This is a genomic window from Massilimicrobiota sp. SW1139 (assembly GCF_012027715.1).
GTDB classification, from domain to species: domain Bacteria; phylum Bacillota_I; class Bacilli_A; order Erysipelotrichales; family Coprobacillaceae; genus Allocoprobacillus; species Allocoprobacillus merdigallinarum.
On the sequence record NZ_SJOR01000010.1, the window covers coordinates 1 to 57,671 of the forward strand.

59 protein-coding genes and 1 other annotated feature (1 of these 60 running past the window's edge) are annotated in these 57,671 nt (G+C 32.9%); of the genes, 7 read left to right on the top strand and 52 right to left on the bottom strand.

The window, feature by feature from the left end; genetic code table 11:
• Nucleotides 1–153: 153 nt before the first annotated feature.
• The 24 genes from E0K96_RS06995 to E0K96_RS07110 form a co-directional block, all read right to left on the bottom strand.
• The gene (locus E0K96_RS06995) at nt 154–462 is read right to left on the bottom strand and encodes a PTS lactose/cellobiose transporter subunit IIA (protein WP_087244283.1); all 309 of its coding nucleotides are present in this window, start codon (nt 460–462) and stop codon (nt 154–156) included.
• 86 nt (nt 463–548) lie between these two features.
• The gene (locus E0K96_RS07000) at nt 549–1,340 is read right to left on the bottom strand and encodes a Cof-type HAD-IIB family hydrolase (RefSeq protein ID WP_168082181.1); all 792 of its coding nucleotides are present in this window, start codon (nt 1,338–1,340) and stop codon (nt 549–551) included.
• A gap of 85 nt (nt 1,341–1,425) precedes the next feature.
• Complete coding sequence (gene tuf, locus E0K96_RS07005) at nt 1,426–2,610, bottom strand: elongation factor Tu (RefSeq protein WP_168082183.1); 1,185 nt, start codon at nt 2,608–2,610, stop codon at nt 1,426–1,428.
• A gap of 86 nt (nt 2,611–2,696) precedes the next feature.
• Nucleotides 2,697–4,772, bottom strand: a complete 2,076-nt coding sequence (gene fusA, locus E0K96_RS07010) for an elongation factor G (RefSeq protein ID WP_087244286.1) — start codon at nt 4,770–4,772, stop codon at nt 2,697–2,699.
• A 37-nt stretch (nt 4,773–4,809) separates the two neighbouring features.
• Nucleotides 4,810–5,280 (bottom strand): 30S ribosomal protein S7, encoded by a 471-nt coding sequence (rpsG, locus tag E0K96_RS07015; protein ID WP_087244287.1) that lies wholly within the window; start codon nt 5,278–5,280, stop codon nt 4,810–4,812.
• Between the two features lie 19 nt (nt 5,281–5,299).
• Complete coding sequence (gene rpsL, locus E0K96_RS07020) at nt 5,300–5,713, bottom strand: 30S ribosomal protein S12 (RefSeq protein WP_087244288.1); 414 nt, start codon at nt 5,711–5,713, stop codon at nt 5,300–5,302.
• Between the two features lie 182 nt (nt 5,714–5,895).
• A complete protein-coding gene (gene rpoC / locus E0K96_RS07025) occupies nt 5,896–9,594 on the bottom strand; it encodes a DNA-directed RNA polymerase subunit beta' (RefSeq protein ID WP_087244289.1) in 3,699 nt (1,232 codons plus the stop codon).
• Nucleotides 9,595–9,607: 13 nt separating this feature from the next.
• Nucleotides 9,608–13,264: a DNA-directed RNA polymerase subunit beta gene (gene rpoB / locus E0K96_RS07030; protein WP_168082185.1), complete on the bottom strand. Its 3,657-nt coding sequence runs from the start codon at nt 13,262–13,264 to the stop codon at nt 9,608–9,610.
• Between the two features lie 167 nt (nt 13,265–13,431).
• Complete coding sequence (locus E0K96_RS07035) at nt 13,432–14,025, bottom strand: class I SAM-dependent methyltransferase (protein ID WP_168082187.1); 594 nt, start codon at nt 14,023–14,025, stop codon at nt 13,432–13,434.
• Nucleotides 14,026–14,082: 57 nt separating this feature from the next.
• On the bottom strand, nt 14,083–14,454 hold the full coding sequence (gene rplL / locus E0K96_RS07040; protein WP_087244292.1) for a 50S ribosomal protein L7/L12: 372 nt from the start codon (nt 14,452–14,454) through the stop codon (nt 14,083–14,085).
• Nucleotides 14,455–14,479: 25 nt separating this feature from the next.
• Nucleotides 14,480–15,001, bottom strand: coding sequence for a 50S ribosomal protein L10 (rplJ, locus tag E0K96_RS07045; protein WP_087244293.1), 522 nt, complete (start codon nt 14,999–15,001; stop codon nt 14,480–14,482).
• A gap of 35 nt (nt 15,002–15,036) precedes the next feature.
• Nucleotides 15,037–15,156, bottom strand: a sequence feature (ribosomal protein L10 leader region).
• A 15-nt stretch (nt 15,157–15,171) separates the two neighbouring features.
• A complete protein-coding gene (rplA, locus tag E0K96_RS07050; RefSeq protein WP_087244294.1) occupies nt 15,172–15,855 on the bottom strand; it encodes a 50S ribosomal protein L1 in 684 nt (227 codons plus the stop codon).
• 23 nt (nt 15,856–15,878) lie between these two features.
• Complete coding sequence (gene rplK, locus E0K96_RS07055) at nt 15,879–16,298, bottom strand: 50S ribosomal protein L11 (RefSeq protein ID WP_087244295.1); 420 nt, start codon at nt 16,296–16,298, stop codon at nt 15,879–15,881.
• 180 nt (nt 16,299–16,478) lie between these two features.
• Complete coding sequence (nusG, locus tag E0K96_RS07060; RefSeq protein ID WP_087244296.1) at nt 16,479–17,036, bottom strand: transcription termination/antitermination protein NusG; 558 nt, start codon at nt 17,034–17,036, stop codon at nt 16,479–16,481.
• A 1-nt stretch (nt 17,037) separates the two neighbouring features.
• Nucleotides 17,038–17,226, bottom strand: a complete 189-nt coding sequence (gene secE, locus E0K96_RS07065; RefSeq protein ID WP_087297185.1) for a preprotein translocase subunit SecE — start codon at nt 17,224–17,226, stop codon at nt 17,038–17,040.
• A gap of 9 nt (nt 17,227–17,235) precedes the next feature.
• Nucleotides 17,236–17,385 carry a 50S ribosomal protein L33 gene (gene rpmG, locus E0K96_RS07070; RefSeq protein WP_087244298.1) on the bottom strand — a complete coding sequence of 50 codons (150 nt, stop codon included), beginning with the start codon at nt 17,383–17,385 and terminating at the stop codon, nt 17,236–17,238.
• A 38-nt stretch (nt 17,386–17,423) separates the two neighbouring features.
• Nucleotides 17,424–18,038, bottom strand: coding sequence for a sigma-70 family RNA polymerase sigma factor (locus tag E0K96_RS07075; RefSeq protein ID WP_168082189.1), 615 nt, complete (start codon nt 18,036–18,038; stop codon nt 17,424–17,426).
• Nucleotides 18,039–18,050: 12 nt separating this feature from the next.
• A complete protein-coding gene (gene rlmB, locus E0K96_RS07080) occupies nt 18,051–18,782 on the bottom strand; it encodes a 23S rRNA (guanosine(2251)-2'-O)-methyltransferase RlmB (RefSeq protein WP_168082191.1) in 732 nt (243 codons plus the stop codon).
• Between the two features lie 19 nt (nt 18,783–18,801).
• Nucleotides 18,802–19,212 (bottom strand): Mini-ribonuclease 3, encoded by a 411-nt coding sequence (locus tag E0K96_RS07085; protein WP_168082193.1) that lies wholly within the window; start codon nt 19,210–19,212, stop codon nt 18,802–18,804.
• Nucleotides 19,212–20,549 (bottom strand): cysteine--tRNA ligase, encoded by a 1,338-nt coding sequence (cysS, locus tag E0K96_RS07090; protein WP_168082195.1) that lies wholly within the window; start codon nt 20,547–20,549, stop codon nt 19,212–19,214. The genes E0K96_RS07085 and cysS overlap by 1 nt, the downstream gene beginning before the upstream one ends.
• 121 nt (nt 20,550–20,670) lie before the next feature.
• Nucleotides 20,671–21,186, bottom strand: a complete 516-nt coding sequence (locus E0K96_RS07095; protein ID WP_087244303.1) for a hypothetical protein — start codon at nt 21,184–21,186, stop codon at nt 20,671–20,673.
• 100 nt (nt 21,187–21,286) lie between these two features.
• Nucleotides 21,287–22,714, bottom strand: a complete 1,428-nt coding sequence (glgA, locus tag E0K96_RS07100; RefSeq protein WP_087244304.1) for a glycogen synthase GlgA — start codon at nt 22,712–22,714, stop codon at nt 21,287–21,289.
• Nucleotides 22,714–23,820: a glucose-1-phosphate adenylyltransferase subunit GlgD gene (glgD, locus tag E0K96_RS07105; protein ID WP_168082197.1), complete on the bottom strand. Its 1,107-nt coding sequence runs from the start codon at nt 23,818–23,820 to the stop codon at nt 22,714–22,716. Before glgD ends, glgA begins: the two co-directional genes overlap by 1 nt.
• Nucleotides 23,821–23,838: 18 nt before the next feature.
• Nucleotides 23,839–24,963 (bottom strand): glucose-1-phosphate adenylyltransferase, encoded by a 1,125-nt coding sequence (locus E0K96_RS07110; RefSeq protein WP_087244306.1) that lies wholly within the window; start codon nt 24,961–24,963, stop codon nt 23,839–23,841.
• 222 nt (nt 24,964–25,185) lie between these two features.
• Between E0K96_RS07110 and E0K96_RS07115 the strand changes: the two genes are divergently transcribed.
• Together E0K96_RS07115 and E0K96_RS07120 are read left to right on the top strand one after the other, a co-directional pair.
• Nucleotides 25,186–25,608, top strand: coding sequence for a cell wall hydrolase (locus E0K96_RS07115; RefSeq protein ID WP_087244307.1), 423 nt, complete (start codon nt 25,186–25,188; stop codon nt 25,606–25,608).
• A gap of 8 nt (nt 25,609–25,616) precedes the next feature.
• The gene (locus E0K96_RS07120) at nt 25,617–25,919 is read left to right on the top strand and encodes a spore coat protein GerQ (protein ID WP_168082199.1); all 303 of its coding nucleotides are present in this window, start codon (nt 25,617–25,619) and stop codon (nt 25,917–25,919) included.
• A 40-nt stretch (nt 25,920–25,959) separates the two neighbouring features.
• On the opposite strand, the gene E0K96_RS07125 is transcribed toward E0K96_RS07120, so the two are convergent.
• The 11 genes from E0K96_RS07125 to E0K96_RS07175 all read right to left on the bottom strand — a co-directional run bounded on the left by E0K96_RS07125 (nt 25,960) and on the right by E0K96_RS07175 (nt 32,813).
• The gene (locus E0K96_RS07125) at nt 25,960–27,189 is read right to left on the bottom strand and encodes a bifunctional folylpolyglutamate synthase/dihydrofolate synthase (RefSeq protein ID WP_168082201.1); all 1,230 of its coding nucleotides are present in this window, start codon (nt 27,187–27,189) and stop codon (nt 25,960–25,962) included.
• Nucleotides 27,189–27,842 (bottom strand): uracil-DNA glycosylase, encoded by a 654-nt coding sequence (locus tag E0K96_RS07130; RefSeq protein ID WP_168082203.1) that lies wholly within the window; start codon nt 27,840–27,842, stop codon nt 27,189–27,191. Before E0K96_RS07130 ends, E0K96_RS07125 begins: the two co-directional genes overlap by 1 nt.
• Nucleotides 27,842–28,660, bottom strand: a complete 819-nt coding sequence (locus E0K96_RS07135; protein WP_168082205.1) for a Cof-type HAD-IIB family hydrolase — start codon at nt 28,658–28,660, stop codon at nt 27,842–27,844. The genes E0K96_RS07130 and E0K96_RS07135 overlap by 1 nt, the downstream gene beginning before the upstream one ends.
• A gap of 2 nt (nt 28,661–28,662) precedes the next feature.
• Nucleotides 28,663–29,481 (bottom strand): Cof-type HAD-IIB family hydrolase, encoded by an 819-nt coding sequence (locus tag E0K96_RS07140; protein WP_168082207.1) that lies wholly within the window; start codon nt 29,479–29,481, stop codon nt 28,663–28,665.
• A gap of 2 nt (nt 29,482–29,483) precedes the next feature.
• Entirely contained in the window at nt 29,484–30,242 is a 759-nt protein-coding gene (locus E0K96_RS07145; RefSeq protein WP_240924463.1) for an alpha/beta hydrolase, read from the bottom strand.
• A 65-nt stretch (nt 30,243–30,307) separates the two neighbouring features.
• Nucleotides 30,308–30,601, bottom strand: a complete 294-nt coding sequence (locus E0K96_RS07150; protein WP_087244313.1) for a septum formation initiator family protein — start codon at nt 30,599–30,601, stop codon at nt 30,308–30,310.
• The gene (gene yabQ / locus E0K96_RS12345; protein WP_087936571.1) at nt 30,562–30,984 is read right to left on the bottom strand and encodes a spore cortex biosynthesis protein YabQ; all 423 of its coding nucleotides are present in this window, start codon (nt 30,982–30,984) and stop codon (nt 30,562–30,564) included. Before yabQ ends, E0K96_RS07150 begins: the two co-directional genes overlap by 40 nt.
• Nucleotides 30,984–31,277: a sporulation protein YabP gene (gene yabP, locus E0K96_RS07160; protein ID WP_087244315.1), complete on the bottom strand. Its 294-nt coding sequence runs from the start codon at nt 31,275–31,277 to the stop codon at nt 30,984–30,986. The genes yabQ and yabP overlap by 1 nt, the downstream gene beginning before the upstream one ends.
• Before the next feature lie 57 nt (nt 31,278–31,334).
• Nucleotides 31,335–31,607 (bottom strand): RNA-binding S4 domain-containing protein, encoded by a 273-nt coding sequence (locus E0K96_RS07165; RefSeq protein ID WP_087297195.1) that lies wholly within the window; start codon nt 31,605–31,607, stop codon nt 31,335–31,337.
• Nucleotides 31,598–32,116 carry an AbrB/MazE/SpoVT family DNA-binding domain-containing protein gene (locus tag E0K96_RS07170; RefSeq protein WP_168082211.1) on the bottom strand — a complete coding sequence of 173 codons (519 nt, stop codon included), beginning with the start codon at nt 32,114–32,116 and terminating at the stop codon, nt 31,598–31,600. Before E0K96_RS07170 ends, E0K96_RS07165 begins: the two co-directional genes overlap by 10 nt.
• Nucleotides 32,117–32,123: 7 nt before the next feature.
• Nucleotides 32,124–32,813, bottom strand: coding sequence for a glycerophosphodiester phosphodiesterase family protein (locus E0K96_RS07175; RefSeq protein WP_168082213.1), 690 nt, complete (start codon nt 32,811–32,813; stop codon nt 32,124–32,126).
• Nucleotides 32,814–32,869: 56 nt separating this feature from the next.
• Between E0K96_RS07175 and E0K96_RS07180 the strand changes: the two genes are divergently transcribed.
• Nucleotides 32,870–33,649 (top strand): Cof-type HAD-IIB family hydrolase, encoded by a 780-nt coding sequence (locus E0K96_RS07180; RefSeq protein WP_087244319.1) that lies wholly within the window; start codon nt 32,870–32,872, stop codon nt 33,647–33,649.
• Between the two features lie 56 nt (nt 33,650–33,705).
• Here the strand turns inward: E0K96_RS07180 and E0K96_RS07185 are convergent, their stop codons facing one another.
• The 6 genes from E0K96_RS07185 to E0K96_RS07210 form a co-directional block, all read right to left on the bottom strand.
• Nucleotides 33,706–35,346 carry a putative manganese-dependent inorganic diphosphatase gene (locus E0K96_RS07185; protein ID WP_168082215.1) on the bottom strand — a complete coding sequence of 547 codons (1,641 nt, stop codon included), beginning with the start codon at nt 35,344–35,346 and terminating at the stop codon, nt 33,706–33,708.
• Nucleotides 35,347–35,361: 15 nt separating this feature from the next.
• Nucleotides 35,362–36,021, bottom strand: coding sequence for a helix-turn-helix transcriptional regulator (locus E0K96_RS07190; protein ID WP_168082217.1), 660 nt, complete (start codon nt 36,019–36,021; stop codon nt 35,362–35,364).
• 99 nt (nt 36,022–36,120) lie between these two features.
• Nucleotides 36,121–36,432 carry a zinc-ribbon domain-containing protein gene (locus tag E0K96_RS07195; protein WP_168082219.1) on the bottom strand — a complete coding sequence of 104 codons (312 nt, stop codon included), beginning with the start codon at nt 36,430–36,432 and terminating at the stop codon, nt 36,121–36,123.
• A 176-nt stretch (nt 36,433–36,608) separates the two neighbouring features.
• The gene (locus E0K96_RS07200) at nt 36,609–37,889 is read right to left on the bottom strand and encodes a galactokinase (protein WP_168082221.1); all 1,281 of its coding nucleotides are present in this window, start codon (nt 37,887–37,889) and stop codon (nt 36,609–36,611) included.
• Nucleotides 37,889–38,902: an aldose epimerase family protein gene (locus E0K96_RS07205; RefSeq protein ID WP_168082223.1), complete on the bottom strand. Its 1,014-nt coding sequence runs from the start codon at nt 38,900–38,902 to the stop codon at nt 37,889–37,891. Before E0K96_RS07205 ends, E0K96_RS07200 begins: the two co-directional genes overlap by 1 nt.
• A complete protein-coding gene (locus E0K96_RS07210; RefSeq protein ID WP_168082225.1) occupies nt 38,895–40,403 on the bottom strand; it encodes a UDP-glucose--hexose-1-phosphate uridylyltransferase in 1,509 nt (502 codons plus the stop codon). Before E0K96_RS07210 ends, E0K96_RS07205 begins: the two co-directional genes overlap by 8 nt.
• Before the next feature lie 164 nt (nt 40,404–40,567).
• On the opposite strand from E0K96_RS07210, the gene E0K96_RS07215 reads away from it, so the two are divergent.
• Entirely contained in the window at nt 40,568–41,560 is a 993-nt protein-coding gene (locus E0K96_RS07215; protein WP_168082227.1) for a LacI family DNA-binding transcriptional regulator, read from the top strand.
• A gap of 158 nt (nt 41,561–41,718) precedes the next feature.
• Here the strand turns inward: E0K96_RS07215 and gltA are convergent, their stop codons facing one another.
• Nucleotides 41,719–43,107, bottom strand: coding sequence for an NADPH-dependent glutamate synthase (gene gltA / locus E0K96_RS07220; RefSeq protein WP_168082229.1), 1,389 nt, complete (start codon nt 43,105–43,107; stop codon nt 41,719–41,721).
• Nucleotides 43,107–43,955 (bottom strand): sulfide/dihydroorotate dehydrogenase-like FAD/NAD-binding protein, encoded by an 849-nt coding sequence (locus tag E0K96_RS07225; protein WP_168082231.1) that lies wholly within the window; start codon nt 43,953–43,955, stop codon nt 43,107–43,109. Before E0K96_RS07225 ends, gltA begins: the two co-directional genes overlap by 1 nt.
• A 130-nt stretch (nt 43,956–44,085) precedes the next feature.
• Between E0K96_RS07225 and E0K96_RS07230 the strand changes: the two genes are divergently transcribed.
• Nucleotides 44,086–44,874, top strand: a complete 789-nt coding sequence (locus tag E0K96_RS07230) for an HAD family hydrolase (RefSeq protein ID WP_168082233.1) — start codon at nt 44,086–44,088, stop codon at nt 44,872–44,874.
• Between the two features lie 367 nt (nt 44,875–45,241).
• On the opposite strand, the gene E0K96_RS07235 is transcribed toward E0K96_RS07230, so the two are convergent.
• A complete protein-coding gene (locus E0K96_RS07235; RefSeq protein ID WP_168082235.1) occupies nt 45,242–45,592 on the bottom strand; it encodes a NusG domain II-containing protein in 351 nt (116 codons plus the stop codon).
• A gap of 156 nt (nt 45,593–45,748) precedes the next feature.
• Here E0K96_RS07235 and E0K96_RS07240 point away from each other — a divergent pair, with 156 nt between their 5' ends.
• Nucleotides 45,749–46,069 (top strand): PTS sugar transporter subunit IIB, encoded by a 321-nt coding sequence (locus tag E0K96_RS07240; protein ID WP_087244331.1) that lies wholly within the window; start codon nt 45,749–45,751, stop codon nt 46,067–46,069.
• A gap of 63 nt (nt 46,070–46,132) precedes the next feature.
• On the opposite strand, the gene E0K96_RS07245 is transcribed toward E0K96_RS07240, so the two are convergent.
• The 4 genes from E0K96_RS07245 to E0K96_RS07260 all read right to left on the bottom strand — a co-directional run bounded on the left by E0K96_RS07245 (nt 46,133) and on the right by E0K96_RS07260 (nt 52,550).
• Nucleotides 46,133–47,602, bottom strand: coding sequence for a glycoside hydrolase family 1 protein (locus E0K96_RS07245; RefSeq protein ID WP_168082237.1), 1,470 nt, complete (start codon nt 47,600–47,602; stop codon nt 46,133–46,135).
• Between the two features lie 96 nt (nt 47,603–47,698).
• Nucleotides 47,699–50,374, bottom strand: a complete 2,676-nt coding sequence (gene adhE, locus E0K96_RS07250; protein WP_168082239.1) for a bifunctional acetaldehyde-CoA/alcohol dehydrogenase — start codon at nt 50,372–50,374, stop codon at nt 47,699–47,701.
• A 231-nt stretch (nt 50,375–50,605) separates the two neighbouring features.
• Nucleotides 50,606–51,349, bottom strand: a complete 744-nt coding sequence (gene tpiA / locus E0K96_RS07255; protein ID WP_087244921.1) for a triose-phosphate isomerase — start codon at nt 51,347–51,349, stop codon at nt 50,606–50,608.
• 16 nt (nt 51,350–51,365) lie between these two features.
• On the bottom strand, nt 51,366–52,550 hold the full coding sequence (locus E0K96_RS07260) for a phosphoglycerate kinase (protein ID WP_087244922.1): 1,185 nt from the start codon (nt 52,548–52,550) through the stop codon (nt 51,366–51,368).
• 230 nt (nt 52,551–52,780) lie between these two features.
• On the opposite strand from E0K96_RS07260, the gene E0K96_RS07265 reads away from it, so the two are divergent.
• Complete coding sequence (locus tag E0K96_RS07265; RefSeq protein WP_158095604.1) at nt 52,781–53,074, top strand: rhodanese-like domain-containing protein; 294 nt, start codon at nt 52,781–52,783, stop codon at nt 53,072–53,074.
• Between the two features lie 64 nt (nt 53,075–53,138).
• On the opposite strand, the gene eno is transcribed toward E0K96_RS07265, so the two are convergent.
• The 4 genes from eno to E0K96_RS07285 all read right to left on the bottom strand — a co-directional run.
• Nucleotides 53,139–54,431 carry a phosphopyruvate hydratase gene (eno, locus tag E0K96_RS07270; protein ID WP_168082241.1) on the bottom strand — a complete coding sequence of 431 codons (1,293 nt, stop codon included), beginning with the start codon at nt 54,429–54,431 and terminating at the stop codon, nt 53,139–53,141.
• Between the two features lie 189 nt (nt 54,432–54,620).
• Entirely contained in the window at nt 54,621–56,210 is a 1,590-nt protein-coding gene (pckA, locus tag E0K96_RS07275; protein ID WP_168082243.1) for a phosphoenolpyruvate carboxykinase (ATP), read from the bottom strand.
• A gap of 110 nt (nt 56,211–56,320) precedes the next feature.
• Entirely contained in the window at nt 56,321–57,214 is an 894-nt protein-coding gene (locus tag E0K96_RS07280; protein WP_168082245.1) for a DUF7916 family protein, read from the bottom strand.
• Nucleotides 57,215–57,416: 202 nt separating this feature from the next.
• Nucleotides 57,417–57,671: the final stretch of an HAD-IC family P-type ATPase gene (locus E0K96_RS07285; RefSeq protein WP_168082247.1), read on the bottom strand. The gene runs 2,067 nt beyond the window's last position; only the last 255 of its 2,322 coding nucleotides appear in the window; the start codon falls outside the window, past its right edge — the gene reads right to left on this strand; the stop codon is at nt 57,417–57,419.

A 57,671-nucleotide genomic window follows, 5' to 3' on the forward strand; every position in this document is an offset into this window, starting at 1 on the left:
CTCTTTTTACAAAATTCTATTTTTCATTGGATTTATCAATGTTTTTTTATTTGTAATTTTATAAAGATTCAATCATAAATTTAAAAAATAAAACCCCACTAACTGAGTTAATCCTCCGTCATTGGGGTTTTGCTTGAATCACCAATCTTTTAATTATTTGATTTTTTTATAAAGATCAATAAATTCTTGTGCTAAATCAATAACAACTAATGCAGTCATTAAATGATCTTGAGCATGTACCATTAATAAGTTTAATGGAGCTTTTTCTCCTCTAATTTCAGCCTGAATTAATTCAGTTTGTGCATGATGTGCTTCATTTACAGTTTCTTTTGCATTTTGTAATGATTCATCAGCCTTATCTAAATCACCAGCTTTTGCATATTGAATAGCTTCGATAGCAGAGCTACGTGCACTTCCACTGTTTACGATAAGGTTAATAACTACTTGTTCTTGTTCATCCATTTTCAATTTCTCCTTTAACAAACAAATTCAGAATTACTCTGTATATTTATTTTATCAAATCAACTTTATAATTTCAACTATAAACACTAAAGAAAAGAAAAATGTTTAAGTGCTTTCAATATACCATCGCAATCAACATTATCCGTAATATAATCGGCAACTGCTTTTGTTTCATCAGCAGCATTACCCATGGCAATTCCTAATCCAACAAAAGAGAGCATTTCAATATCATTTCGTCCATCTCCAAATGCAATCGTATCTTTAATATTTTTGCCTAAAGCTTCAACAAGCTTTTGAATTCCTTTTGCTTTAGATTCACCTTTTAAAGTTAAATCAAAAGATAATCCACTTTGATGCTGTTGAATATCAAAATAAGGTGATAATGTTTGATACATTATTTCTCTATCATCAAGAGAATTTAAAACAATCATCCCAATATATGTTTCAATCTCATCAATTTGATATGAATCAATAATGATTTCATCTTTCATTCCCCAATTATTCTTAAACTCAATATGTTTAGGGTTTTGTTTATTTAAAACATAAATATGATCATTGCCCTCAAAATAGTATGCCAGGTTTCTTTCAACACATAGCTGATGTGTTTTTTCAATAGCTTCTTTTGGAACAACCTTTTTATATATTTCTTTCCCTTTATATTCTACATAAGCGCCATTACAAGTTACATAACCACTAAAAGGATAATCCATAACTCCATCCACAATAAAGCATTTACATCTTCCAGTCGCTAAAAAAACATCATGTCCCTGTTTCTTCAGTTGATCCATCCCATAACGGACATCATTTGGGATACGATATATACCTTTATTACATTCAATAAGTGTTCCATCTATATCAAAGAAAAATAATTTTTCCATACTCCACCTCCATACCTTAACATCATAACCTTTTTATAAAAAAGTGTAAACAAAAAAGGTATCATGACGATACCTTTTATTTCAATTATTCGATAACTTCAGTAACTGTTCCAGAAGCAACAGTTCTACCACCTTCACGAATTGAGAATTTAGTACCATTTTCAATTGCGATTGCGTGGATTAATTCAACTGTTAATTCTACGTTATCTCCTGGCATAACCATTTCTACACCATCTGGTAATTCGATAACACCAGTGATATCAGTAGTTCTGAAATAGAATTGTGGTCTATAGTTAGAGAAGAATGGTGTATGACGTCCACCTTCATCTTTTGATAAAACGTAAACTTGGCATACGAATTTTTTGTGTGGATGTACTGATCCTGGTTTAGCTAATACTTGTCCACGTTGAATTTGATCTCTGTTGATACCTCTTAATAATACCCCTACGTTATCTCCTGCTTCAGCGTAATCTAATAATTTACGGAACATTTCGATACCAGTAGCAACTGTATTTTGAGTTTCATGAATACCAACGATTTCGATTGGGTCATTTAATTTTAATTGTCCTCTTTCAACACGTCCTGTAGCAACTGTTCCACGTCCAGTGATTGTAAATACATCTTCAACTGGCATTAAGAATGGTTTATCAGTATCACGAGTTGGAGTTGGAATATAAGTATCTACAGCTTCCATTAATTCATGAATAGCTGGTACCCATTTTGGATCTCCTTCTAATGCTTTTAAAGCTGATCCACGAATAATTGGAGTGTCATCTCCTGGGAATCCGTATTCATTTAATAATTCACGAACTTCCATTTCAACTAATTCGATTAATTCGTCATCATCAACCATATCACATTTATTTAAGAATACGATGATGTAAGGTACACCTACCTGACGAGATAATAAGATGTGTTCTCTTGTTTGTGGCATAGGTCCATCAGTAGCAGCTACTACTAAGATAGCTCCATCCATTTGAGCAGCACCAGTGATCATGTTTTTGATGTAGTCAGCATGACCTGGACAGTCAACGTGTGCATAGTGACGAGTTGCTGTTTGATATTCAACGTGTGCAGTGTTGATTGTGATTCCACGTTCTTTTTCTTCAGGTGCAGCATCGATTGCAGCATAATCCATTGCTTGAGCATTTCCTTCTTGTGCTAAAACAGTAGTGATTGCTGCAGTTAAAGTTGTTTTACCATGGTCAACGTGACCAATTGTTCCAATATTAACATGCGCTTTAGAGCGGTCAAATTTTTCTTTAGCCATTTAAGCTTCCTCCTATATAAATTTCATTAAATTTTTACATATACATTCTAAATGATTTATCTCAAAAATGCAATACTTTTAGTGGATTAATTATTTCCACCATTTTTCTTAATAATACTTTCTGCAATTGACTTAGGAACTGGTTCATAACGATCAAATTGCATAGTGTAATTTCCACGTCCTTGTGTAAATGATCTTAAATCAGTAACATATCCAAACATTTCAGATAAAGGTACACTTGCTTGTACTAAAACAGCGTTTCCTCTTTCTTCTTGTCCTTCAATCATACCACGTCTAGAAGAGATATCTCCCATAACGCTTCCTAAGTATTCAGAAGGTGCAGTGACTTCTACAGCCATAATTGGTTCCAAGATAACTGGATCACATTTTTTACCAGCTTCTTTTAATGCTAAACTTGCAGCTACCTTATATGCCATTTCTGATGAATCGACATCATGGTAAGACCCATCAAATAATGTTGCTTTAATATCTAATACTGGATATCCAGCAATCATACCATTATCTAATGCTTCTTCAAGACCAGCTTTAACAGAACCAATGTATTCTCTAGGGACAGTTCCACCAACTACAGCATCAACGAATTCAAATCCTTTACCTTCATTTGGTTCGAATTTAATCCATACATGTCCGTATTGTCCACGTCCACCTGACTGACGTACGAATTTACCTTCACAATCAGCAGTTTTTCTAATTGTTTCACGATAAGCAACTTGTGGTGCCCCAACATTAGCTTCAACTTTGTATTCTCTCTTTAAACGATCAACGATAACGTCTAAGTGTAATTCCCCAACTCCGGCAATAATTGTATCACCAGTTTCAGGATTTGTAGTGACTCTAAATGTAGGGTCTTCTTCAGCTAATCTTGCTAAACCGTTACTTAATTTATCTTGGTCTTGTTTTGTTTTTGGTTCAATTGCTAATTCGATAACTGGTTCAGGGAATTCCATTTTTTCTAAGATAATGAAATTCTTTTCATCACAGATAGTATCCCCAGTTGTTGTATTTTTAAATCCAACAGCTGCAGCAATATCTCCAGCGTAAACTTCGCTAATTTCTTTACGTGTATTAGCATGCATCTGTAAGATACGTCCTAAACGTTCTTTTTTATCTTTAGAAGAGTTTAAAACATATGATCCAGATTCAATATGTCCTGAATATACACGGAAGAATGTTAATTTACCAACAAATGGGTCAGCCATAATCTTAAATGCTAATGCAGAGAATGGCTCATCATCACTTGCATGTCTTTCGATTTCGTTACCATCTTCATCTTCACCTTTAATTGATGGAACATCAGTTGGTGCAGGTAAGAAGTCGATAACAGCATCTAACATTAACTGTACACCTTTATCTTTATAAGCAGATCCACATAATACTGGGAATAATTCAACAGCTAATACTCCTTTACGGATTGCTGCTTTAATTTCTTCTTCAGTAACTGGTTCTTCTTCTAAGACTTTCATCATTAAATCATCATCAAAAGATGCAGCTGAATCAATCATTTTTTGACGATATTCTTCTGCTTGAGCTTTCATATTTTCAGGAATTTCAGAATAAACAACGTTTTCACCCTTAGCTCCTTCAAAATGAACAGCTTTCATTTTAATTAAGTCAATAACACCTTCAAATGTATCTTCGGCACCAATTGGTAATTGAATAGCTACAGCGTTAGCATCTAATCTTTTTCCAATAGATTCAACAGACATTAAGAAATCTGCCCCAGTTGCATCCATTTTGTTACAGAAGACAATTCGAGGAACTCCATAAGTTGTTGCTTGACGCCAAACAGTTTCTGTTTGTGGTTCAACACCAGCTTTTGAGTCTAATACAGTAACAGCACCGTCAAGTACACGTAAAGAACGTTCTACTTCAACAGTGAAATCGACATGGCCTGGAGTATCAATGATGTTAACACGGTATCCATTCCATTGTGCAGTTGTTGCTGCTGAAGTGATTGTAATACCACGTTCTTGCTCTTGTTCCATCCAGTCCATTTGTGAAGCACCATCATGTGTTTCACCAATTTTATGAATTTTTCCAGTGTAATAAAGAACACGTTCAGTTGTTGTTGTTTTACCAGCATCAATGTGAGCCATGATTCCAATATTACGAGTTTTTTCTAACGAAAATTCACGAGCCATATTTTTCTCCTTTCAAATATTTCCTCTAAATCATATATTACCAACGGAAATGTGCAAATGCTTTATTAGCTTCAGCCATCTTATGAGTATCTTCTTTCTTTTTCACAGAAGCACCAGTTCCATTAGAGGCATCAATAATTTCATTAGCAAGACGATCAATCATGCTTTTTTCGTTTCTTAAACGAGAATAGTTAACTAACCATCTTAATCCTAATGTCATTCTTCTTTCTGGAGATACTTCAACAGGTACTTGATAGTTAGCTCCTCCAATACGTCTTACTTTTAATTCAAGTACAGGCATGATATTGTTGATTGCTTGATCAAATACTTCCATTGCAGGATTTCCAGTTTTTTCTTCAACTTTTTTAAATGCTTCATATAAGATGTTTTGAGCAACACCTTTTTTACCATCAAGCATGATATTGTTAATTAATTTTGTAACTACCTTAGAATTATAAATTGGATCAGGTAGTACATCTCTTTTTGCTACGCGTCCTCTTCTTGACATCAGTTTTTCCTCCTATCTCTTATTTTTTAGGTTTTTTAGCTCCATAACGAGAGCGTCCTTGCATACGATCTTTTACACCAGCACAGTCCATAGTACCACGAATAATATGATAACGAACCCCTGGTAAGTCCTTAACACGTCCTCCACGAATTAACACAACGCTGTGTTCCTGTAAGTTGTGCCCAATTCCTGGAATATATGCAGTTACTTCCATTCCGTTTGATAAACGAACACGGGCATATTTACGTAAAGCCGAGTTAGGTTTCTTTGGTGTCATAGTGGCAACACGAGTACAAACACCACGTTTTTGAGGTGAACTAATATTAGTTGGTTTCTTTAATAATGAGTTGTAACCTCTATTTAACGCAGGTGATTTTGATTTAGATGTTTTTTCACTACGTCCTTTTCTGACTAATTGATTAATTGTAGGCATGTTTTTCTCCTTTCCTTTCTTCTTAACACACAATTCCGGGTGTTTCATTTTTTGATGAGATAAAATGCACTCTTAGTCGAGTACCGAAAGCAATTATATACGACAAAATTTATAAAGTCAACACTTTTTACTCTTTTTATCAAAGAAAAACAAGATCTTTTTTTAGACCTTGTTTCTTTATTTTATTCTGTTGTTGAAAATTCTTCATCAATTTCAGTACTGCTTAACAAACTTTCTGATAAAGTTTCAGCTTGTAAATGTTCAGCTTCTTCTAATTCCTTTTCTTTACGTGCTTCTTCTAACTCTCTAGCAATCGTTTCAGGTGATTTTAAAGGTCCTCTTAACCCTGTACCAGCAGGTAATAATTTACCAATAATAACATTTTCTTTAAGACCTCTTAATTCATCAACCTTACCTTTAATAGCTGCATCTGTTAAGATTTTTGTTGTTTCCTGGAATGAAGCAGCAGATAAGAATGATTCAGTTTCAAGTGAAGCTTTTGTAATACCTAACAAGATTGGTCTTGCAACAGCAGGATGTTTTCCAGCTTTTAAGGCTTCTTTATTTAATTCAGTAAATTTTTGAACATTAATATGAGTACCAGGTAATGCTCCAGTATCTCCACCTTCAACAATTCTCATCTTCTTCAACATTTGATGAATAATAACTTCAATGTGTTTATCTGAAATTTCAATACCTTGTAAACGATAAACTTTTTGAACTTCTTTTAAGATATAATTTTCTACAGCTTTGACATCAGCAACAGCTAATAATTCTTTTGGATCAATTGATCCTTCAGTAATTTTAGAACCAATACTAACTTCATCACCTACAGAAACTCTTAATTTTGCACCATAAGGTGTTAAATAACTCTTTGTTTCAAGTAAGTTAGAAACCACAACTTCAGCTCTACCATTGTTATCAATGATATTAGAAACTTCACCATCAATTTCAGAAATAATAGATTTTGCTTTTGGATTTCTTGCTTCAAATAACTCTTGAATACGAGGTAAACCTTGAGTGATATCGGCACCACCAGCAACTCCACCCATGTGGAATGTACGCATTGTTAACTGTGTACCAGGTTCACCAATTGATTGAGCCGCCATAATACCAATAGCTTCTCCTAATTCAACTTGTTCACCAGTTGCTAGATTACGACCATAACATTTTCTACAAATTCCATTTTTCGCTTTACATCCAAAAATAGAACGAATTTCAACTTCTTTAATACCTGCATCAGTAATATTCTTAGCAATCGCTTCATCAATCATTTCGCCAGCTTTAACAAGCGTTTCACCTGTTTCAGGATGAACAATATCCTTTTGAGAATAACGTCCCACTAAACGGTCATATAATGGCACAATAACTGAATTATCTGAAGTATTGTACAATTCTGTAACAACAAATCCCTGATCTGTACCACAATCATCTTCAGTAACAATGACTTCTTGAGCAACGTCAACCAAACGTCTTGTCAAGTATCCTGAATCGGCTGTCTTTAAGGCTGTATCGGTAGATCCTTTACGAGCACCATGTGTAGAGATGAAGAATTCAGATGCAGTTAAACCTTCTCTAAATGAAGATTTGATAGGCAACTCAATTGTTTCACCTTTTGGATTAGACATCAATCCACGCATACCTACTAACTGTGTAAAGTTAGAAATATTACCACGGGCACCTGAATCAGACATAATGAAGATTGGATTACGGTCATCAGCTTCAAACTCATCTTTAACGACAGCCTGAACCTGATCTTTAACAGATTCCCATAACTTAATAACGATATTATGTCTTTCTTCATCAGTGATTTTCCCTTTACGATATAATTTCTTGATTACTTCAAGTTTTTCATCAGCTTCATCAAATAAAACGTATTTACTTTGTGGAACCTGAATATCATAAACAGAAACTGTAATACCCGCAATTGTAGAATAATAGAATCCTTGATCCTTTAATTTATCCAACATCGCTGTTGTATCACTAATTTTTGTAGGATCAAACATTTCATTGATAATGTTTCCTAAAGCTTTTTTACCCAATGGTTTAATTAAAGGTTGTGCTTTAATATGTGCTTTAATATCAGTACCCATTGGTACGAAATATTTATCTGGTGTTGCAACTAAATTTTCTTTACTAGAATCATTGATAAATGGGAATGCCCCATCAAAAATCTGGTTAAAGATAATTTTACCAACACTTGTAATTAAATAGCTATTATTTTGTTTTTCAGTAAATGTCTTATTCTTTAAAGATTTTCCTCTAATCGCAATTCTTGTGTGTAAATGTACAGTTTTTGCATCATATGCCATTAAAACTTCATTCACATCTGCAAAAACAGTTCCTTCACCAACAGCCCCTTCATCTTCTAATGTTAAGTAATAGTTACCTAACACCATGTCCTGAGAAGGTGTAACGATAGGTTTTCCATCTTTTGGTCCAAGGATATTGTGAGAACCTAACATTAACTGTCTAGCTTCTTGAATAGCTTCTTCCCCTAATGGAACGTGAACTGCCATCTGGTCACCATCAAAGTCAGCGTTGAACGCTGGACATACTAATGGATGCAAACGAATAGCACGTCCTTCAACCAATTTAGGTTCGAATGCCTGAATACCTAATCTATGCAATGTAGGCGCACGGTTTAATAAGACTGGATGTTCTTTAATGACTTCTTCAACGATTGGCCAAATCACATCATCCATCTTATCAATTAATCTTTCAGCAGCTTTGATATTTGTTGCAATCTGCTCTCTCACTAATCCACTAATCACAAATGGTTTAAATAAATTCAATGCCATTTCACGTGGAATACCACATTGATACATTTTTAAGTCTGGACCAACAGCGATAACTGAACGTCCTGAATAGTCAACACGTTTCCCAAGTAAGTTTTGACGGAAACGTCCTTGTTTTCCTTTTAACGTATGGCTTAATGATTTTAATGGTCTTCCTCCAGCACCTGTAATTGGTTTAGAACGACGTCCATTATCAATCAAAGCATCAACTGCTTCCTGTAACATACGTTTTTCATTTTGGACAATGATTGATGGTGTTCCAAGTTCTAATAATTTCTTTAAACGATTATTACGTGTAATCACACGACGATATAAATCATTCAAATCACTTGTCGCAAAACGTCCACCATCCAACTGTAACATTGGTCTTAAATCAGGTGGAATAACTGGAAGCACATCAAGAATCATCCATTCAGGCTGATTATGTGAAGTTCTAAAAGCTTCAATAGCTTCTAGTCTCTTCAATAATTTAGAACGTCTTTGTCCCTGTGCTTCTTTTAAATCTTTTGTTACTGATTCAAATTCTTCATCTAAATCAACTTTTTGAAGTAAGATTTTAATCGCTTCTGCCCCAGTTTTGGCTTCAAACTGATGACCAAATTTTTCATAACAGTTACGATAATCTCTTTCAGATAAAACTTGTTTATATTCTAAAGGTGTACTTCCTTTATCAGTGACAACATAAGAAACGAAATAAATGATTTCTTCAAGTTGTTTTGGTGACATATCAAGAATAAGCCCCATTCTTGATGGAATACCTTTTAAATACCAGATATGTGCGACTGGAGTCGCAAGTTCAATATGTCCCATACGTTCACGACGTACAGAAGATTTTGTGACTTCGACACCACAGCGATCACAGATTACGCCTTTATATCTGACTTTCTTATATTTTCCACAGCTACATTCCCAATCCTTAGATGGTCCAAAGATTCTTTCACAGAATAGACCATCTTTTTCAGGTTTTTGAGAACGATAATTAATAGTTTCAGGTTTTTTAACTTCACCATAAGACCATTCACGAATTTTTTCTGGAGAAGCTAATCCAATCTGGATTGCTGAAAAGTTATTGACATCTGCCATTCATTATTTCCTCCTATTCTTCGTTACTTTCTTCTTCATCATCAGTGAAGAGTTCATCAATTACAGAATCCAAATCATCAAATGATTCTTCATCTTCAGAGAAATCACCTTCTACCTCAGCCACTTCTTCAGTGACTTCTGGTTGTTCAGGAGTTGTATCAATTGAAGTTGGGAAACGACGTTCTTCATCTTCAATCTTTCTTGCATCTATTTCTTGACCATCTTTATCTAACATACGAATATCTAAAGCTAATGCCTGTAATTCTTTTGTTAAAACTCTAAATGATTCTGGCAATCCAGGTTCAGGTAATTTTTGACCTTTTACAATGGCTTCATAAGTTTTGACACGACCAACAACATCGTCAGATTTAACCGTTAAGATTTCTCTTAATGTATAAGCTGCACCATATGCTTCAAGTGCCCAAACTTCCATTTCCCCAAATCTCTGTCCACCGTTTTGAGCCTTACCACCTAAAGGCTGTTGTGTAACTAATGAGTATGGACCTACTGATCTGGCATGTAATTTATCGTCAACCATGTGAGCTAATTTAATCATATACATAACCCCAACTGAAATATTAGAATCAAAATATTCTCCAGTCATACCAGAAATAACTGGTTGTTTTCCATCAACTGACATTCCAGCTTCTTTCATGATATCCTCAAGATCTTTTGAGTTAATACCATCAAATGCAGGAGTTGCAAAGTACATTCCTAACTCTCTAGCGGCATATCCTAAATGTAATTCCAATACCTGACCAATGTTCATACGTGATGGTACCCCTAATGGATTTAACATGATATCAAGAATTGTACCATCTTCCAAATGTGGCATATCTTCGATAGGTAAGATCTTAGAGATAACCCCTTTGTTACCATGACGTCCGGCCATTTTATCTCCTTCAGAAATCTTACGTTTTTGAACGATATACACTTTAACAACTTTATTAACACCTGGTTGTAATTCATCACCATTTTTTCTAGAGAAGATTTTAATATCATGAACAATACCAGCACCACCATGAGGAACTCTTAATGAATTATCTTTGACTTCTCTTGATTTTTCACCAAAGATTGCTAGTAATAATTTTTCTTCAGCAGATAATTCTGCCTGTCCTTTAGGTGTTACTTTACCAACTAAGATATCCCCTTCTTTCACTTCAGCACCAATCATAATGATACCTTCACTATTCAAGTTTTTACGGGCATCTTCCCCAACGTTTGGAATATCACGCGTAATTTCTTCAGGACCTAATTTTGTATCACGACATTCAATACTATATTCTTCAATATGAATAGATGTATAAACATCTTCTTTCACTAATCTTTCAGACATGATAACAGCATCTTCGTAGTTATAACCATTCCATGTCATGAAACCAACCAATACGTTTTGTCCAAGGGCTAATTCACCTTGTTCCATAGATGGACCATCAGCTAAAATTTCCCCTTTGACAACTTTATCTCCAGCTTTTACGATTGGTCTATGATTAATACAAGTTCCCGCATTAGAAATCGCGAATTTTGTTAAACGATACTTATGTGGACCTGTATCTTCTTCAACAATAATCTTTTTCGCATCAACATATGTGACAATACCATCTTTTTTAGCCACAACTGCAGCTCCAGAATCTCTGGCAGCCTGATATTCCATACCAGTTCCTACAAGAGGTGTGTGTGGATTTAATAATGGTACGGCCTGACGTTGCATGTTGGCACCCATCAAAGCACGAGTCGCATCGTCATTTTCTAGGAAAGGAATACATGAAGTGGCTACAGAAACGATCTGTTTTGGAGAAATATCAATAAAATCAATTTCTTCAGGCTTAGCCATAATATTTTCTCCCAAATGACGGGCAATAACTTGTTCATCCAAGATTTTTCCATTTTCATCATGTTGAACTTTTGCTTGTGCAATGACATAATTCTTTTCTTCATCGGCTGTTAAATAACGCACATCATTTTCGTCAATCACACTATGATTCACTTTACGATATGGTGTTTCAATAAATCCATATTTATTGATTTTTGCATAAGAAGCAAGTGTAGAAATTAACCCGATATTTGGACCTTCAGGTGTTTCAATTGGACAAATACGACCATAGTGAGAGGCATGAACGTCACGGACTTCATAACCAGCACGATCTCTTGATAAACCACCTGGTCCTAATGCTGATAAACGACGTTTATTTGTTAACTCGGCTAATGGATTAATCTGATCCATAAATTGAGATAACTGAGATGATGAGAAAAATTCTTTCATAGCGGCAGTTAATGGACGAATGTTAGTTAATGACTGAGGAGTGACACTATCAATTTCAGATAATGACATTCTTTCTTTAACGACTCTCTCCATTCTTGATAAACCAATTCTAAATTGATTTTGAATTAATTCACCAACAGAACGTACACGTCTATTTCCTAAATGATCAATATCATCTAATAAACCAATACGACTCATTAAGTTGACTCTATCGTCACTTGCTAAATCTAATGAATCATAAATATCAACAAGATTCAACATATATGAATAGGCAGCAATCATATCAGAAATTGTAATATATTTACAATCTAATGATAAATCTGTCCCAACAACTCTCATTTTCTTTGATTTTGTTTCATCAACATAGACTTCAAGCACTTGAATACGTCCATGTGATTTTAAGAAATCATTTGTTTTAATGTCCATTGTATGAGCTCCAGCCTGGAAAACAGGAGCTAAAAGGTCAACTTTATCTTTTGTTAATAAAGTTCCTTCTTTCATGACAACATTTCCATCTATATCTATAACATCCTGAGCTAAAACACGGTTTGTAATTCTATCTAATAAACTCAATTTTTTGCCAAGTTTAAAACGTCCTGCACGCGCAAGATCATATCTTTTTGCATCAAAAAATCTTGTATATAATAAAGTATTAGCACCTTCTAGCGTTGCAGGTTCTCCTGGTCTTAATTTATTGTAAATTTCAATTAAAGCTTCATCAGTATTGTGAGTTGTATCTTTGGCTAGAGTATTTCTAATAAACTCATGATCACCTAACACTTCAATAATATCTTCATCACTGCTTAAACCTAAAGCACGCAATAAAATTGTACCAGGAATTTTACGTGTACGGTCAATACGTACATTTAAAATATCTTTTGCGTCATTTTCAAATTCAAGCCATGTTCCTCTTGAAGGAATCATGCTTCCTGTAAAAACTGTCTTACCACTTTTATCCATGGCATCAGCAAAATATGCACCTGGTGAACGCACTAATTGTGAAACAATAACACGTTCAGCACCATTAATGATAAAAGTACCAGCATCAGTCATTAATGGAAAATCTCCCATAAAGACTTCGTTTTCTTTAATTTCGCCAGTTCCATTATTCACTAAACGTAAAGTAGCACGAATAGGAGCAGAATAATTTGCATCTCTATCTTTAGCTTCATCTACTGAATATTTTGGCTCATCAAAACGGCAATCAACAAACTCTAAAGTTAAAGTTTCATTAAAATTGCTAATAGGATAAACATCGTTAAAAACTTCTTTGATACCTTCGTTCTTAAACCATTCATAAGAATTTGTTTGGATTTCTACTAAATTTGGTAATTCTAAAGACCCACTAATTCTTGAATAATTACGACGATTAATACGACTTTTTGCCTGAGTTACATTTTTTTCCAAGCCCGCTTCACTCCTTATCAATTATCTCTATCTCCTTATTTAAAGCACGCAAAAAACACTGCTTTTTATATATGAGTAGGCATTTTATTATACTAGCATAGAGGCCAGTTGAAGTCAATACCAAATCATAAATTTCAAAATAACTTTTGAAACAGTAAAAAACAGTGTTATTTTACAGATTTTAAAATAAAATATCCTTTATCACGTTTTATAATTTCACAATTTCCAAAAACATCTTCCATTTTTTTCTTAGCTGAAGGAGCGCCTTGTTTTTTTTGAATAACAATAAATAATTCTCCTTGATTATTTAAATGATCATATGCTTTTTCTAATATTTCAAAAACAACTTTTTTTCCTGCACGAATAGGCGGATTAGAAACAATAATATCAAATGTATCTTTCACATTTTCATAAACCGAGCTTTTATAAGCAATAATATCATTTTCCTGATTATATTCAATAGACTCATTAGCCAATGCAATAGCACGTTCATTCACATCAACCATTTCAACATGTAACCATAGATAGACTTTCTTTAAAGAAATACCTAAAGTCCCATAACCGCAACCAACATCTAATAATGTTTTTTGATGAGATTGTATATTCATGCTTTCCAATAAAACACGCGAACCATAATCAATACGTTCTTTTGAAAAAACGCCACTATCACTTATAAAAACCAGATGATGTCCTCTATATTGAAAAGAAATTTGTGTTTTCTGAGATTTTAAATCAATATTATTTGTATAATAATGTGTCATCTTCTATTCTCCTAAGATAAAAAGCCCTTTGACAAGGGCTTTTTTTATTCCAAGAAATTATTTAACTTCTACAGTTGCACCAGCAGCTTCTAATTGTTCTTTAATCTTAGCTCCTTCTTCTGCAGGAATATCTTTCTTAATTTCAGCTGGAACTTTGTCTACTAATCCTTTAGCATCAACTAATCCTAAACCAGTGATTTCTCTTACTGCTTTGATAACAGCAACTTTAGTAGCACCAACATCAGTTAATGTTACAGTTACGTTAGCAGGAGCAGCATCTGCAGCAGCTTCTCCACCAGCAACAACAGCTACAGGAGCAGCAGCAGTTACATCAAATTTTTCTTCGATTGCTTTTACTAAATCATTTAATTCTAAAATTGTAGCTTCTTCTAAATAAGCTAAGATATCTTCATGTGTTAATTTTGCCATTTTATTTTCCTCCGTTCATCTTTAACTATTCAGCAGCAGCTTCTTCAGCTGCATCTCCACCTTTTGCATCAGCAACAGCTTGAATAACTCTTGCCACTTTTGCAACAGGTTCTTTCATACATGCAAGTAACATTGAGTACATACCTTCACGATTAGGTAATTTTGCCACTGCCATAACTTCTTCTTTTGGTAAGAATTTACCTTCGATATAAGCAGCTTTAATTTGTAATGCTTCATGGTCTTTTGCAAAATCAGCTAAGATTCTTGCAGGAGCCACTGCATCATCTTTACCAAACGCTAAAGCATTTGGACCAACAAGGTATTCTTCTAATTCGTTCATACCTTCTTGTTCAACAGCTCTTTGAACTAATGTGTTTTTATAAACTTTAAATCCCACATTTTCAGCTCTTAAAGCTCTACGTAATTCAGTAACTTCAGCCACTGTTAATCCACGATATTCTACAACAACTGTTGATTGTGAAGCTTTTAATTGTTCACTAATTTCAGCAACAACCTGTTGTTTCGCTTCTAAGATTTCTTTTGACATTGTTACACCTCCTATTGATTTTATATATGCAACAATATATCCGTGAAAAACTCCCTCAGTAAACACGAGGGAGTTGTCAATTCTTTGACAATATCACCTCGGCAACTTCATTAAGGTTTCCCCGTTGCTGTCTACGGTATATTGATTGCGTCTTTTTGTTATGACTTCAATTACATTGAAGCAACTTTTACTGAAGGACCCATAGTTGAAGAAACAACGATGTTCTTCATATAAGTTCCTTTTGCAGAAGATGGTTTAACTCTTAATAATAAGTCGTAAACTGTTTTAAAGTTTTCTGCAAGTTTTTCATCATCGAAAGATACTCTTCCGATTGGCATATGAACATTACCATCTTTATCAGTACGGTAAGTCACTTTACCAGCTTTTGTTTCTTGAACAGCTTTTGCTACATCCATAGTGACTGTTCCAGTTTTAGGGTTAGGCATTAATCCTTTAGGCCCTAAAATACGTCCTAATTTTCCTAATTCAGCCATCATATCAGGTGTTGCAATCATAACTTCGAAATCAAGCCATCCTTTTTGGATATCTTCAAGAATTTCTTTTCCACCTACAACATCTGCTCCAGCAGCTTTAGCTTCTTCAACTTTAGCTCCTTGAGTGACAACTAAAACTTTTTTAGTTTTTCCAGTTCCGTGTGGTAACACAACTGCACCACGTAATTGTTGATCAGCATGTCTTGTATCTAATCCTAATTTAAATACAACATCCACACTTGCATCAAAATTAACTTTACTTGTTTTCTTTACTAAAGCAACTGCTTCATCAATTGGGTAAGCTTTACCTTTTTCAATAAGAGCAGCGGCTTCTTGATATTTTTTACTTCTTTTAGCCATTTTCTTATCTCCTCTTCATTAAATTAAGCATCTAAGCCTTCAACTTTTACACCCATATTACGAGCAGTACCAGCTACGATTTTCATAGCTCCTTCTAAATCGTTAGCATTTAAATCAGGCATTTTGTATTCAGCGATTTCTTTTAATTTTTCAGCTGATAAAGTTGCAACTGTTTGTTTAGAATCAGAAGCAGCTTTCTTAATTCCACATGCCTTTTTGATCATTTCTGCAGTTGGAGCAGTTTTTAATACGAAATCAAAACTTTTATCTTCATAGATTGTCAAAACAACTGGTACAGTTTCTCCCATACGATCTTTAGTTTGATCGTTGAAAGCAGTACAGAATTTTGGCATCTGAATTCCAGCACCTGCTAAAGCTGGCCCTGGTTTTGCTCCCCCAGCAGGGAATTGAATTTTCATAACTCTTGTGACTTTTTTACTCACGCGACACACCTCCTATAAAAATTTGTCCGTGCTGTGGTACAGGACAGTCAATCCTCCCACGCATAGTAACACATATTGCGTCGTTTAATTATTATACATAATCTATTAAGGAATGCAATAGTTTTTTATTGAATAAATCAACTTTTTTATCAAAAAAAGACCATATTTCAGGTCTTTTCATTATAATTCAACTTTTTCTAACTGAACAAGCCCAATTTCCATTAAATTTTGATTACCTAAGAAATCAATCAAAACAGAAGCTTCTTCTTTTTCATGATCAATAGATTCCACTTTTCCCTGTTTTCCAGCAAATGGACCAGAAACAACACGAACTTCATCACCAACACCAAAATCAACTTCAACTTGAGATGTTTTGATACCCATACTTTTTAAAATAGGATCAATTTCTTCCTTAGGTAATGGGAATGGTTTCGCTCCACCACCAGAAGATCCAATAAACCCAGTTACTCCTGATGTATTACGAACAATATACCATGCCTCATCTGTCATGATCATTTCTACCAGCACATAACCAGGGAACATATTTTTCGTTTTATTAATTTTTTTACCATCTTTGATTTCAGTTTCTACGTGTTCAGGAATCACAATATTAAATAAACAGTCCTGTAATCCCATTGATTCAACACGTTTTTCTAAATTTTCTTTAACTTTATTTTCATGACCTGAATATGTATTCACAACATACCAGCGTCTTCCTTCATCATTCATTCCAGACATCTTAATTCAACCCCAATGCTTTTAAAATTAATGCAATAACTGCATCGCTACCATAAAAGTAAATTCCAAACAAAAAGCAAAAAACCAAAACAACAACTGAATTATAAGCCAATTCTTTTTTTGTTAACCAATGAATATTCTTGATTTCAGCACGAATACCCTTTAGTGTACACCATTCTTTGATTTTCATGTCTACCTCCTATTTTGTTTCTTTATGGATTGTATGTTTTCCACATTTTTTACAATATTTTCTTAACTCAAGTCTTTCTACATTTAATCTTTTATTTTTAGTGACTGAATAATTACGTGATAAACACTCACTACAAACCAAGATTACTTTTTGTTTCATGTTCATCACTCCTTTACCGTTAATATAATTTAACATATTTATTTTAGCTCGTCAATGGCAACTATTTTCTTTGAATAGCGATAAACCGCATTATAGACACTTTTTACTGAAATATGAAGTTTTTTTGCAATTTCTACTTCATCATAACCAGCCTTTTTGTAATTCATAACCATCTTTTCACGTTGTGATGTTTTGGCATCAATCTGTAAAGCATAGTAAGTGGCTGTTTCTTTAACAATCAGATGAACTTCAGGCTGATAGCGCTCATGAATATCAGCGACCAGATCTATATAGCGTGTATCTTCATCTTCACTCGTATAACTATCCAACGAAAGAATTGTCATTCCTGCACGATAACAAACATCCTTATTCACACGCATTAAACTTAAAATACGTTTGGTAATAGCAATCTTCATAAATGTCGATAAGCTTGCTTTTTGGTCATCACGATAACTATCCAGAATATCATGAAAACCCATCATAGCCATTTGAATAAAATCTTCATATTCATAACCATTTATAAAATATTTTGTAAAAGCCAATACCCATTTTGAAACTCTGCGATAATAGCGTTTATAAAGTATATCTCGAGCTTCCTCACTGCCACATCGCATTAAATAAACCAATTCATCATCATAGTTGTAGCCTTGCATGCTACCTCCTTTCTACTTTAAAGGATGACGTGAATTGTAAATCTGATAAAGTATAATCGCTGAAGCAACAGAAGCATTTAAAGACGTAACATGTCCTGTCATAGGTAAAACAACATTCATATCACAATGCTTTTTAACCAGACGTGATATACCAAACCCCTCTGAGCCAATCACAACCACAAGAGGCATATTGTAATCAATGGCACGATAGTCCTGTGATTCATCCAAGTCACAACCAACGACCCAAAAACCTTTTTCCTTTAAATCGTCTAAAGTTCTTGATAAATTCGTCACTTGTGCAACTTTCACATAATCAATGGCTCCAGTAGATACTTTAGCTACGGTTGCAGATAATCCTACACTCCTATTTTTACCAATAATAACACCATCGACTTCAATAGCATCACAAGTTCTTAAAATAGCTCCTAGATTATGTGGATCTTCCAAACCATCAAGCATCAGCAACAATGGTTGTTTCCCTTGTGGAATAGCATTTAAAATTTCTTCAAGCGTATAATAACGATAATCTTGTACTGCTGCCACAATACCTTGATGAACAACAGGTCCAACAAGTTGATTTAACTCATCTTTATGACGCACCATATGCACCTTCACATGTTTAGCTTTTGCAAGGGAAAGAACTTTATCATCTTTTGCATTTTTCATCAAATAAACCTCATAAACCGGTTTATTTCCCTTTAAAGATTCTATAACTGTGTTTTTTCCATAAATATATTGTGTCATATTTTTCACTCCATGCGTCTCAAATTTTTCTCATGTTTTTCTCATTTTCACAAACAAATACTTTAAATAGCTCAAAAATTTCTGTTATTCTCTCTTGCTTCTTTAATAAATACAAATGTCCTATCAACGCTTCAAAACCTGTCGACTGATTATAAATAAATACTGATGTATTTTTCGGTACATGTCGACTCTTCGCATTTCTCCCTCTTTTATAAATACTTATTTCTTCTTCACTTAACCATTGTTTCAAAATAGCTTCCTGCATAAATGCCGCCTGAGCTTTGGCACTGACAAATGACTTAGAGGCTTGCTGTAATAAATCCGGCTTCATAATTCCTTTTTCAACCAATAGATATTCTCTCACATAAACCTCAAAAACACTATCACCTAAATACGCTAAAGCTAATACATTTATTAATTCTGGTTTCATTATAAAATTCCTTTATTCTGTAATTCTTTTCTTAATAAATCTGCCTGTTCAAAATTCTTTGCACTTTTTTCTTTTTGCCATTGCTGATATAAAGCAATTTCACTATCACTTAACTGTTTTGGATTATAAACAAATCCCATTGTATCTAACATACAAAGCAAAGTCTGATAATTCTTTGATATTTCTAAATCATCTTTATCTTTGACTCTCATCAATTGATTCAAAACTTTCACTTGTCCTAAAATTTGTGACAATGCTAATGAAGTATTCAAATCATCACTCAATGCTTCCACCATTTGATCCACAATATTTTTATAATAATCTTTATGATCAATATGTTGAATCTGTAAATATAAAGACACTTGTTTAATAATATTTTCTACTTTTTCAACTTCTTTTTTCACATTATTCAAGACTTCATCCGTAAAATTCAATGGATTACGATAATGTGTAGAAAGCATGAGCCATTTATAAACATTGCAGCCAAGTTGTTCTAATAAATCTTTAGCCCATAAAACATTTCCTAAAGATTTTGACATTTTCTGATTATTAATGTTAATCATCTGATTATGCATCCAGATATGTGCAATCGGATGATGATGACATGCCATAGACTGTGCAATTTCATTTTCATGATGTGGGAATTTTAAATCCTGTCCACCACCATGAATATCAATGCGTCCATTTTCAAAGATATCATTAATCATAACAACACATTCTGTATGCCATCCTGGTCTTCCTTTAGACCATGGACTATCAAATTGAATTCCTTCATCTGTTTTTTTCCATAATGCAAAATCTGTTGAGCTTTCTTTTTTATCATTATCATCCACACGTTCACTTGCTCCAGCAATCAAATCTTCAATTTTAATCCCTGATAACATCCCATATTCATGAATTTTTGTCACTCTAAAATAAACGTCACCATCAACTTCATATGCATATCCCTGTTCAACAAGATCAGCAATAAAATCAATAATAGGCTGCATCGTTTCAGTTACACGTGGAGCATAAGTTGGAAACAACAAATTTAAACCTCTACGAACATCTTCATAGGCTTTAATATATTTATCTGTTAATTCTTTTTCACTGACACCTTCTTCTTTAGCAGCTTTTATGATTTTATCATCTACATCCGTAAAATTAGAAACAAATGTCACCTTATAACCTAAATATTCAAAAGTTCTTCTCAATATGTCAAACACAATCATTGGACGTGTATTACCAATATGCACATAATTGTAAACCGTTGGTCCACAAACATAAATACTGACTTCTCCCTTTTTAATTGGAACAAACTCTTCCTTTTGATTTGTGAGTGAATTAAACAGCTTCATTCCCTTTCCTCCTTAAATAAAAAAGCATATGATAAAGATTTCACTTCTATTAACCTTATCAAATGCTTTACTAACTCTTTATCTATCAATACTATAACAAATTCATATGAGTTAATCAAGATTAATGATGAACTGTCAAAGATTCTAAATACTGTAAAGCCACACCACTTTGTTCATCATATACATTTTCTGGAGCTTGATAACTATAAATATAACTTGCTTCCTCAGTAAAATATACCATTTGTACAAATTTCATACCCGAAGCCTGATAAGTCCCTGTAAACTGATAACACTCGATACCACTTGGAATAACTTCCTTATAATAATAAACATCAATGGCACCTTCTTCTTCCAATTGTCCTCCATATAATTGAGGCAATTCATTTAAAACATTATCCGTATCATCAATGATTGTTGCGTAAATATACATTTCATCATTTTTTGTAAATCGAACATCTTTTTGATTTTCATTGTTCACATTTAATTGAAAATCTTTAGGGTAATAGAAGGAAACCTGATCAGCGACTTCATAAAGAGTTCCATCTCTTTCTAAAGATATATCTGTTTTCTCTTTTTCACATGCAAAAAGAGTCACAACCAATAATAAAACCGCCAAAATTTTGATTGATATCTTCATTTTCCTCCCTCCTTATGGAAACATTGTACTAAACTCAACTCTGAAAATCAAATAAAATTTCTTTATCAAACAAAAGAGATAGGTTTCCCTATCCCCTTTATTAATCTAACAATGAATTAAAAACTTTCAAATAGGCATCAGCACTTTTATCCCAATCAAGTTTCGCTTCCATTGCACGATGAACCAATCCTTGCCATTTTTCTTTATCCTGATAAACCTTTAATGCATAGTCAATAATGTCCATCATTTCATGTGCATTATAATTTTTAAAGCTGAATCCATCACCTGTATTTTCATACTCATTATATGGTTCCACGCTATCCTTTAATCCACCTGTTTCTCTGACAATTGGTATTGTTCCATAACGAAGTGACATCATTTGTGATAAACCACAAGGTTCAAATAATGATGGCATCAAGAACATATCACAACCAGCATAGATACGACAAGATAAACCAAAGTCATATTTAAGATTTAATGATAACTTTTGATTATGATAAGCTGCTATTCCTTTAAGTGGTTCTTCATATTTTTGATCACCAGCACCTAAAATCACAACTTGAACATCACGTTTCATCAATTCTTCCATACGATTAATAATTAAATCTAACCCCTTTTGCCAAGTCAATCTTGTGACAATACCAATTAATGGGACATCTTTATTTTCTGGCAATCCGCATTCTTTTTGTAAAGCTAATTTATTAATAACTTTCTTTTCATCAACATTTGTAATGTCAAAATGTTCTACAATTTCAGGATCTGTGGCAGGATTGATTGTTTCATAATCAATACCATTTAAAATACCATACAAATCATGACGACGCATTTGTAAGATATTCTGTAATCCTTCACCAAAGCTATCTGTTAATATTTCTTTAGCATAAGTTGGTGATACAGTCGTAATAATATCACTATAATAAATAGCTGCTTTCATCATATTGAAACATCCATCATTACGGCAGTTACCATTATAATAGAGATAATTATCCAATCCAAAATGATCACTCAACAATGCAGGATCACATTTTCCCTGATATGCAATATTATGGATTGTGAAAACAATTTTAATACCTTGATAATATTCATAGTATGCATATCTTTCTTTATATAATGTGGCAATCATGGCTGTTTGCCAATCATGTAAATGTAAGATATCTGGTTTAATATCAATGTGTGATAACAATTCTAAAACTGCAAAGTCAAAAAATGCAAATCTTTCATTATCATCATCATAACCATATAAACCAGGTCTTCTAAAGTATTGTTCATTATCAATGAAATAATAAGTGACACCATCATATTCAGCTTTAAAAACACCACAATAGCATTTTCTCCAACCAACCCAGATATCATAGTTTGTCACATATTCAATTGTATCTGCCAATTTCATATCTTGATATTTAGGCAAAACAACAATACATTCATGTCCTTTTTGAACAAGTGCTTTTGGAAGTGATCCTAAAACATCTGCTAAACCACCTGATTTAATATAGGGATTCGCTTCACTTGTTGCAAATACGATTTTCATTATACAACATCCCCTTCTTTAACATAAAGTGGTTCTCCTTCACCAATAAGCTCTATTTTCTTTTCTACACGAGCATCTTTATCAATAACTACATTTTCCAAATGAGCTCCTGCGCAAACTTTAGAACCATTTAATATAATACAATTTTTCACAACGGCATTTTTACCAATTGTAACATTACGTGATAAAATACATCCATCAACTTCACCATCAATGATAGCCCCATTAGCCACAAATGATTTTTTAACAACAGCATTCTTTAAATATTTTGTAGGTGGTGTATCATTTGTATTGGTAAAGATTGGCCAAGTACTCTTAAAGACTTGTGTTGAAACATCCATATCCAAGAATTCCATGCTCACTTTATAATAAGCTTCATAAGAATCAATGCATCTTGCAAATCCTTTATATTCATAAGCCATGATTTTTCTTTCATCACATAAGTAAGCAAGTGTATCTCTTAAATTAAAGAATGAACTAATCTTTTGAGCATAGCTAATTAATTTTAATAATGTCTTTTTATTAATAACATATGTTTCCAAAGAAATATTTCTCTCTTTTCTATTTCCTTTATTATTCTTGATTTCCATAACTTGTTTACCTTTTAAACGTAAGAAATCAGAACCAACAAATGTTTCATCAGCATTATCAATCTTTTTATACACCATTGTAATTTCAGCACCAGATTTTGCATGTGCATCAACAACATCAGCATAATTCATTGTTGTAATAATATGAGCTGGTGCAATCACAACATAATCTGCTTTTGATTTTTCAAGAAAAGCAATATTTTCCACAATATTATTAATATCATGATTATACATTGAACTATTTGCATATTTTTCATTGTATAAAAGTGAAACTCCTCCAGACTTAGAGTTAAAATTCCAAGAGTTTCCATTTCCTAAATGTTTAAACAATGATCTTGGTTTTTCTTTAATAAGAATACCCACTGTATCCACATTAGAATTTGACATATTTGATAAAACAAAATCAATAATTCCATAACGACCTAAAAAGCTTACTGAAGCTACTGGTCTTTTTTCTGTTAAACCTTTATATGAAACATCAGAGTGTAAATTTATATATCCAACTACTTTTGCCATCTCGTTAACCCCCTCTTATTATGCATTGTCACTGACAAGTTCCACTTCTTTAGCTTCTTTATTGATGACGTCAGTTGATTTAATGACAACACCTTCATCAACAATAGCTTTGTAGATTTCTGCACCCTCTTCTACCAATACACCTGGCATTAAGACAGAATCAACAACCTTTGCACCTTCACCGATATATACATTGTTGAATAAGACAGAACCTTCTACATCACCATTAACGATACAACCTTGAGTAACAAGTGAATGCTTAATTGATGCTTCTTCACCAATAATTTGAGGTTTACTCAATGTATCTTCAGTATAGATTTTCCAATCCTTTTTCACATTATAAAGATCTAACTCTTTATCATCTAACAAGTCCATATTGGCTTGCCATAAACTTTCCACAGTTCCAACATCTTTCCAATAACCAGAGAATTCATAAGCATATAATTTTTTCTTATCTTCTAACATCATTGGAATGATATTCATACCAAAATCATGTTTACTATTTTCATCTTTTGCATCTTCAATCAAATATTTTCTTAATTCTTTATAAGTAAAGATATAAATACCCATAGATGCCAAAGTTGATTTTGGTTTTTCAGGTTTTTCTTCAAATTCATAAATTGAACCATCTTTATTTGTATTCATAATACCAAAACGACTTGCTTCTTTTAAAGAAACATTTAAAACAGCCACTGTTAAATCAGCACCTTTTTCTTTATGTGCTGCCAACATTTCAGCATAATCCATCTTATAAATATGGTCTCCTGATAAAATCAAAACATATTCAGGATCATATTGATCTAAGAAACTGATATTCTGATAAATGGCATCAGCTGTTCCTGCATACCATGTTGCTCCAACTCCACCTCTTTCACGAGCTGGTAAGATAGCAGCTAATGAGTTATTTCCATCAAGTCCCCACTTAGTTCCAGCACCTACATATGTTCCAAGCAAGACTGATTCATATTGTGTCAAAACTCCAACAACATCAATTCCAGAGTTCGCACAATTACTTAAAGGAAAGTCTATAATTCTATACTTTCCTCCAAAATGTACAGCAGGTTTCGCTACTTTTGCAGTTAATGCTTCAAGACGTGTTCCACGTCCTCCAGCTAAAATCATCGCAACAATTTCTTTTCCCATAATTTTTCCTCCTCAATTGTGATTATGAAAGTGCTTACCTATACCTCTATTTTATCACAATCTTTTTTAAAAAAATACTATTTCATGTCAATTTTAATTAAAAATTTTTATCAAATTTTTATCAATTTCATCCTGTTTTTAAATAATATTGAACTCATCAATATTTCTTTATTTTTAGCAACTTTTCTAAATTTTTTCATATAGTGAATAGAGGTGATTAGAATGTCTCCTAGAATCTTATACAACGATTCTGATGTTGATTTACTGGCACGCATTATGAAAGCTGAAGCATTAGGCGAAGGTGAAGAAGGTATGTTGATGGTCGGTAATGTTGTCGTAAATCGTGTCGTAGCTAACTGCGATGTTTTTAAAGATACACGCACAATTTCTGAAGTTGTTTATCAAAAAAATGCTTTTTCTGGGGTCGGACAACCATTATTCAATCAACCTGTTAACGCCAAAGAAAAAGAACTGGCTTTACGCAATATTGATGGTTATCGTATTGAACCAGCTACAAATGCCTTATGGTTTAAAAATCCTGGCAGCAATGTCTCATGCCCCCAACAATTTTATGGCGAACTCAGCGGCCGTTACAAAAATCACTGTTTCTATGCACCTGGTGCTAAATTAAATTGCGACTTATAGGAGGATATATGGATACAAACAATCAAACAATCGTTCCCGAATCTCAAACTTCATCTCTACCAACTCCCATTTCTGAACAGACTTATTTAGAAAATATTTTACGTTTAAATATCGGAAAACTTGGTACTTTTTACTTCACATATACTGGCAGTGAAGACTGGCGCGATCGTGTATACAAAGGTATTATCGAAGAAGTAGGACGTGACCATTTTGTCGTACGTGACCCAAAAAATCAAAAATATTATATTTTTCAGTTTGTCTATTTCGTTTGGGCCGAATTTGATGAACCTATCAATTTTAATACACGATAGCAATTAAAAAAACCAATAAAGTTTCGTTCTTTATTGGTTTTTATTCACTTGCTTTCTTTAATTCCTGATTTTTTAATTCAATCAGATATTTTCTCACTTTCGAGATAAAATGCAATGACCCCGTTACCACAATATGCTGTTTTTTTATATAAGCTGTCTGCATAGCCTCAATATAACTTTTAACAATTGTTAATTGAGGACGTGGTTCTATGGTCGATAAATCAATAGCTCTTTCATCCTGAAACGTTGTCACATAGACAGGATAACCTGCTTTTAACATTTCATCAATCATCTCATCAACATCACGATCATTCAAACAAGAAAAGATAATCGCTACATCCTTTTCTTTTTTGACTCTTAATGTCTGCAACAAAGCTTGGATTCCAGGCATATTATGCGCTCCATCAATATCAACCTGTACATCATGATAAGATAATGTTTCATAACGCCCTTTCCATGAAGCCTGTTCAATCGCTGGTTGTGTAACAATAGGATCAAACTTAATAAGTTTTGAAGCAATAGTTAAAGCAAGTCTGGCATTTGTTACCTGATAGATTCCTTGATTTTCCAAGGTAAATGCCATATCACGATATCTAAAATGAAATGGATAACATGATACCTGATATTCTGGAACGACATACATCACTGCTCCCATAGCATCACATTGTTCTTGAAATCTTGCTAGAATTGTTCCTTTTGTCTCACTGGTAATAAACATCTGATTCGGTTTTATGATCCCCATCTTTTCATTAATAATATCATAAATATCCCCTAATTGTTTTTGATGATCAAGCCCTATATTCGTAATGGCACTGACAATAGGATCAATGACATTCGTTTTATCATTCAAACCGCCAATACCCGTTTCAATAATACGATAATCCAAATCTAAAGATTGAAAATAAGCCAACATGATTAAGACATCAATTTCAAACATAGATAACTGATCTTCTTCAATGATGCGATAATATTGATTCACGTATTTCAATAAATCTTCATCACTTATAGGAATATCATCAACACGAATACGATCATTATGACTGATCAAATAAGGTGATGTAAAAGTTCCAACTTTATACCCATGAGCATTTAAGATACTTCTTAAATAATTCACAGTTGAACCTTTTCCATTGGTTCCAGCAATATGTATCATATTTTTTTGTTTCATTAAAATATGACATTTATTTAAGGTTTCTCGAAATTGATCAATTGTTCTTTTACTTCTTTTTGATTCTATATATGCAATGGCATCATTTACATGAGTAAACATTAACGAATCCTCCAATCTATCGGTTCTATCCCTTGACTTATTAAAAACTGATTCGTTTTAGAAAAAGGTTTCGAACCAAAAAAACCACGATAAGCTGATAAAGGTGAAGGATGAGGGCTAGTAATGACACAGTGTTTTGTCTGATCAATCATTTTCGCTTTATCAATAGCCTGTCTTCCCCACAATATAAATACTAATGGCTTCTCTCTTTGATTCATAGCCTCAATAATATGATTGGTGAAAATTTCCCATCCTTTTTCTTTATGAGAATTAGCACGATGAGCTTGTACTGTCAACACAGTATTTAATAATAACACACCCTGATGTGCCCACGCAGATAAATCACCATGACGAGGAATATCAATTCCAACATCATCATGTGCTTCTTTATAAATATTAACCAGACTCGGCGGAATTTGCACACCCTTTGCGACACTAAAAGCCAAGCCATTAGCCTGATGTTCTTCATGATAAGGATCCTGCCCAATAATGACAACTTTAATATCATCATAATCTTTAAAATTAAAGCAATGAAAAATACGATTGCGAGGTGGATAAACCGTATGTATCTGATATTCATGATTCACAAAAGCTTCTAACTGCTGATAATAAGGCTGTTGACGTTCATGACCAATAATTGTTTTAAAATCCATTAAAGAATAAACCTTTCTACAATTTCAGCAATGACACCTTCATTATTGTCTGCTTTTGTGACAACATCACAAACTTTTTTCACATCTTCCACAGCATTACCAGCTGCAACTGATAAACCAGCAACTTCTAACATTGGTAAATCATTATAATTATCCCCTACAGCAATACATTCAGATAAATCAACACCAATGATTTGAGCTAAATGTTTTAATCCCTGACCTTTATCCACACCAATCTTATTAAATTCCATATAACGATTAGAAGAATAGCTCACTGCACACATTCCCTCAGTGATAGCTTTCATTTGAGGTTCTAGACTCATTAAATAAGGCACATCTGTATTTTGGAAAAGGATTTTTGAGATAGGCTCATTCTTTAGAAAATCCATTGTATTTTCAGTCATGATTTCACATTCAACCTGTTGTTCACGAATACGCTTCGCTTCAGATTCAGATAAATTATAAACATATACTTTATCCTTTGTATAAATATGCTGGCAGACATCTTGCTGTAAACCAAATTCAAAGATTTCTTTTGTCTTTTCAAAAGAAAGTCCTTCAAAATATAAAAGCTTATTATCTTTGTTTTCTGTTAAAGCTCCACCATTGAAAGATAAGACATATTCTTGTGGTATATCATACAATCCTAATAATTTTAAATCACGTTGAATAGACATGAAACCACGCCCAGTTGCTGGGACAAATTTCACTCCTTTTTCTTTCGCCATTCGTATAAAATCAATATTTCTCTGACAGATCTTATGTTGATCATTCAACAATGTTTCATCCATATCACTTGCGATCACTTTATATTTCACTTTTATTTTTCCCCCTTTAAAATAAATTTTTCAATCACTTCTTTAACAGCTCCCTGATCATAGTCCACCGTTGTAACATAATCACTGATAGCTTGAATATCTTGAGCTCCTCCAGCCACACAAACACCTAAACCAGCTTCCTGAATCATCGAAACATCATTATAATTATCACCAATCGCTATCACATTTTGTTTATCTATATGAAGATAATCAGCTAACCATTTCAATGCTGCCCCTTTACTGACACCTAAAGGATTAAATTCCAGATAACGATATGATGAATAACTGATTGAAAACTGTTTTTTGATATCCTCTGGTAAATCTTGTTCAACACTCTTTAAATAATCCATATCAGGTTTGACATATAATAATTTCGCAATCTTTTCATTTTTTAAAAAATCCATATGATAATCATCTATAACCGTAAATGCTGCTTTTTGAGCTTTTTTTCTTGCAATCTCCGTTGGATCTGGTTTAAATAAATAACAATGATTTAATGTAAAAATCATAATACATACATTATAATTTTCTCCTAAGTCAAAAAGTTGTTTAGCCTGATCAAAAGCTAATCCCTGAAAAGACAATATTTGAGCATTTTGATTTTCTACAATCAGCCCACCATTAAAACAAATAGAATATTCATGGGCCTGGTTGGCTGTTCCAATTTCTTTAAGAATGTCTTCAATCATTGAAAATGAGCGTCCCGTCGCTGGCACAAACTTAACATCCTTAAGCTGTCTGATAGCTTCCTGATTAAACTTAGGAACATGATGATTGACTAACAATGTTTCATCTAAATCGGATAAAATCATTTGATACATGATCATTCCTCCTCATATAAAAATGCCATGAATAGAGGCACTCTTTGACGCCATTCGCTTTCATTATGTCCAGTCCCTTCAAAATAATGGGCTTCCAGATGTTCTATTCGAGATTGTAATTGCTCGTAAATGATTTGATTGCTTTCTATGTACCATTGATTAATTTTTTGATCATCACCACTTTCAAATTCACCCAAGTCCAAATAAAAACGATTATCCTGACTATATTGTTGATGCTTGATCACATCTAAAAATTCATCAACATAGAACCAGAAAGCGGTAGATAAAGCCGCACACTTTTTAAAAACATCAGGATAACGAAGAGCCCCATAAGCACTAATGACTGCCCCCATAGAGCTACCCACAATACCAGTATTTTCTTTTTGGGTACGAAAACGTTGATCAATATAAGGTTTAAGCTCATCTTTTAACCAATCAATATAAGCTTTTCCTTCTCCACCAATAATCATGCCTTTTTGACCCGTTTCCTGATAAGACAATGCTTCATTAATCTTCCATGGACCATACTCATCCATACGTTTAAAACCTGTTTCATTGCATGGAATGGCGACAAGGATGATTTCCATTCCTGTTTGTTTGACATACTCTAAAAATCCCCAACTTATACCACAATAAGAGGAATAATCAAAGAAAGCATTTTGTCCATCTTGAATATAAAGAACAGGATAATCTTTATTTTGTTGATAATAATCATCTGGTAAATATACAATAATTTCACGTTCTCGCTGTAATGTTTTCATGGGAAAACAAAAAGATACAAACATTTCACAACCTCCTTTGATAAGACAAAAAAATAAGCCCGAGCTTATTTTTTTGTTTCTGGTAATTTAATAACCTCTTCTCCATCATCAGGAAAAATATATTGCTCTCTGGCATATCTGGCAACATAATCATCATCCGCTAAAAGTTCCACTTCTTCAGATAATTCTTTCTTTTCCTTTTCTAATTCTGCCTTTCTTTCTTCTAGTTGTGCGAGCTGCTGCTTTTGACCTATGACACGATAAGCATTCACTCCTAGGGTATAAATCAGCAAAGCAGAAAGACCAATATAGACAAAGCCTAAGAGTTTTTTATATCTTGGTGTTTTCTTTTTTGCCATTTTCTCTTCATCCTTCCTATTCTTTTTTGTATTATACCATTAATATAACGAAAAAAGAAGATAAAAGGTGAGAATATTCTTTTGAAAATAGATACAATCTTTTCTAAAAAGTACAAAAGATAATACGCATAATAATGACTATATAACAAATATCCCATTAACATAAAAATAAAAAAATAAAGTCTTAAAATTCCTTCATTCAAGAACACCAAACCATAGAAATAAAGCATTCCAAAACAGATACCTATCAGGCATTGACAAATGTATCTTAAAAACATGGGAATGCCATACAACAAACGATTCATGATATGATAAACACCCGTCATGACAAAACCAAATAAAAAGGAATAAAACAGACATTGAAACTGTACAATTAAAGACATTATTTCAAGAGTTTATTAAACATTTTTTCTTTAGGATGTTGTTTTTTCTTATCTGAAACATAACTGATACTATCAATATTGCCACGAATACTGACTTCATTTTGATCTTGATCTAAACGCACTAACGTCAGTTCACTTCCTGTAATATTTAAATAACCTAGGGATGTTTCAATCAAAAATTCATATGCATCAAAACTTTCTATTTTTTTAACTCCTGTTAACTCTAAACTTTTACGATCTTTTAAACATACATGATGATAAGGCGTCTGTTCAAAATGTAAACTATTATCCATATTCAACCCTCCTACATCAACATATGTATATCAAAAAAAATTATGCTAAAAAGAGGGCTACAAAATTGTAACCTCTGGCTTTTTCTTCTCTTCTATAATTTCATATAACATATGACTATCATCTTTTAAAACATGTTCTCTTAATTCTTTGACTTTCACTACAAGAATACTACGTCCAAATTCTACTTCAATGATGTCATCTATCTTTAATTGAGTGGAAGGTTTTGCGACCTTTCCATTCACTTTAACACGTGAAGCTTCACTCATTTCTTTAGACAAAGTTCTTCTTTTAATAATTCTTGATACTTTTAAAAATTTATCTAAACGCACGATTCTATTTCCTCCTCAATAATATCTTTCACAAAATCCAGCAAAGTCTGATCCATTAAATAATAAGGTGTCTGATGACTTAACATAATCAAAGCCCCTTGTATTTCCTGTTCACAAAGCAATGGATAAATAGTCACTTGTTCCTGTTTACCATAAAATTCCATTGTCGTTTCAATATGCTGTTCTTTTTGATCTAATAATAATAGAAAATCTTTTGTTAAATCACGTCTTTGATATTTAGCCAGTCCATCTGATGAACAGACCACAATACATCTTTTATCACACAGTAAAAATGTATTATGGTACTTACTATAAAGACGTTCTAATAAGATTTGAATTGTGGGACTTAATTTATGCAAGATAGAAAATTTTGTTAAAACAATGTGATTATGTTCTACTGCAAACGAAACACTTTCTCCTTCTTTCAACATTAACTGTTTTCTAATTTCTTTAGGAATAACAATTCTTCCCAAATCATCCATTCTTCTAACCATTCCAGTTGTTTTCATGATTCTTTCACCTCAAATATTCATTTGATATTAGTATATCCACTCCCAATTCTTTTAATCTTTGATATTCTTTAAAATCAGGAATTGTCCATGAAGCAACAAGAATATTGTGTTGTTTTAATTGTTTGATTCTTTGGCTATTTAAAAAATCATAACGTGGATGAAAAGCACCAATATGATATTTGAGAAGCTCCTGATATTTTTTATCATAATTTTCTTCCATTAAATATCCTACATACCCTTGTGGATAAAGACTTTTCATTTTTAATACTGATGGTAAATAAAATGATGAATAATAAATTTTCTTTTCAACACCTAACTGACAGACCAGCTGATGTACTTTTTCTTCAAGTTCAGTATAATGAATAACATCTGTCTTAAGTTCAATATTGACTAAAAAATCTTTATCTTGAATAAAAGTCAGTAAATCTTTTAATAATGGTAAAGGATAATAACCAGCAGATCCATGAGAAAATGAAAATCTTTTTAATTCATCATATGTGTAGTCTTGAATATATCCTTTTCCATCACTTGTTCGATCAATAGTTTCATCATGAATCAAAACCAGTTGACCATCCTTGGTCATATGAACATCTGTTTCCACGCCATCAAAGCCTTTTTGGTAAGCTTGAACAAAAGCTTCCATGGTATTTTCTGGATACTGAGCACTATATCCTCTATGAGCGAATAATCTCATATCTTTATCACCTGCACTATGCTATAATATTATACTATAAATGTGAGGTGTTACAAATGATTAAAGCTATATTTTTTGATATTGATGGAACTCTTTTATCACACTCAACACAAAGTGTTCCTGAATCTACCAAATTAGCTCTGCAACTATTAAAAGAAAAAGGAATTTATACTTTTATCGCAACAGGAAGACATATTTCTGAAATCAGGGATTTACCTTTAGATGATTTAGAATTTGAAGGATATATTACACTTAATGGTCAATACTGTTACAATAAAAACAAAGTGATTTATGATTTACCAATTGATCCACAAGATATTCAACAAATTCTTTCTTTCATTGATCAAAAACCATTTCCATGTATTTTTGTTGAAGATGATAAAATGTATATCAATTACCACAATCAAGCTGTTGAAACGGTTCAAAAGGCCATTTCTACTCCTTTACCTGAATTAGGTGATTTAAAACGTGGTTTGACTTATCCTATTTATCAAGTCATTCCTTATGATATTACAGTTGAACAAGAACAAGAAATTCTCCAACAGATGCCCCACTGCCAATATACACGTTGGCATGATTTAGCCATTGATATCATTCCAAAAAAGGGTGGTAAACAAAATGGCATTTTAGAAGTTTTAAAAAGCTATCATATCTCACTTGAAGAAACAATGGCATTTGGTGATGGGCATAATGATATAGACATGTTAAAGTTAGTTAACATTGGTGTTGCAATGGGAAATGCAAAGGATGAAGTCAAAGAAGCCGCTGATGAAGTCACTGATGATATTGATCATGATGGTATTTATCAGGCACTCAAAAGACATCATATCATCTAAATATTCATTTATCATTTTTGATAAAAGGACAAGGCATGAAAACCTTGTCCTTTGATTTATTGTATTAAAACTTCAGTAATTACAGGTACAACTTGTTTCTTTCTTGAAATAACACCAGGTAAACTTGCCTGCTGATCAACAAGTTCAACATGGAAAGCTGTTTCCACATAATCTTTACGAGGCCCTGCGACTAAAACTTCACTTGTCGCATTAATAACATCAGTTAAAAGCAACATTGTAAATTCCATATGATTATCTTTTGCAACCTGTTCCATATAATCAAGCATATCTTTTTTATATGGAGCAAATCCTTCAATATCCATTGTATTGACTTGTGCAACACCTGCTGATAAATCACCAAATGTAAACTTCTTATAATCCTGATTGAAGATTTCTTCAACAGTTTTACCAACCAATGAAGTTCCTGCTTTAAACATACTCATACCAAATTCCTGAATATCTACTCCAGCTATAGCTGCAAGTTCTTTAGCCATTTTGGTATCAGTTGGTGTACATGTCGGAGATTTAAATAACAATGTATCACTGATAATAGCCCCTAACATTAAACCAGCCATATCTTGAGGAATCTCAACACCAGATTCTTTATAGCATTTTGCTACAATTGTTGCAGTACATCCAACTGGTTCAGCTCTAAATAATACTGGTCCAACTGTTTGAATATCAGCAACTCTATGATGGTCAACGATTTCTAGAATTTCAGCTTCTTCAATACCATCAATAGCCTGACTTCTTTCATTGTGATCGACTTGAATGACTTTCTTCTTCATTCCATTTAACACCTGATAACGTGAAATAGATCCAACAACTCTACCCATAAAATCAATAACTGGATAACTACGATAACGTGTTTCACTCATGACTTCTTTAACATAATCGACTGTATCATCAGTTGAAAAAGTTGTTAAACCACCTTTTTGCATGACATATTCTACTGGCACAGCCTGAATGATTTGTTGTGATGCCATGAATGTATTGAATGGCGTTGAAATGACACTCATATGTGCATCTGCACAACGCTGTAATAATTCTTTAGAGATAGAAAGTGATCCAGTTAAAATAATCAATGATATCTTTTTATTCATTAAATGTTCAATCGCTTCATCACGATCTCCACCTACAATGACAACATCATTTTCATGCACACGTTTACTAGCTTCTTCACCAGTCATAGCAGCAATATGAATTTCACCTTTGATTGTCTTTAACTGTTTATCCAAATAAAGAATACTTGCATCCAATGTATCAATCACATTTTCAATTGGTGTATTTGCTTCTTTTAGAATTTGACTATCCCATTGGTCCATATATCCTTCAATAATATTAGAAGTTGATAATAACCCCAATAACTGACTATGATCATCTAATACAGGAGCACTTTTTAAATTTTGCTGTTTCATTAATGACCATGCTGTTTTTAATGTTAATTCTTTTGAAAAGACTGTCACTTTATCATATTCTAAGTCTTCAACTGTCTGTTTAACAGTTTTTAATAAAACTGGAATCTCTGTATGAAATCTTTTTAAAATATATTCCGTTTCCTTATTAATTTCTCCTAATCTGACTGGTACCGCATTATAACGTCCAATTGTAAATAAATAATTGGCATAAGCAATCGCACTACAAATAGAATCACTATCTGGATTTTTATGCCCACTGACAAAAACAATGTCTTTCATGTCTATCCCCTTTCTCTACATTTTCTTTAAATAACGATAAATTGTCGGTTCACTAACAGCCAATTTTTCAGCAACAAGTACAATTGCTCCCTTGACTTTAAATGTTCCTTTTTCCTGTAAGTATTTGACAACCTTGATCTTTTCTTCAACATTTAATCTTTCAACTAGAAAATAACTTGGAAAGCCCATTTTTTCCAGGCATTCTTTAATATATTTATCAATCATTTCATCCAATGGTGATGATAAAATCTCAATTGGATTATCAAGCTTAAATTCTACGTCTTTACGTTCTTTAATACCAAGAATTCTTTTTAATGTCGTTTCCATATATTCATAATCAGAAATATTGACATTGACACAAAGCATTCCTACAGGCATTTCCTGCCCATCTTCTTTGATAAAGTATGTTGCTGAACGAAGTAATTTTCCATCACTACCTGTTGTTTTATAATTCATGACATAATCATGATCTTTATATTGTTTTGTTTTTAAGTAATGAATAGATAAATTAGATAATTTAGCACCTATTTCTCTACCAGAAATATGACTATTCGCAATCGCAACAATTTCCTGTTCTTTGGAAGTGAGATCATGAAGCGCTACTTCCACATTATCACCTAAAGCCTCTCCTAAAAAATCAACTAACTTTGCATAGGGTTCTAATAATTTATACATGAATTTCGCCTCCAATGTGATTATACACTATATTTTCAAAAAGAGATAGCTTTTTTATCATGATAAAAACTAATTATGAAATTTCTATAGATGCATCAATCATATATTGATCATCACTCCCATTATATTCTGTGAAAGATAGCTCATCAAAAAGATTGTGACAAGAATTTCTGCAATGATCCCACATATCATACCATTCATACAGGACTTCGCTTTTTGAGGAAAGTCTTTACGCCAAATGATATATAAAACCAATCCTACAAGTGGCGCAAAAAAAGATATCAGAGCAAATAAAAAACTGGGTGCATCTGTTTCATGATAGACATATGGTGAATTTTGTAAGGGATAGCCACAATTTGGACAATACTGCATATCCTCCTGAACCACTTTTCCACAATGCTGACAATACACAAAAACCACTTCCTTTTCTACAATCTTTTCATGACATCATTATCATATTCAATTCTTTCGTGATAACTTTTCTTAATGTTATTATATCATTTTAAATTCAATAACAAAACAAACATAATCCAAACTATAAAACAAAAGACTTAACTTCTTTTATAGAAATTAAGTCTCCAATCATTTTAATCAATAACTTTCATACCACCATATTTTCTGATTTTTAAAATATGACAACTTCCTTCACCAAAATACTTTTCAATTCCCTGTTTATATGCTTCAACATAATCATCTTCTACAAAAGCTTGAATTGTTCCAGCAAAACCACCACCATGAACACGACATACTCCATGTGCTCCTAATAAATTTTCAGACAATGCGAGAGCTAAAGAAACAGCCTGTTGTCCAACATAATGATTAGAATAAATATTTTGAAGATATTTAAATGAACTTTCTCCTGAAGCTTTGACAATTGTCTTAAAAGTATCAAAGTCTTCCTGTTTTAATGACTGAACAGCCTGTTGAACACGTTTATTTTCTTTAAAGACATGAATGGCTCTTAAAACAGCACGGTCATTGACTGCTTCTCTGACTTCAGTTAAATGTTCATAAAATTCTTTTTCGTCCACATCTCTTAAGTATTCCTGATGGAAGAAATGATCGACTTCTTTCAATTCTTCAGGAATAGACGCATAATCTTCTGTTAAATCAGCGTGTGAAGCATGGACATCAACAATACACAAACTATGATGGAAACGTGGAAAATCAACATTTATTTTTTCTACAATAGGATTTTCATTATCCTTGAAATCAATATGAATCAAACTTCCCACTGAGCAGGCACATTGATCCATTAATCCACATGGTTTTCCAAAATAAACATTTTCACTATATTGACCAATTTTCGCAATTGTGACAGGATCTACTTTCATATCATTATACATACCTGATAATATCGTTCCAATCATCACTTCAAAGGCAGCTGATGAAGATAATCCAGAACCTTGTAAAACATCACTTGTCATATATCCCACAAAGCCACCAATTTTATATTGAAGTTGTTGGAATCTAGCAAGAATACCACGAATCAATCCTTCTGATGACTCTTTTTCATTTTCTCTTAATGTCAAATCATCAATGTGAATAGCTTCAATATCATAATCATCAGATAAAATTTTAATCTTTGTATCATCTTTTGCAACGACTGCAATGATATCTAAATTAATAGCTGCAGCTAAAACTTCACCATGTTGATGATCAGTATGATTCCCACAAACCTCGCTTCTTCCAGGTGTGCTATAAATGCTGACTTCCTGATCACCATATAAATCAATGAATTTTTCAATAGCTTGAACATATCTTAATTTTTGATGTTCTAATTGTTCCTGATCAACATAAATATCTAAAAACGTATCATTATAAACATTGTTTTGAATATCTTGAATAATTAAACTTGCTTTTTTCATTATTGAATAACTTTAAACTGATATGATGTTATTTCATCATATGTTTCTCCTTTCTTTAATAGTGTTGTTGGATGTTCTTCTAAATGAATCGCATCAGGCATATTCTGTGTTTCAATACATACAGCATCTCTTGCATAATAGCGTTCTCCATATTTTCCTAATCTTCCATCCAAATAATTAGCTGTATAAATCTGAGCTTGTGGTAAAGTTGTTGACACAATCAATTGTCTTCCTGTTGGCTCATGAGTTAAAATCACCTGATTGCTTTGCGTATCAAAAAGAAATGGATGATCAAATCCTTTACCAATTTTTAACTGTTCATCATCCTGTTCTACTCTTTCACCAATAAGTGCAGGTTGTCTGAAATCAAATGGTGTTCCTTCAACATCTTTCAATTCACCAGTTGTTAAACCATCAGAGTCAACACAAGCAAATTGGGATGCATGAATCTGTAAAGTATGCAGATAGATGTTTTCTTTGTGTCCTGACAAATTAAAATATGAATGATTTGTAATATTAATAAGCGTATCTGCTGATGATGTTGCCTGATAATGAGCAGTTAAAGTATCATCTTTTAATGTATATGTGACTGTTAAATCTAAATCACCTGGATAACCCTCTTCTCCATCTTTTGATAAATAGTGAAGTTTTAATGTGTGTTCATCTTCAATTGTGTAATCAAAAACCTGATAACTAAATCCTTTGATCCCACCATGTAAATGGTTAGGACCGTTATTAACAGCCAAATGGTAATCTTGACCATTTAAACTAAATTGTCCTGCTTTAATTCTATTAGCAACTCTTCCTACCAACGCTCCTAAATAAGCATCTAATGTCTGGTATTGTGTAAAATCATCATAACCTAAAACGACATCATCTTTATGTCCATTTTTATCTGCCATGATAACTTTGATAATTGTACATCCATAATTGGATACAACAACTTCTAATTGTTCATTTTTCATAGAAATCAAATCAATTTGATCATCTATATGTTTGATCACTTCAATCATTATTATCCTCCTCCTTACATAATGACTCTACAAAACTACAAAATGCTTCAATACCTTCATCATTCATTTTAAAAACACCAGCATCTTCTAAAACTTCTACAAACTTTATTGTGAGAGCTGTTTTCAAAACATCATCAACCGTATCTTCTTGAATCTGATAGTTTTCTTTGATTTCATTATACCATAATTCATGTTTCTGTAATTCAGGATATTCACTGATTTCTTTTTTTCCTAATAGACAGTCTTTTAATAATTCCAATTCCACTTTCAAGCGTGCTGGTAAAACTGCTAAACCCATCACTTCTATTAAACCAATATTTTCTTTTTTAATATGATGCAATGAAGCATGAGGATGAAAAATGCCATCAGGATGTTCTTGAGAAGTTCGATTATTTCTTAAGACAAGATCCATTTGATAGTCATGATTTTTCATTCTTGCGATTGGAGTGATGGTATTATGTGGTGTTTGATCACTGTGTGAAAGAATATCTAGAGATGGATTAGAATAATTCTTCCATGCTTTTAATGTTTTTGACGCAAATTCAACAATTTTTTGTGAATCTTGGCAAGTTACTCTGATTGTTGAAAGTGGCCATTTTAATATTTCAATCTTTAAATCAGGATATTTGTCCCATGTCATTGTTTTAATAACATCTGCATTATTCATTGGAAACTCATAACATCCACCCTGATAATGATCATGTGTTAAAATTGATCCTCCTACAATTGGTAAATCTGCATTAGAACCTAACATATAATGGGGAAACTGTTCAACAAAGGATAACAGATGTTGAAACGTATCCTGATTAATCACCATAGGAATATGTTCTTTATTTAAAACAATACAATGTTCATTATAATAAACATAAGGTGAGTATTGTAAATAATAATCTGTATCATTTAATTTCAATGGAATAATACGGTGGTTTTGTCTGGCAGGACGATTAAAATCACCACTAAAGCCTACATTTTCCTTGCATAGTAAACATTGAGGATATCCACTTGTTTTGACTAATTTTGCTTTTGCAATATCTTTAGGATCTTTCTCTGGTTTAGATAGATTAATTGTAATATCTATATTGCCATATTTATAATATTTTTGAAATTTAATATTCTGGTCCGTTCTGTTTTTACGAATATAATGAGAATCAATAGAAAGCTGATAAAAATACTTTGTCGCATCCTGAGGAGAACGGGCATAGCGTTGACGAAATTCTCGAATCACCTCACTAGGTCTAGGCATCAGACAATTCATAATGCGTGTATCAAATAAGTCTTTTTCCACAATACTATCTTCAATAATTCCCTTATCCACTGCATAGTCTAACATCTTTTCTAAAATACCTGTACTGTCACTAATCGTTTCATGAATATCTTCTTTATAAAATTCATTCATTTTTAATAAATCCAACAGTAAGTTGACTGTATAGTCCACATCTTCCTCTTGAATCAGATGATGATCTAACCCAAATTGTATTAACTGATTAATCTCATGGTTCATATTTTGACCCTCCCTTTTCTTACCTATACCATACCACGCTTCCAACAAAACTTCAAACATTATTTACTTATTTTTAAGTAAAATTTTACTTATAAAGTTATTCTATGAATTTCATGGCTTTTTATAACATTTTCCTATATAATATAGAAAACAAGGAGGTAATTATGGCCACTTTAAAAGATATTGCCCAAATGGCTCAAGTTTCAATTGCGACAGTTTCCCGCATCTTAAACAATGATCCTACATTAAGCGTTCCTCAACAAACAAGAGAAAATGTCTTAGAAGCCGCAAAAGCACTGCAATACCAAAAGAAAAAGAAAAACGACCCTGGTATTCATATTTGTCTGATTCAATGGTATTCTTTACAACAGGAAATCAATGATCCCTACTACTTAACTTTACGTCATGGTGTAGAAGATTATTGTGCCAAAAATGGAATTATTTTAAGAAGAATATTTAAAGATGATGTGAACATTGAAAAGTCTTTAAAGGGAATTGATGGTATTATTTGCCTAGGTAAATTTAGTAAAAGTCATATTGAAACTTTAAAAAAATATAATGATGCTATTATTTTATTGGATATGGATTATGAAAATTTAAAAGAATGTTCGATAGTTTTAGATTTTGATTTAGCTTTAAAGCAAGCTCTGACATATTTAACAAATCTAGGTCATCAAAAGATTGGTTATCTTGGTGCTGTTGAATATTTAGATGATGGACAAGCTTATGATGATATAAGAAAAAAATCTTTTATCAAATATGCTAAAGAATATCAAATAGAATATGAAGATTATATGATTGAAGGAGAATTTACCAGTGAATCAGGTTATGCTATGATGTCAAACATGATTCAATCTCATCATTTACCAACAGCTCTTTTTGCTGCCAGTGATCCGATTGCGATGGGCGCAATGAAAGCTTTGAATGATTATGGTTTCCATATTCCTGACGATATTTCTATTATTGGTTTTGATAATATTGATGCCAGCAATTATACATATCCGCCTCTTACAACTTTTTATGCTCCTGCATTTGATATGGGACAATTTGGGGCCAGATTACTTCATCAGGCTATTAAAGATCATACCAAACTCTTACCAATGCGTATTCAACTCCCATGTTATTTAGTAGAAAGAGAATCATGTCAAGCTTTATAATTTCTAACAAAAATCATATGATAAACTTCGTGTTTATCAACTGAAATAATCAATTTTTTAAAATCTATATATCTTAGATAAATAAAAAAAACAGGATTGATGAAGCAACCCTTATGATTTGGATAATCCAATCATAAAGATCACTTCATTTTCCTGTTTTATTTTTGTTTTAATGCTTCATCAATCGCTTGAGCTGCTTTTTTACCAGCTCCCATAGCCAAAATAACTGTAGCTGCTCCAGTGACAACATCGCCACCAGCATAAACACCATCTTTAGATGTTTTCATTGTTTCTTCATCCACAATGATTCCACCCCATTTTTGAGTATCTAAACCAGGTGTTGTCTGTCTGATTAATGGATTAGGACTTTGACCAATAGAAACAATCACTGTCCCCGTTTCAATAACAAAGTTTGAACCTTCCTTAACAACCGGTCTTCTTCTACCACTTTCATCAGGTTCACCAAGTTCCATTTCTACACATTCCATAGATTTAACCCAACCATCTTCACCTTCAATTTTGACTGGATTTGTAAGTAACTTGAAAATAATGCCTTCTTCTTTAGCATGATGTACTTCTTCAGCTCTGGCTGGAATTTCTTGTTCACCACGACGATAAACAATATATACATTTTTTGCTCCTAAACGTTTTGCAGTTCTTGCAGCATCCATTGCGACATTTCCGGCTCCAATAACACAAACTGTTTCAGTAATTTTCACTGGTGTCGGATGATTTGGAAATTCATAACCTTTCATCAAATTAACACGTGTTAAAAATTCATTAGCTGCATAAACACCATTTAAATTTTCACCAGGAATACCTTGGAAACGAGGAAGTCCAGCGCCACTTCCAACAAAGATAGCTTCATAACCTTCTTCTTGTAATTCATCAATTGTCATAGAACGTCCAACAACAACGTTTGTTTCAAATTTGACACCTAAATCAGCGACCCCATCAATTTCCTTTTGAACCAAATCTTTAGGTAAACGGAATTCAGGGATTCCATATGATAAAACGCCACCTGTTTTATGCAAAGCTTCAAAAACAGTCACATCATATCCTTTTTTCGCTAATTCTCCTGCACAAGTCATACCTGCAGGTCCACTTCCGACAACGGCAACCTTTTTTCCATTCTTTTCAATATGATTATCTTTCTTTTGACCATGCTCACGATGATAATCAGCAACAAATCTTTCTAATCGTCCGATTCCTACTGATTCTCCTTTGATGCCACGAACACATTTCCCTTCACATTGATTTTCTTGAGGACAGACACGTCCACAAATAGCTGGAAGAGCATTTTCCTGTGTAATAATGTCATATGCTTCTTCAAAGTTTCCTTTTGCAACTTCAGCAATAAATTCAGGAATAGGCACACCGACTGGACAACCATTCTTACATGGACTATGTTTACAATTTAAACATCTTGTAGCTTCTTCCATAGCCTGTTCTTTTGTATATCCTAATGCAACTTCCTTAAAGTTCTGATTTCTAATCTGAGGTTCCTGTTCAGGCATTTTCACCTTTTCTAATGACATATTAGGCATTATTGAACACCTCCCATTAAATTACACATACGATTTGCTTTTTCATCCATTTGATGTTCTTCTTCTTTAAACATTCTTTGACGTGCCATCAGTTCATCGAAATCAACTTGTAACCCGTCAAAATCTGGTCCATCAACACAAGCAAACTTAATTTTACCATCAACAGTTACACGACAACATCCACACATACCTGTTCCATCAATCATAATTGGATTTAAAGAAACAGATGTTTTTATATTATGGGGTTTTGTAACAGCAACAACTGCTTTCATCATTGGCACTGGTCCAATCGCAATCACTTCATCAATCTCTTCACCTTGTTCAATCAAATCAGCTAACACTTGAGTTACAAAGCCTTTTTTACCAAGTGATCCATCATCTGTTGTTATATAAACATTTTTACAGAACTTTCTAAATTCATCAGCCCATAAAACATATTGTGCTTCTCTTCCACCAATAATCACATCAACATCAACACCCATTTGTGCTAAAGCTCTTAACTGTGGATAAAGTGGTGCACTTCCTACACCACCAGCAACACCAATAACATGTTTTGAAGCATGTAGTTTTGTTGGTTCTCCTAAAGGTCCTACAAAATCTGTAATTTCATCACCTTCATTTAATAAAGATAATGCTTTTGTAGAATATCCAACAATTTGATAAATAATCGTAATTGTTTCTTTTTCTCTATCATAATCAGCAATTGTCAATGGGATTCTTTCTCCATCATCACCCACTCTTAAAATGATAAACTGTCCTGGTTCACATTTTCTCGCAACATGGGGTGCATGAACAACCATTAACTCTACAACATCATTTAATTTTTCTTTGTGTAAAATCTTATACATTTCGATCAACCCCTCTCGTAGTTTAAAAAATTATATCACAGGGATAATTTTTTCGCAATACAACATCATCATTATCTCTTGACCTCCATAGGATTCATAGCTTATGATATGAAAAAAGGAGAAATGTTTTATGAATAAAAAACTTATATTTTTTGATATAGATGGAACTTTGTTGGATGAACAGAGTGGATCTGTGCCAGCTTCTACAATTGAAGCTATTGAAAAAGCTCAAAAAAATGGTCATCTTTGTTTTATTAATACCGGTCGTCCCATCTCTACAATTGATAAGGTCATCACTGATCTTCCTTTTGATGGCTATGTCTGTGGTTGTGGAACCTATATCGAATATCAACAAAAAATATTATTTCATACTGAATTAGATTTTGAACTAAGAAAAAAAGTGATTCAAAGCATTGATCAATATCAGGTCGATGCAATGTTAGAAGGAAAAAGTGGTGTTTATTTTTCACAACATTTAAAGCATCCTTTTATTCAAGCTATTAAAAAGAAATATCAGGATCTTCATTTTCAAGTTCACAGTTTTTCTAGTCATGAGGATGTTCCTTTTGATAAACTCACTGTCTGGTATCAACCTGACACACAGATTGAAGCCTTTAAAAAAGCATTAGAAAACGACTTTCTTATTATTCAAAGAGATATTGATTTCTTAGAAATTGTGCCTCTTCCATATTCTAAAGCAACTGGTATTCAATACTTGATTGATCATCTTGGATATACTTTAAAAGACACTATAAGCATGGGTGATTCCCTTAACGACTTACCTATGTTAACTTATACACATGAATCAGTTGCTATGGGAAATAGTCATCCTCTTTTATTGGGCCAAGTCACTTACATAACAACCCCTGTTAACCAGGATGGTATTCAACATGCTTTAGAACATTTTCATCTTATATAAAAGTAAAAAGAACGTGGGGAAACGTTCTTTTTGCTTTTATAGACGAATTTGATATATAGGGAGAGGGGTCGTCTATATTTTATCATATTATATGTCTTGTCTTAAGACACTTATATATTAACCCAGCCATATGAATTCATTGTGAATTTCATAAGAACTTTATGTGAACTTTTTTAAATATTGCCATTTTAAACACAAAAAAAGAACGTGGGGAAACGTTCTTTTTACTTTTATAGACGAATTGGTATATAGGGAGAGGGATCGTCTATATTTTATCATATTATATGTCTTGTCTTAAGACACTTATATACTACCGAGAACTTATGAATTCTCTATGAACAATTTCTTAATTCACAGTTTTTCTTGATTAGTATTGTGCTTCTACATTCGCTTGTACAACATAAATCTGATTTGGTACACATATAATACTTTTTGAACTTCCTTCTTTAACCCAACCAACTTTTTCACAATCATGATTAGGACAATCAACATTGACTGCACGATATTGATGATCTTGCACTTCTAAATGAAATTCACCATAATCTCCTTCAAAAGTATATGTCTGATTCTTTGATATATCTATTGTTTCAATAATCTCATCATGATAATGGATTTCTATAATACCACCTTTTTTATCTTGAGTCAGTTGATAAATGAGATAGATTGCACCAATCACAATACATAAGCCAATAATAAAAATAATATCTTTCTTTTTCATATATGATTTCCTTTACTTTTATTTTCTTTATTATGGTAATCAAGAGTGACACATAAGTCAATAATTTTATGAATTTTAATCTTTGTTATTTCATAATTGATAAGATAGGTGTATAATATTTATATAGAAATATTATAAATAAGGAGGAATCTTGATATGGTTAAAATCATGTTAGCATGTAGCGCTGGTATGTCAACTAGCTTACTTGTCACAAGAATGCAAAAAGCTGCAAAAGAAAGAGGTTTAGAAGCTAAAATTTGGGCTGTTAGTGAAACTGCTCTTACAACAGAATATGCTGCTGATCCATGTGATGTTTTACTTATTGGACCTCAAGTTCGTTTCCGTTTAAATTCTATCAAAGAACAAGTTAAAAACGCTATCCCTGTTGATGTTATTGACATGCGTACTTATGGTATGATGGACGGTGAAAAAGTTTTAGACCAAGCTTTAAAAATGCTAGAAGATTGGAAAAAATAAGCGTTAAACATTCGCTAACATATGAATACTTAAAAAGGACATTTCTAAATGCCCTTTTTTTACTTAATCTAAATCTTCTCCATTAGATGCAATAACTTTTTTATACCAATAAAATGAGTCTTTACGACTTCTAGAAAAATCTCCTGTTCCATCATCATGTCTATCCACATAAACAAATCCATAACGTTTTGCATATTGTCCTGTTCCTGCAGAAACCAAATCAATTGGTCCCCAAGTTGTATAACCAATTAATGGGACACCATCTTCAATAGCTTCCTTCATAGCAGCAATATGTGGTCTTAAGTAGGCAATACGATAATCATCATGAATAGAACCATCTTCTTCAACCTTATCAAATGCTCCAAGTCCATTTTCAACAATCATTAATGGTGTATGTGGGTAACGGCCATTCAATAATTTTAATGTATAACGTAAACCATCTGGATCAATTTGCCATCCCCAGTCACTTGCTTCTAAATAAGGATTTTTAGCACCAACTGTCATATTACCTTTAGCCATTTCTACATCCTTACTTACAGTAATACAGTTAGATTGATAATATGAGAATGTATAGAAATCAACTGTTCCTTCTTTTAAAATTTTATTATCTTCTTCAGTGATATAAGAAGTATCAATACCATGTTCTTTAAAATAACGCCACATATATGATGGATATTCACCACGAACCTGAACATCACCACAGAAATTATTCTTGAAATCATCTTCATCATATGCAGCTAAAATATCCTTAGGATTTGGTGTCAATGGATAAACTGTTGTATGAGCAATCATGTTTCCAATCATAAAATCAGGGTTAATTTCATGTCCTGCTTTCACAGTTAATGCACTGGCAACAAATTCATTATGTAATGCTTCAAACATTTTTTGTGGATCACTCTTTAATTCATCCAATGGAATACGATGATCTGAATTGACATCTTCAGGATCCATCATTCCTAAACCATAAAGATTTCCAATTCCTCCTTCACCCATACATGCAATATTGATTTCATTAAAAGTTAACCAATATTTCACTTTATCCTTATATCGTTTAAAGCATGTTGTTGCATACTTTACAAATAAATCAATCACTCTTCGATCAGTAAAACCATTATATTTTGTGACAATATTCCATGGAATTTCATAGTGACATAAAGTAATTAATGGTTCCATTCCATGTTTATGACATTCATCAATCACATCATCATAAAACTTCAAACCTGCTTCATTTGGTTCTTCATCATCACCATTAGGGAAAATACGTCCCCAGTTAATTGAAAATCTAAAAACATTCCATCCCATTTCAGCAAACATAGCAATATCTTCTTTATAATGGTGATAGAAATCTACAGCTTCATGACTTGGATAAAAGGCCGTAGGATCTGTTTTTGGTAAAAATGTTCTTGGTGTATTCACATCTCCACCTAATAACATATCAGGCACACATAAACCTTTTCCATCTTCTAGATAAGCACCTTCACATTGGTTGGCAGCAACTGCTCCACCCCATAAAAATCCTTTAGGAAAACCCATTTTTTATTACCTCCATTTCTTTATAACTTTATTATAAAACATTTTTTCTATTTGTAAGAAAAAAGAGCATAGCCATAAGGTTATGCTCAATTTATATTATTTTGCATCTTTAGGTGCAAATTTTGATTCATAATCGTAAATAGTACGTAAGATTTCTTCCATATCTTTTACGATTGGCATTCTTGGGTTAGCTGGAGTACATTGATCTTCATATGCATTCATAGCAATTCTATGAATTGATTCTTCCCAAGCAGCTTTATCAATACCTTGAGATTTAACGTTAGTTGCGACACCAACTTTAACGCATAATTCTTCACATGCATCAGCGAACATTTGAACACCTTCTTCAGGAGTTTTTGGTTTTAATCCAATTAATTGTGCTAATTCCATGTATTTAATATCAGCTTTATAGTTTTCAATTTTTGGCCAAATATTTAATTTAGTTGGAACTGTACCATTGTATCTAATAACATGTGGTAATAAGATACCATTTGTACGTCCATGAGGAATATGCCATTCTCCACCAATCTTATGAGCTAATGAGTGGTTCATTCCTAAGAATGCGTTAGCGAATGCCATACCTGCGATAGTTGCAGCATTGTGCATTTTTTCTCTAGCGATTGGAGTTCCTTTTGTAACTGATTCTTCTAAGTAATCAAATACCATCTTAACAGCTTGTTTAGCCCATCCATCAGTAAAGTCAGAAGCTAAGATTGAAACATAAGCTTCAACAGCATGAGTTAATACGTCAATACCAGTATCAGCAGCAATTGCTGGTGGTAAACTCATAACGAATTCTGGATCTACGATAGCTACAGTTGGAGTTAATGCGTAGTCAGTTAATGGATATTTCTTATTAGCTTTCTTATCAGTAATAACTGCGAATGGTGTAACTTCTGAACCTGTTCCTGAAGTTGTTGGGATACAGATTAATCTTGCTTTCTTACCTAATTCAGGGAATTTGAATGCACGTTTTCTGATATCCATGAATTTTTGTTTGATATCATCGAAGTTAACTTCTGGATGTTCATACATTAACCACATAACTTTTGCAGCATCCATTGATGATCCACCACCTAATGCAATGATAACATCAGGTTGGAATTTTCTCATTAATTCAACACCTTCGTTAACTGTATCAATACTTGGATCTGGTTCTACATCGAAGTATAATTCTAAGTCAACTTTATTACGTCTTCTTCTGATAACGTCTTCAATCTTTTCAACATATCCAAGATTGTACATACCTCTATCAGTAATAATCATGGCTTTTTCCATGTATTTCATATCTCTTAAATATCTAATTGAATTTCTTTCAAAGTAGATTTTTGGAGGAAGTTTAACCCATTGCATATTGTTGTTACGTCTCCCTATTCTCTTAATATTTAATAAGTTTACAGCACTAACGTTATTAGATACTGAGTTGTGACCATAAGATCCACATCCTAATGTTAATGATGGAATGAAGGCATTGTAAACTGAACCAATTCCACCGAATGTAGATGGAGCATTTTCGATAACACGAATTGCTTTACATTTTAAACCAAATTCTACTGAAATATCATGATTTTGTGTATGAATAGCAGCAGAGTGTCCTAAACCGTTGAATGCTACCATAGCAGCAGATTTAGCAATACCATCTTCAGTTGAAGTTGCTTTTAATACAGCTAATACTGGAGATAATTTTTCTCTTGTTAATGGTTCATTTGGACCAACTTCTTTACATTCAGCAAGTAAGATTTGAGTATCTTCTGGTACTTTAAATCCAGCTTGTTCAGCGATCCAAATTGCTGGTTTACCAACAACTGCAGCATTAACAGTTCCAACTTCGTTAACTTTATCACTGTATGCTTCAGCACCAAACATATATTTTTCAAGTTTAGCTTTTTCTTCAGCATTTACCCAATATACTTTAAAACGAGAAATTTCTTCTTTAAATTCATTATAAATTTCTTGGTCAACGATTGCAGCTTGTTCAGAAGCACAAATCATACCATTATCGAATGATTTTGATAATACGATATCATTAACTGCTCTTTTTAAGATACAAGATTTTTCAACATATGCAGGTACGTTACCAGCACCAACACCTAAAGCAGGTTTACCACAAGAGTAAGCAGCTTTAACCATTGCGTTACCACCAGTTGCTAAGATTGTTGCAACACCTGGATGGTTCATTAATGCGTTAGTTGCATACATTGATCCACGTACACCAATCCATTGAATACAATCTTCTGGAGCTCCAGCAGCAATTGCAGCATCTCTCACTACTTTTGCAGCTTGAACTGAACATTCATATGCAGATGGATGGAATGAGAAGATGATTGGGTTTCTTGTCTTTAATGAAATTAATGATTTGAAGATAACTGTTGAAGTTGGGTTTGTTGTTGGAACAATACCACAGATAACACCAACTGGTTCAGCAATTTCAGTAATTCCAGTTAAAGGATCTTCATTGATAATTCCTACAGTTTTCAAGTGACGAAGATTACTTGTTACATATTCGCAGGCGAATAAGTTTTTAACAGCTTTATCTTCAAAGACACCTCTTCCAGTTTCTTTAACAGCTGCTTCTGCTAAAACACCATGTTGATCTAATCCAGCAACAGAGCATTTAGCAACGATGTAATCTACAGCATCTTGATCAAAAGATTCAAATTTGTCTAATGCAACTAATGCTTTTTGTACTAACTCATCAATATGAGCATCAACTTGTTCATTAGTCCATTCAGCCTTTGGGGCTTCTTTTTTTACAGCTTTTTTTTCTGCCATAACATTTCCTCCGACATCATAAAATTATTTACACGTCTAATATACTATATTCCTTGTGAAAAAACAAGCAAGAGTATATATTTTTCATAATAAAAAAAGCGAAAAAACAATGTAAACCTTTTCAATTTATAAAATTATTTTTCCCAATAAAAATCAATATTTTCCATATCTTTTATTTTCATTTTCAAAAAAAGCCAACCCATATTTATAGGTTGACTTTTCAATGAATAATTAGTCTAATGCAGCAATCATTGCTTTATATGAATCTTCTTGTAAAGAAGCTCCACCTACTAATGCTCCATCAATATCAGGTTGTTCTAATAAAGCTTTTAATCCTTCTGGTTTTACAGATCCACCATATTGGATTCTCACTTGATCAGCAACTTCCTGACCATATAATTCAGCAACAACGCTTCTAATATATGCACAAACATCTTGAGCGATTTCATTAGTTGCAGTTTTTCCAGTACCAATAGCCCATACTGGTTCATAAGCAATAACAACACGACTTGCACAGTTTGGACATACATCTTTAAATGCAGCTACTGTTTGAGTTTTCACAACATCTTTAGTTGTTCCTGCTTCATATTCTTCTAATGTTTCACCAACACATACAATTGGAGTTAAATCATTTGATAAAACTTGACGCATTTTTGCATTCACTGTTTCATCAGTTTCACCAAAATATTGTCTTCTTTCAGAGTGACCTAAAATAACCCATTCTACTCCAATTTCTTTTAACATGCTTACACTCACTTCTCCAGTATAAGCACCACTATCTTTAAAATGACAGTTTTGAGCAGCAACAATTAAGTTTTTAGCTGCACCTTTAGCAGTCTGTAAAGCTAAATATGGAGTTGCAATTCCCCAATCAGCTTTATCAGTGCATGCTCCATCAACTGCTTCAACAAAAGCTTTTGTTTGGGCAATTGTTTTATTCATTTTCCAGTTTCCTACGATAATTGGTTTTCTCATTGTCATAATCCCCTTATTATTTATCATCAATTGCAGCAATACCAGGTAATACTTTACCTTCCATATATTCTAATGAAGCTCCTCCACCAGTTGAGATATGAGAAACTTTATCAGCATATCCAAGTTGCATAACAGCAGCAGCACTATCTCCACCACCGATAATTGTATTAGCATCTGGTAAATTTGCTAAAGCTTCGCATACTGCGATAGTTCCTTTAGCGAATGGTTCCATTTCAAATACACCCATTGGACCATTCCATACAACAGTTTTAGCTCCTTCTAAAGCAGCTTTGATATTTTCAACTGATTTAGGTCCAATATCTAATCCCATGTATCCTTCTGGAATATCTTCACCACATACTTTGATATCACCTTCAGCAGCAAATGCATTATTGATTACTGAATCAACAGGTAAGATTAATTTATCTCCACCTTTTTCAATAATTTCTTTAGCAACTTCAATACGATCATCTTCAACTAAAGAATTACCAATTTCATGTCCCATAGCTTTCATGAAAGTATAAGTCATACCTCCACCAACGATAACTTTATCAGCAATCTTTAATAAGTTTTCAATAACTAAGATCTTATCAGAAACTTTAGCTCCACCTAAAATAGCAACCATTGGTCTTTCAGGATCACTTACAGCTTTTCCAATATAAGCAATTTCTTTTTCAACTAAGAATCCAGCAGCAGATGGTAAATGAGCAGGAATTCCAGCAGTAGAAGCATGTGCTCTATGTACTGAACCGAATGCATCTTCAACGAATACATCTCCTAATGATGCCCAATATTGACCTAATTCAGGATCATTTTTGCTTTCACCTTTTTCATAACGTGTATTTTGTACTAAGATCACTTGAGCATTATCAGCTTCTTTAACAGCATTTTCAAGTTCAGGTCCTCTTGTACAGTTTACAAATTTCACATCTACTCCTAATAATTCAGATAATCTAGGAGCTACAACAGATAAATCATTTTTAGCTTTATCTTCTTCAGTTTTTACTTTACCTAAATGTGAGAACAATACGATAGCTTTTGGTTTTTGTTCTAACAAATATTTTAAAGTAGGTAATGCGGCAACAATTCTGTTGTCATTTGTAATTTCTCCTGTTTCTTTGTTTCTAGGTACGTTGAAGTCAACACGAACTAAGACAGTTTTTCCAGCGACTTCAATATCTTTAATTGTTTTTTTGTCCATTTTTCTCAACCCTCCATGTGCAAATTATAACATTCTTATAACTGATTTTCAATTGCTTTTATAGTTGTTAAAGCAATAAGAATTGTCATTTTTTGTAAAAATAGAAAAAGCTGTTTTTATATTTTATGTGAACTCAAAATAATCTCCGTATAATCGTCATTTATTGACTCATTCTATAAAAACACTTTCACCAACACATTATATTGACATATATTAATAGTGGTGATTTTATGTATGATGATATCCTTCAACATATCCATAATCCACAAACTCTCATTATTGATTTACGTGATGAATTTTCTTTTCGACAACTTCATTTAAAAAATGCTATCAATATTCCTGGGGATGATTTAAAAAGTCAAATTCCTTATTTACCTCATGATAAACTTCTATATTTTATCTGTGATACTGGAAAAACGGCTAAAAAGATGGCAGAACAATGCCAACAATTAGGTTTTCAATGTCAATATTTTCCACATAGCTTTCAATCCTTACTGATTTTAAAAAATGAACAATATTTTTAATAAAAAAGGAAAGACTTATGATTGATACTCAAGTCTTTCCATTTTATCTATGACCAATAAAATATTATTGATTATTTAATTGATAAAAAGCTTCTGTTGATGCATAGCAAGATTGATCTTTTAACTCATCTTCAATTCTCATCAACTGATTGTATTTTGCAATACGGTCTGTACGAGAAGCAGAACCAGTTTTAATTTGACCTGCATTTGTCGCTACTGCAATATCAGCAATTGTAGTATCTTCTGTTTCTCCAGAACGATGTGAAACAACAGCTGTATAGTTTGCTTTTTGAGCCATTTCAATAGCTTCTAATGTTTCAGTTAAAGTTCCAATCTGATTCACTTTAATCAAAATAGAGTTAGCAACACCTTTTTCAATACCTTGTTGTAAACGTTTTGTATTTGTCACAAAGAAGTCATCACCAACCAATTGAACACGATCACCTAATTTTTCAGTTAAGTAATCCCATCCTTCCCAATCATCTTGATCTAATCCATCTTCAATAGAAATAATTGGATATTTATCACAAAGTTCAACATAGAAATCAACAAGTTCTTGAGACGTAAATGATTTGTTGTTTTCTCCTGGTAGTGTATATTTTCCATCTTTGTAGAATTCACTACTTGCAACATCCATAGCTAATTTCACATCAACACCTGGTTTGTATCCAGCTGTTTCAATCGCTTCTAAGATTGTTTGAATCGCTTCTTCATTAGATGCTAAGTTAGGCGCAAAACCACCTTCATCACCAACGGCAGTATTTAATCCTTTTCCTTTTAAAACTTTCTTTAATGCATGGAAAACTTCAGCTCCCATGCGAATAGCTTCTTTAAATGAAGGCGCATTGACTGGCATAATCATAAATTCCTGGAAATCGACATTGTTATCAGCATGTGCCCCACCATTAATAATATTCATCATTGGTGTAGGTAACACATGAGCATTCGCTCCTCCAATATAACGATATAAAGGAATATTTAATTCATGAGCAGCACATTTTGCAACTGCTAAAGAGACACCTAAAATCGCATTAGCACCTAAACGACCTTTATTTGGTGTTCCATCTAAATCAATCATCATCTGATCAATTTTTCTTTGTGCAGTGACTTCTTCACCTACAATTGCTTTTGCAATTTCCTCATTAACATTTTGAACAGCATTTAAAACACCTAATCCTAAATATCTGTTTGCATCTTTATCTCTTAATTCAACAGCTTCATGGACACCTGTTGAAGCACCACTTGGAACAATGGCTCTACCAAAAGCACCACTTTCGCTTTTCACTTCTACTTCTACTGTTGGATTCCCACGTGAATCCAAAACTTCTCTTGCATAGACACTGACGATTTGACTCATTTTACTTTCCTCCTAATAAGTTTCATTATATGATCTATATCACATATAAGTTAGTTATAACTAACTATCAATAGAATAACACATTTTCTGATTTTGTGCAATCTTTATACTTTCAAAATCACTTATCACTCATAGTATTTACATATCTTCATTGTTCTATACAAGTTAAAAAGGACAACGCATTATTTTTTAAAACGTATTGTTAATCTTTCCTCCTGGTCCAGCATTGATAATCATTTCTGGGAAATTTGTATATTGTTTAAAGTTTTCCTGGAACATTTCAACAAGCTTTTGAGCTGTCATATCATAAGCATCTTTACTGACCCATGTTGTTCGAGGGTTTAATAATTCCTGAGGAACACCTGGACAAAAGAGTGGAATATTTAAATTAAAGAATGGGTCAACTTCATAGCTGACATAATCTAACTCTCCATTAATAGCCGCTTCAATCATTGCTCTTGTATATTTTAATGGAATGCGACGTCCTATACCATAAGAACCGCCAACCCATCCAGTATTAATCAAAAAGACATTAGATCCTGCTTTAGTCATGCGTTTTTGAAATTGTTTCGCATAAAGCAGTGGATCCATTGGCAAAAATGGTTCTCCAAAACATGTAGAGAATGTTGCCTGTGGCTCAGTAATACCATTTTCCGTACCAGCCAGTTTACTTGTATAACCTGATACAAAGTGGTAAACAGCTGAATTTTGATCCAATTTAGAAATAGGTGGCAAAACACCAAAAGCATCAGCAGCTAAAAAGAAGATTGTCTTAGGAATTGCACCCATACCACTTGGTTCAATATTTTTAATAAATTCAAGTGGGTAACCCACACGTGTATTTTCTGTAATAGAGTCATCATCAAAATCAATAATTCTTGTATCTTCAAATAAACAGACATTTTCTGCCATAGCTCCAAATCTGACAGCGTCCCAAATATCTGGCTCATTTTTTTGTGAAAGATTGATACATTTTGCATAACATCCACCTTCAAAGTTAAAAACAGAAGTACGTGACCAACCATGTTCATCATCACCTATCAATTGACGATGAGGATCTGTTGATAACGTTGTTTTTCCTGTTCCTGACAATCCAAAAAATAATGCCGTATTTCCATCTTCCCCAATATTAGCTGAACAATGCATTGTAAAAACATTGCGTTGAGGTAACATATAATTCATGACACAGAAAATACTCTTTTTAATTTCTCCAGAATATCCAGTTCCTGCAATCAAAACAATCTGTTTTTCATAATCAATCATAACAGCCACATCACTATTTAAACCAACTGATGCATCAACATGACAATCAGGAGCAACCAATACCAAATAATCTTCCTGAAAATGTTGTAACTCACGTGGTGTTGGTTTAATTAATAAATTAGAAATAAAAAGATTTTGACTTGCTTTTTCATTAATAATTCTAAAACCATAAGAATACTTTGGATTTGCGCCAGCATAACCATCAAAAATATATAAATCCTTATCTTGAAAATGTTGAATAATTGCCTGATAAACTTTTTCAAACTGTTCTCTAGATGCAGGTTGATTCACTTTTCCCCATGCAATTTTATCATGAACAGCTGGCGTATCTACAACATATTTATCATGAGGTGAACGTCCCGTTCTTTGACCTGTTTCCACACATAAACATCCAGCTCGACTTAAACGTCCTTCTTTTTTAATTAAAGCTTTTTCAATCAATGATCCCGCTGGAATATTTCTAAAAACATTTCCTGTCGTACTAATCCCATATTTTTTAATTCCATAATCATCCATACAAACACTCCTTTCTTTTTTAAGACTTCTTTCTTTTATTTTATAAAAAATAATTTCTTACCACAAGAAAACTCGTTTTTTCAAATAAAAAAACAGGACTCTTTCGAATCCTATCTATTCACTGAAGATGCAATTTTATGATATGTCCAACGTTTACCTCTAATCGCAATTGATAATGCCATAATATTTTCAGGTAAAGCAATACCACACCAACCAGCATCACCAATATGTTGGATATCAATACCACAACGTTTATTAACTAATGCAATTTCTCTAATTGTTCCTCCGTCACTACCTTCTTGAGATGTTCCAATAGAACTTAATGATAATGCTCCTTTAGATTTAATTAATTTACAAGCATCTCTCACTTCTTCTTCTGATAAACCAGGCACTGTATAAACAGCAGGCATTAAGATAATATCAGCACCTGCATCAATAAATCTTTCAATGCTATCTAAATCAACTAATGCTTCATCAATTCCTGAAGAATGCATTTTACCTGCAATAATCATTCCACCAAAGTATTCTTTTGCAAGTTTAATAGCATTTTCAATAGATGCATTACTTACACCTGTTCCAGGATTTCCTGTCAAACAGATAAAATCAAATCCCAATTCTTTAGCTTTTATAAATGTTTCTTTTGTCGCATGACGACCACTAGAAATTTCTAATCTGTTTTCCATCATTTTTGCATTTTCATCAATTGGTTCAAGATTACATCCTACTGGTCTACCTACTAATTTCTTTAATAATTTCACAGGTTCATCTGTTTCAGGTAATCCATTGATATGAGGATTATTGCAATCAAAAACATTTAATAAAACCATATCACTTCCAAAAGAAACAGCTAATTCAGCATTTGTTAAATCACCAAGTAAAGGTGGACAAGCCACAACTGTTTCAGTCATAATTGTTCTTCCTTCACTTGCTAAAATAGATTGTTTCAATTCATCTTTGTTCATTGATAACATTTCACTTGTTGTACAATTTAATAATCTTTTCATTTCCCGTATCCTCCTGTGAAATATTATATCGCTTTATTGTAACGCTTTCAACTCAATTCCTTAAGACTTTTTCAGGATTCAAAAATAACATAAAATATCTCAACATGAGTATGATGGTAATTCCATTGAAAATTGTTTTGATTCATCAATAAACATCTTTAAAATAGATATTATATTTGATTATGAAAAAACTAGGCTTAGCCTAGTTTTGAGGATGTGTATCTAAATAATGGACAACCATTTTTGATAAACATGTTGACACAATCAAACCAAAAAGAAGTGTCATGATAAGATACTGAAGCAACAGTGAAGTCACTGGCGCAAGCTGTAATAAATCGTATGTGATATAAGAAACAAGCACAAAAGCTACAATATCAACAATTAAAACGACTGTTCGATAAAGATTGATAGGACTATAAATACGATAAATCATATGAATGGATAAAATAGCTGTTGT

What these genes read in the sequence shown, in the direction of transcription:
- E0K96_RS06995 (WP_087244283.1), bottom strand. Translation starts at nt 462, where the DNA reads ATGGATGAACAAGAACAAGTAGTTATTAACCTTATCGTAAACAGTGGA.
- E0K96_RS07000 (WP_168082181.1), bottom strand. Translation starts at nt 1,340, where the DNA reads ATGGAAAAATTATTTTTCTTTGATATAGATGGAACACTTATTGAATGT.
- tuf (WP_168082183.1), bottom strand. Translation starts at nt 2,610, where the DNA reads ATGGCTAAAGAAAAATTTGACCGCTCTAAAGCGCATGTTAATATTGGA.
- fusA (WP_087244286.1), bottom strand. Translation starts at nt 4,772, where the DNA reads ATGGCTCGTGAATTTTCGTTAGAAAAAACTCGTAATATTGGAATCATG.
- rpsG (WP_087244287.1), bottom strand. Translation starts at nt 5,280, where the DNA reads ATGTCAAGAAGAGGACGCGTAGCAAAAAGAGATGTACTACCTGATCCA.
- rpsL (WP_087244288.1), bottom strand. Translation starts at nt 5,713, where the DNA reads ATGCCTACAATTAATCAATTAGTCAGAAAAGGACGTAGTGAAAAAACA.
- rpoC (WP_087244289.1), bottom strand. Translation starts at nt 9,594, where the DNA reads ATGGCAGATGTCAATAACTTTTCAGCAATCCAGATTGGATTAGCTTCT.
- E0K96_RS07035 (WP_168082187.1), bottom strand. Translation starts at nt 14,025, where the DNA reads ATGACACATTATTATACAAATAATATTGATTTAAAATCTCAGAAAACA.
- rplL (WP_087244292.1), bottom strand. Translation starts at nt 14,454, where the DNA reads ATGGCAAAATTAACACATGAAGATATCTTAGCTTATTTAGAAGAAGCT.
- rplJ (WP_087244293.1), bottom strand. Translation starts at nt 15,001, where the DNA reads ATGTCAAAAGAAATCTTAGAAGCGAAACAACAGGTTGTTGCTGAAATT.
- rplA (WP_087244294.1), bottom strand. Translation starts at nt 15,855, where the DNA reads ATGGCTAAAAGAAGTAAAAAATATCAAGAAGCCGCTGCTCTTATTGAA.
- nusG (WP_087244296.1), bottom strand. Translation starts at nt 17,036, where the DNA reads ATGTCTGGAATGAATGATGAAGGAAGACGCTGGTATGTTGTGAATACA.
- secE (WP_087297185.1), bottom strand. Translation starts at nt 17,226, where the DNA reads ATGAAAATCAAAGAATGGTGTACACTAAAGGGTATTCGTGCTGAAATC.
- rpmG (WP_087244298.1), bottom strand. Translation starts at nt 17,385, where the DNA reads ATGAAACAAAAAGTAATCTTGGTTTGTAGTGAGTGTTTATCACGTAAT.
- E0K96_RS07075 (WP_168082189.1), bottom strand. Translation starts at nt 18,038, where the DNA reads ATGCAAGGCTACAACTATGATGATGAATTGGTTTATTTAATGCGATGT.
- rlmB (WP_168082191.1), bottom strand. Translation starts at nt 18,782, where the DNA reads ATGACACAATATATTTATGGAAAAAACACAGTTATAGAATCTTTAAAG.
- E0K96_RS07085 (WP_168082193.1), bottom strand. Translation starts at nt 19,212, where the DNA reads ATGAAACCAGAATTAATAAATGTATTAGCTTTAGCGTATTTAGGTGAT.
- cysS (WP_168082195.1), bottom strand. Translation starts at nt 20,549, where the DNA reads ATGAAGCTGTTTAATTCACTCACAAATCAAAAGGAAGAGTTTGTTCCA.
- E0K96_RS07095 (WP_087244303.1), bottom strand. Translation starts at nt 21,186, where the DNA reads ATGAAGATATCAATCAAAATTTTGGCGGTTTTATTATTGGTTGTGACT.
- glgA (WP_087244304.1), bottom strand. Translation starts at nt 22,714, where the DNA reads ATGAAAATCGTATTTGCAACAAGTGAAGCGAATCCCTATATTAAATCA.
- glgD (WP_168082197.1), bottom strand. Translation starts at nt 23,820, where the DNA reads ATGGCAAAAGTAGTTGGATATATAAATTTACACTCTGATGTTTCATAT.
- E0K96_RS07110 (WP_087244306.1), bottom strand. Translation starts at nt 24,963, where the DNA reads ATGGGAAAAGAAATTGTTGCGATGATTTTAGCTGGAGGACGTGGAACA.
- E0K96_RS07115 (WP_087244307.1), top strand. Translation starts at nt 25,186, where the DNA reads ATGTCTCCTAGAATCTTATACAACGATTCTGATGTTGATTTACTGGCA.
- E0K96_RS07120 (WP_168082199.1), top strand. Translation starts at nt 25,617, where the DNA reads ATGGATACAAACAATCAAACAATCGTTCCCGAATCTCAAACTTCATCT.
- E0K96_RS07125 (WP_168082201.1), bottom strand. Translation starts at nt 27,189, where the DNA reads ATGTTTACTCATGTAAATGATGCCATTGCATATATAGAATCAAAAAGA.
- E0K96_RS07130 (WP_168082203.1), bottom strand. Translation starts at nt 27,842, where the DNA reads ATGGATTTTAAAACAATTATTGGTCATGAACGTCAACAGCCTTATTAT.
- E0K96_RS07140 (WP_168082207.1), bottom strand. Translation starts at nt 29,481, where the DNA reads ATGTATCAAATGATTTTATCCGATTTAGATGAAACATTGTTAGTCAAT.
- E0K96_RS07145 (WP_240924463.1), bottom strand. Translation starts at nt 30,242, where the DNA reads ATGAAAACATTACAGCGAGAACGTGAAATTATTGTATATTTACCAGAT.
- E0K96_RS07150 (WP_087244313.1), bottom strand. Translation starts at nt 30,601, where the DNA reads ATGGCAAAAAAGAAAACACCAAGATATAAAAAACTCTTAGGCTTTGTC.
- yabQ (WP_087936571.1), bottom strand. Translation starts at nt 30,984, where the DNA reads ATGTCTTTAATTGTACAGTTTCAATGTCTGTTTTATTCCTTTTTATTT.
- yabP (WP_087244315.1), bottom strand. Translation starts at nt 31,277, where the DNA reads ATGGATAATAGTTTACATTTTGAACAGACGCCTTATCATCATGTATGT.
- E0K96_RS07170 (WP_168082211.1), bottom strand. Translation starts at nt 32,116, where the DNA reads ATGAAAACAACTGGAATGGTTAGAAGAATGGATGATTTGGGAAGAATT.
- E0K96_RS07175 (WP_168082213.1), bottom strand. Translation starts at nt 32,813, where the DNA reads ATGAGATTATTCGCTCATAGAGGATATAGTGCTCAGTATCCAGAAAAT.
- E0K96_RS07180 (WP_087244319.1), top strand. Translation starts at nt 32,870, where the DNA reads ATGATTAAAGCTATATTTTTTGATATTGATGGAACTCTTTTATCACAC.
- E0K96_RS07185 (WP_168082215.1), bottom strand. Translation starts at nt 35,346, where the DNA reads ATGAAAGACATTGTTTTTGTCAGTGGGCATAAAAATCCAGATAGTGAT.
- E0K96_RS07190 (WP_168082217.1), bottom strand. Translation starts at nt 36,021, where the DNA reads ATGTATAAATTATTAGAACCCTATGCAAAGTTAGTTGATTTTTTAGGA.
- E0K96_RS07200 (WP_168082221.1), bottom strand. Translation starts at nt 37,889, where the DNA reads ATGAAAAAAGCAAGTTTAATTATTCAAGATATTCAAAACAATGTTTAT.
- E0K96_RS07205 (WP_168082223.1), bottom strand. Translation starts at nt 38,902, where the DNA reads ATGATTGAAGTGATCAAACATATAGATGATCAAATTGATTTGATTTCT.
- E0K96_RS07210 (WP_168082225.1), bottom strand. Translation starts at nt 40,403, where the DNA reads ATGAACCATGAGATTAATCAGTTAATACAATTTGGGTTAGATCATCAT.
- E0K96_RS07215 (WP_168082227.1), top strand. Translation starts at nt 40,568, where the DNA reads ATGGCCACTTTAAAAGATATTGCCCAAATGGCTCAAGTTTCAATTGCG.
- gltA (WP_168082229.1), bottom strand. Translation starts at nt 43,107, where the DNA reads ATGCCTAATATGTCATTAGAAAAGGTGAAAATGCCTGAACAGGAACCT.
- E0K96_RS07225 (WP_168082231.1), bottom strand. Translation starts at nt 43,955, where the DNA reads ATGTATAAGATTTTACACAAAGAAAAATTAAATGATGTTGTAGAGTTA.
- E0K96_RS07230 (WP_168082233.1), top strand. Translation starts at nt 44,086, where the DNA reads ATGAATAAAAAACTTATATTTTTTGATATAGATGGAACTTTGTTGGAT.
- E0K96_RS07235 (WP_168082235.1), bottom strand. Translation starts at nt 45,592, where the DNA reads ATGAAAAAGAAAGATATTATTTTTATTATTGGCTTATGTATTGTGATT.
- E0K96_RS07240 (WP_087244331.1), top strand. Translation starts at nt 45,749, where the DNA reads ATGGTTAAAATCATGTTAGCATGTAGCGCTGGTATGTCAACTAGCTTA.
- E0K96_RS07245 (WP_168082237.1), bottom strand. Translation starts at nt 47,602, where the DNA reads ATGGGTTTTCCTAAAGGATTTTTATGGGGTGGAGCAGTTGCTGCCAAC.
- adhE (WP_168082239.1), bottom strand. Translation starts at nt 50,374, where the DNA reads ATGGCAGAAAAAAAAGCTGTAAAAAAAGAAGCCCCAAAGGCTGAATGG.
- tpiA (WP_087244921.1), bottom strand. Translation starts at nt 51,349, where the DNA reads ATGAGAAAACCAATTATCGTAGGAAACTGGAAAATGAATAAAACAATT.
- E0K96_RS07260 (WP_087244922.1), bottom strand. Translation starts at nt 52,550, where the DNA reads ATGGACAAAAAAACAATTAAAGATATTGAAGTCGCTGGAAAAACTGTC.
- E0K96_RS07265 (WP_158095604.1), top strand. Translation starts at nt 52,781, where the DNA reads ATGTATGATGATATCCTTCAACATATCCATAATCCACAAACTCTCATT.
- eno (WP_168082241.1), bottom strand. Translation starts at nt 54,431, where the DNA reads ATGAGTCAAATCGTCAGTGTCTATGCAAGAGAAGTTTTGGATTCACGT.
- pckA (WP_168082243.1), bottom strand. Translation starts at nt 56,210, where the DNA reads ATGGATGATTATGGAATTAAAAAATATGGGATTAGTACGACAGGAAAT.
- E0K96_RS07280 (WP_168082245.1), bottom strand. Translation starts at nt 57,214, where the DNA reads ATGAAAAGATTATTAAATTGTACAACAAGTGAAATGTTATCAATGAAC.